Genomic DNA, 42,258 nt, shown 5'->3' on the forward strand with positions numbered 1-42,258 from the left:
GGAAGGGAACCGGGACAAAACATAAAGTCAGACGCAGGAGGCTGCGCACGGTAATCGGAAACATGATCATGATGGCAAGCCACGTTACAGAGCATGCCCGTCAGTTGTTGATAGGTCTTGGCCGAAGTAATGTATGGCGGCATGCTTTTGCGGAGGTATATACAGCTTTCGCAGATTTCCAATTGTAAAATCGTCCTACGAGGTAACCATATGAAAAACCAAGGGGAAAGTATGCCATTTTTTAAGGTTTTCCAGTATTCCTAACTGTCATTTAGAGCCAAAATCAATCATCATTCATTAAAATACTGTCTTTGAAGGACAATTTATCAAGAGTAAGCCAATCAGATTTAGGATTGGCTTCATAAAACAACCAATTTCACGGATTCAGGAATATATCTATGTCACGAATCTTACTCCCCAAATTATGGTATTCTTTTAGGGCTTCCTCTCGCTCTTTCCGCTCCTTTTCACTGTCAAAGGAAAGTATATACTGTCTATCTCTCTCTGCCTCTAGCTTTTTGAGTTCTTCTCCAAAATTATCTAAAAAGGTTGCAACAGCCAATCGAACCGTACTATTCCACTCGATAGAATGATATAGCGTTTCAATATTCACATCTGGAAGGGCTAAGACTACTTCTTCCAGTTTCCTTAAATAATCTCTTTTATTGCTTCGGTATAACAGTTCGCTTATCTCATCAAGGAGAACTGTCTTCTTCGCATTAAGATATTCTGCTGCTCTTTGATCATGAATGAATAAGGAAAGTTCATCCATAAATATAGTTCCAACATTGAAGTCACGGTTATAGCGTTCTCCAAGTTCATCTAACATATAACTTGTGTGAGTTGCAAACCATTCCTTCTGAATCGTATGATTTCCAAAATAGTATAAACCAAGGTAAGGATATTTGTTCCTTATGAGATCGAGAACTGTTGTATCCGTAACGAGTTGCACATCTATATTCGCTTTTATTAAACATTCTACTGCATTTACATATTGTTTCGCCGTGGATGTAATTGCCTTATTGCAAAAAAGATATACAAGATCAACAACTCCATCTTTACCTGTATAGTATTCCACTATCTTTTCTGCAGAATGTTTTATCTGTTCATAATGCACATCCTGATCAAAAAATTTTGCCTGAAAACCAATCCATCGCTTGTTCGTTTCATCATAAATAGGTTCTGTTTCCAATCCATGATTATTCGGATTAGCATGGAGATACCTGAACTGCTTATTTCCAGAAAGATTCTCATTAGCAAATAACTGACGACACAAGTCTTCGAACTTAAACCGAATCCCACGTATATCATGATTATATGTAGCAAAGCTTTCCCAGTTTATTTGCATTTCAATTCCCTCATCCTTCATATAGTAAACCAATATCACTGTATCCCAAATTTGAGCCTATTCTTTTTACTGATATTGGCATATATTGTCCAATCTGCAATTATTATACCATAAATTTTAAATATTTCAAACCCCCTGAAATACCGATAAATTCAGAAAAGTTCAAAATATAAAGCGGCTCAAAACCTCCAAAATATGCCCTAATTAGTAACAAATTAGTATCACACTTTTTCGGTCACGGAATCACCCAAAGAAAGGCAAATCCAGCGGTTGCGCCCCTTTTCCCCGGACTTCAAAAGTCCCCACTTCCCGATTTTCCCGGTGCTGCTGATCTGCCCGTCAGCTTCATCAACAATGGTAAAAACCCCCTTGCCCGTGAAGCCGTCCTTCTGGTAGTTCGTTCCTGCGCCCTTGCGGATATACAGATCAGGGATTTTCACCCGCACCTTGTAAGGGAATTTTGCCGGGGCTTCCGGCTCTGCCGCTGTCCCGGTGATCTTGCCCAGAATGTTCAGGATTTTTTCACCGTACTTTGCGCCAGCCGCCCAGCCTTTCCCTTGCGGGTTCTCCTGAATCCCCAGCCACTCCACAAATTCAGCCGAACCACGGGAAACATATTTGAAGCGGGGATCAATGCACCCGTTCACCAGTGGATTGGAATTTGCATAGGCTTTCAGGTGCTGAATCTGCGCCCTGATCCCAAGCTGCGGGGTATCAAAGGAATTTCCTTTCATGCCATTGGAAGTAACACCCATCCCGCAAAAATTATTCTGATCCAGCGTGACCGCCGAACCGCCGAAAGCAAAATTCCCGGTTTCAAGGCAAGATTGGGCAAAAGCCACATCCCCCCTGATCCCTTCCGCTCTGCCCTCTGAAAGATAAAACGGGATCATGTCAATCACGGACTGCGGCACGGAAGGATTGACCGCCCGGATATAAGCCCGCATCTGTTCCACCGTTGCAGCCGCTTCCCCGGCGATTCTGGTAAGCCTAGCCGTCCCCCCGCTGTTCAGAAGATTGTTCACTTCTGCGGCGATCTGCCCGTGTCTGGAATACAGATATTCCCCCGGACAAGCCTTGTTTTTAAACCAGCGGTGAACGGTCATGTTCTGCCGCTCCACTTTCCCGATCAGGGACTTGTCACCTTCCCAAAGCAAAGCCCTGATCCCGTTCCGCTTGCAAATATCAGCGCAAAGGGCAATCAGGGAAGCCCACACTTTCCCGTTTACCGCATAGGGGGCGGCTTTATCACAAGCACATTCGATAGTAACCGCCCGGTTGTCATTCGCCTTGCTGGACGAACACCAAGACCGATCCCCTTCATCCACGATCAGGGCGATCCTTCCATCAGCCCCGATCATGTAGTTGCATGATGAATTGGATTTCTGGAACCATGCGCCCGCCGATTCAACCGAAGCCTGCCCAACGTAACAATGAATTGTTATCGTGTCAATGGGATGGTTGCGGGGGCTGTTCCTGAACGGGGAAATTCTGGTGTAGGAAACTAAAGGTGAATTGCTCATATTATTCTTCCTCGCTTTCCGCTTTCTTTTTCAGCACTTCAATAGCCTTTGTAATGACTGCCGGAATGGGAATCCCCATCAGCCCCGCATTTTCAATAATGCTGATGGTTTCATTCGCAACGAAAGCGATCACAACGGCATCCCGGATGAAGTTAGAACCCATCATCAGATCAAGGCGGCAAGCCACCAGAACCACCAGCAAGGTAACACCTTTCCGGCAAAGACCTTTCCACCCGGCACGGCTTTCCAGCGTCCCGTTCTCCGTCTTTTCGCTGGTATGGAAAACCCCGGCAACGATCAGCCCGGTCACATAATCAACCCCCATGAAAATCAGAAGGGTGACAAGGGCGGCATCCCACCCGCCGAAAAGGGAAGCGATCACACTCCCGGCACATCCAAGCAACGATAAAATTTTAGCTTTCATTCTTTTTACCTCTCTTTCTGCTTTTGGACACGCAAAAGCCCCCATTCAGGGCTTCATATAAGCCCATATAGGGGGTTTATTGTGTCGTTCATAGATTTCCTTACCCTATGACCTTATTCAGCCAGTTCCGGGCAATCCAGATCAGCCAGCACCGCCTTGACCTGATCCTTGATTCTGTCAGGGACTTCCGCAAAGGATTTCTTGCCCTTGACAATCAGTGTCGCATAAACAACAGCCATTTCTTCCACTTCCTTCCTGAATAAAATTTTTATGATTAGATTGGTAATCAATCCGCATCACCCGCCGCCAGTTCAGGGAATCCCTTTTCCGTCAGGATTGCCCGCACATCATCCCGGATTTTTTCAGGGACTTCTTCAATCTGCTTCTGCCCCTTGATAATCAGATTAGCATATACCGCCGCCATATTCTCACCCCTTCCTTATCCCATCAATTCATACACTTCACACAATGCAAGCTGCGTGTCCGTGATCTGCTGCTGGATCGCTGCGCTTTCGGTTGCCTGCTTCAAAATGAACTCGTCTTTGTCGTACTGGATCATGTTGAACTCATACCCAACGAACTCATTTTCTTCACCGACATTTTCAGAAACTTCCTGAATGTCGGTGTGCTGCCAAACGCTGAAATCATCAATAACAACTGATTTAGGCTTGACACAACTTCTCACCCTTCCATAGTCCTTCATTTCCTTTACCGCCTTTCTTTTTGACAACAAAATAATAGTATCTGTCTGCATCCGGCAAGATAGGGACAAGGTATTTCTTTTGCAAGCGGTAACTGTCACAATGTTTCAACCATCCCTTGTATGAATTGATTGAACACCATTCAGAATAGTTCATCATCTGACCACGTTCCACTTTCTTCCCGATCTCCACCATTTTATCCTTGAACTTTGTGCAACTGCTTTTTCTCAACAGCGTATAGTTCAAGAATGTTCGATAGCCCACAAAATCAACACCACGCACATAGGACGGGAACACTTGCCAGTTCCCTTTTATCATAACCTTCAATTCCATCCTGAAATATTCAGCTATGTCTTTTCTTAACTGGTGAAGTTCTTCTTTGCTGCTACCGAAAATAACAATATCATCCATGTAACGGAAATAGTGTTTCACCCGCTTTTCTTCTTTGATCCAGTGATCGAAAGAGGACAGATAGAAATTGCCGCAATACTGCGACAGGTAATTTCCAATCGGAATCCCGGTTTCTGAATCAAAATCTTCATCCAGCAACCATATATCCCGCATATTCTCAATGTTTGCGGTTGAAATACTGTCTATGATTTCATCCAATAACCAAAGCAATTCATCATCCTTGAAAAGCCGCCTGAACTTTGCTTTCAGAATATCGTGGTTTATGGACGGATAATATTTCCGAACATCCAGCTTCAAGCAATACTGACAGTTTGGAACATCCGTCCACATAGCCTTTTGAACATCATGCAAAGCCTTGTGAATCCCTCTTTCCGGTATTGCTGAATAGGTGTTCGGGATCATGTTCCGCAACAAGTACGGTTCAATCACTTGCAGAATCGCCCATTGACAAATACGATCCGGGAAGTAGGGCAGCTTGAAAATCTCCCGTTCCTTTCCGTTCTCTCGCTTGATGAATTTTTCGTAAGCAGAAGTTTTGTAAGTATGGTTTACAAGCATCTCCTGAAGCCGCTTCAAATAGGTTTCCGAATCTGCGTCAACTTGTTTTACTTCTTCATACCAACCTTTTCCTTTCTTTGCGTTCTGGTGCGCTTTTCGTAGGTTATCTATATCATAAATCTTTGAATATAGATTTCCGAATCGCTTCATGTTTGGATATTCCTTTTGTATGCACTACAAGCAGAATGTTCAAGAATTGAAATAAACTTTTCAAAACTTACTAATGCCGCCCGCTTTCTTTTTAACTTCCCTTTCCGGGGCTGTCTGTCTTGCCATGTGGCACGGTCTTTCAGGAATACAGAATTTCATTTCAGCCCCGCCCGTTGCTGCCGGACGGGGCTTGTGCATTTACTAACTGCCTGCTGATATTCCGATTACGATTAGAGGAAGCATTATTCAGATTCCAATAGAAAGTACCTGCATTAGCACTGTTATTCCATTTAGCACCTAATTTAGTAACCTTTTTGTGGCTTCTATTTGCATTGTCCCCGTGAATCGGTCTAAAACAACAATACTCCCTGAACTACCTATATTGAAAATTTCAAAATTTCATTGAACCTTATGCTGCCTTTTTGGTGGGTACATACACCAACCGCCCGCCGACATTCCGATAACGATTAGAGGAAGCATCACTCAGACTCCAATAGAAAGCACCCGCATGAGCACCGTCACTCCATATAGCACCCAATCTAGCAACCCTCCATCCGGCATACTGATTCCAAAAATAATCACCAACCGGAAGGGCAGAATTGCCAGCCTTTTCCGTGGGGATGAAAAGCCAGTCAAACGCTTCACTGTAGCCAAAGGCAGAAACATAACCGCCGCCATAGCAAGGGTAAATCCCAGTGTCAATATAAGGACTTGCCCCGGTATCATCAGCAAATCCATGATCCGCAACATAAAGTTTTCCGTGCTGCCCTTCATTCTCCGGTTTGTTGTTCCAAGTGGAAGGGTTGTTCTCATTCATGCCGTCAACCCAAGTCCAGATATTGCCCCAGAAGTTTTCTTCCCCACGATAGGAAACAATCTGAACCCCGTTAGCGTTGGTTACTGCCCCGGAAGCGTTACCCAAATTCACGGTTGCCCCGGTGATCTCCGTCATGGAACTTGCCCCGTCATCCGTCTTACTTACTGCGCCCATGCCAATAGCAGACTGCATATTGAAAGTGGCATACTCAATCAACATAAGCATCTGCGAAGCTGCCACCGTTGCAGCATAAGACTGTTCCCAGCCTGATCCCCTTTTCTGCGAAATCTTCCGGGTGTTTGCTCTTGTAAGGCTCTGCGTCAGCCCGGACATGGGTTTTGCATTTGCGATACTGGAAAGCATATCAGCGGCGAAGTCTGCCACTTGCGCATCATCCAGAATATAAACCCCTGCGGAAGCGTCATAAAGAGAACCTTCAAAGGCTGCAAGGTAAATGAAATCATTGATTCTTCCGCTTTCAACGAAAGCCGGATGAACCTTGAAGCCAGTGCGGGGTTCTTCACTCACATAGTACCGTGCTTTCCTGATATGGTGTCCGTGGTTTTCACCCTCTGTCACAATATCCGTAACCAGAGGAACAACCTTGTAATAAAATTTAGGCTGTTCAACCATCACCTGAACGGGTGTCCCGGCTGCATATGTTCCAGCATACTGTTCCCCTTCCGGGATCGTGACCGCCTTTGTCAGTTTTCCAGTGGTGGAGAAGTTACCGTCCCCATAGTACGCAACTACTTTTCCGTCATTGGTTACGTTACACCGCCGCCGTCCACCGAAACAATGAATTGAATCGAAACTTGCCCCCGGTGTTTTCCCGGCTGCTCCTGCAAGGCGGGTGAACTTGTTATTTTTGAAATCGACTTCCACCCCATAGATTTCATTATCGGTGAAGCCAACAAAAGCCTGCAAATCTGCGATCTGTTTTTCCAATTCCTGAATGTCCCCGATTGTGGCGACTGCTCCGGGGTTTACTTCCAGAGATACGTTTTCAGCGTTTCCAACGGTTGTAATGATAGTGATATAAGCTCCGGTCACTGTAATGCCGTTATACGGCGGCATATAAGCGTTTCCAGAGGTTTCTTTCGTCACGGCATACAGAACTTCACCCTCGTCAGGATCAAGGGCATACAAGCCCAATGTGCGGATGTAGTACCCGGCTGTTAAGTCTGTATTGCTTAAAGCCGTTTGAACTTCAATCGCCACTTTATTAGTCCGGGTGATCTTTGAAATAAGTGTTGTCTGCCGGACTTCATCAAGGGAATCAATCTCCTGCAATCCGCTTTCCTCATACTCTTTACTGGAAGCCGCTATTTTGGTGAACTCAATACTTCCTTCCCCTGCGATCATTTTCGCAATCAATGCCTGCCCTTTGTTGGTGATAACCAACTTTGAAAATTCTGCCATTCTTTTTCCATCCTTTCATTTTTTCAATTTATTTCAATGTGTTCAACCGTGACAATCCCAGAACCAACTGAACCATTACCGGATATGTCAAACTGTTCATTGAAATCTTCTGTTATAACAACACTCACGGTATTTGTAGCGGCTGCACCGTGAACCGCCGAACCTCTCACAACCACGCTTTCCCGGCTGTCATTGGTAATAATATAAGCGGCTGCATATGAAAGCCCGCCGCCAAAATCTGCACTTCCTGAAATCGTGTCCTTCCGTTTTTCATCATTGGTTATCATCCACTTTTCAGATTCAGAAACACCGCTTCCGATCAGGATATTTCCTTCAATGGTTTTATTCTCCTGCCAGTCATTGGTTATCAGGTAGGAATTGACAAAGCACACACCGCCGATTGCCAACGCAACACCTTCCGCTCTCATGGGTATGCTGTTCCTTGCGTCCATCTCCATATTGCACGGAAGCATTGTTTCAATGATCCGTTCCAATTCTTCCACTTGCCCGAATAATTCAAGGTGAACATCCAGATCAATCCGGTAAAAATCAAATTGCTTTGTGATAGTGAAATCATCTTCACCACACAAAGCAATCAATTTTTGAATCAACATTCGCCATGTATAGGGTAGGCTTGTGAACCATCTGGATTGAACCCTTGATCTTCTGCTTTCCAGCGTATCATCACGGGATGGAAGAATGTGCAAGATTTTTTCAAACCTTGAAATTCCATATTCATCAGCCGTTGCGATAAACTCATTTTTTAAAGCCCGGTCAGCGGCTTTCCAGACAAGAACAAATTCCGGGTTTTCTGCTATCAGGGTTAGATTGGTTTCTTTGTACTCTCCCACAAAAGGGGGAAGGTAAGAAACAAGGTCAACTTCTCGAATCATCCGCTTACACCCCCAAGCACCGGAATTTCATATTTCCCTAAGTTCAGGTTATTCATTGAACCGTTGATTGAAGTATTTTGAACATCAACGATCCCCGGAACATTCAAGATACGAGTATCAATTTGACTGATTCTCACAATCAGATAGGAAGCATCAGCCCATTCCTTCCTAAGTTCCAGAAGGTAAGCGGAAATACCTTCTTCAATCGAAGTCTGCAAATTCCCCCATCCATACCCCGGTTCAAAGGTCAGGGTGGTTTTGACGGAAATTGCTATTGCTTTTGCGCTTTCCACCTTCACCACATGACCGATAGGGGCAAGTCCGTATCCGTCACCAGCGTTCACTTCCGGGTCAATGGTTGTCTGAACCGTTTGAACCAGTGCATCCGAAGCAACCCCGAACTCCGAATTGATGATTGTCAAAAGCACTGTTCCCCCGGTTGTCAGCTTCTTTTCTTTTGCGGCATGGAAAACAGAATCCAGCCAATACCGGACTTCCCCGGTAAGCGTTCCTTTAATGCCGTTGTACCACGTTTCAACGCTTTCTTTCGGTATCATGTCAGCCGGGGAAATGTCTGCGTTCCATACCCTTGTTACCTTTGTTCTTCCGACTCCCGGAATAGCATTGGTCTTTTCCAGATAATCAGCCCTATTCCCGCCGAAAGCATTTTCATCAAAGGAAGCAAAATATCTTTGCCGCAAATCTTCCGTTTCTTCTTCATCCTCTCCGGGGATAAGGATTTCAGTCAGTTCAGCGGTTTGCAGCCCCTTTATATATTCTATGGGTATCATTGAACCGAAAAACTGATTTCCGATTTTCCCGGTTGTTTCACATTCAACACGGTATTCTCCATCCGCAATCTTTCCGGTCACGATATAGTTTATATCACCGATATTGAACCGCTGCCCGGTCACATCAATGGTTGACGGGACAAACACCCCTTTCAATACCGCTTTTGTAGCTTCATGGGGGTATATTCCCCTTTCCTTGCAGCGCAAGATCAGGAACTCCCTTGAAGCTGAATCCCCATAGGCTTCTTTCAAAATCCCATCAAGTTCAAGATACAAAATTTGTAATTCAATGGCGGTGGGTGAATGGGTGTCCCAAATAAGCGAACCTTCCCGCTTATCGAATTTATCAGGAACACGGTCAAGCATCCTTTGAAGGATTACCTCATAAGTTATATTCTCATACATTAAAAATTCACCTCTCTTCCCGCCTGCACATCCCCGAAAATGGTATGCGCTATAAATGTTACATGAACAACGCCCTTCTGGGGGAAATCAAATTCAAAATTGTCAACGCTCCGAATCCGATCATCCCAAAGCAACGCTTCCGAAATGCGCCGCTTCAATTCAGGGCATACATAAGTTACGGGTTCACCGAAAAGGTCAAGAAGTTCAATCCCATAATTCCAGCTATACATGATGTACTGATAGCGTTCTGTCATTATGATTTTGTAAATAGCCTGCTTTACCGCTTCCAGACCGTCAGTATACCCACGGACAAGTTTTGTGTCCGTCTGCATCTTATATGTGAAACTCGGCTGTTCCTCAATTTCAAAATCTTTATCCAAAAAACCAACCGTTGAAGGAATCATCACTTACCCCCTATCCGGTCAATCACGATAAACTTTTGACCTTCCTGCTGCCTTATCAGTATCACTTCATCACCGACTTCAAGGGCATTGTGCATCAGGAAATTCTTTTGCCCTACAATCCCGTGAAGGTGGGGCGGCGGGGCGGTTGTTTTTCCGTCAGAGGAAAGAACCCCTATTTCCGTATTCCATTGAACGGTTACGGTTGTCATATAGTCGGTGACATTCCTTGTAAGAATAAGCTGCGATTCACCAAGAACCATTTTTTGTTCCACGTTGATTTTCAGGGGTGCAACACTTACCACTTCCCCAAAGTACACGTTGACGGGCTTTGAAGATTCCCGTTCATCCCGTGCCGCCCTTTTCATAGCTTCCACTAATCCATTCGCATCAGCCAACAAACTCACCCCCTCTAAGCGTCAAATCCATCCAGTGTTCACTTTCTTTGTATGTGTGCTTGCAGCTTTCCACCAACATGAAGTTCCTTAATTTCATATCACCCAAATCAAGGTTCACAACAATCATGCTGCCAGCCCTCACCCGGTTATCACCTAAAACATTGGTAAGTTTCAGATTGCGGGTTTTCTTGTTATACAGTTTCAGAAGTGCGTCAACTTTCGCCTGACCGTTTTCCCCTTTTTTCAGGGTATCGAAATACTGTAAAACACCCCATTTGTTGATATTGCTGGAATCCTGCGCAATATACACTTCCCTGAATCCGGTATCTTCATTGTCATAGGTCAGCTTAATTTTATTATAGGTGTTATCATCAATGGATGAAGTATAATCAAAGGTTTCACACGTTTCTTCATCCACCATGAAATAAGCCCCCGGCTTTCCCACCGCCATAGAAGAAAGGTGTTTCAGGGTCAGCTTTCCAAAATCATCATACAATACGAACATTTCCCCAGTGTTCTGTAAAGTCAGGTCAAGGGCATTTTGAATCATTTCAAAAAGGGAAGTATTTTCTTCAACTCTCGATTCAATGATATAATTTGTATTTTCCAGAACACCAACATTCAGGGCATAGTCAGCGGCAACCATCCGCAAGAATTGGTCTGCCGTCTTATTTTCGTAAACTATGGTATCTTTATTTTTCAGATACCTTAATTGGTCGTAAGCAGTAACGGTGATGATCTGTTCCTTTGCCCTCTGCTGCTTGAACACAAAGCCAAAGAACACTTCATCACCGTTTTCCTTTAACCTCACCGCACTACCTTCCGAAAAATCAAGAACATCATCCTTTAATACCTCGAAAGACAGCTTTCCGGGTGTGTTCTTCCGTTCCGTTGTCCACTCTATACCCTCTTTTACTGCCGGAAGATAGGCTTTTGTTCCAAGTTCATTCCCAATCAATAATTCAACGCTCATTTGAACACACCCCCTTTCTAAGCTGCCGGGATTGTCAGGACTTGCCCCGGATAAATCAAGTTAGGGTTTCCCCCGATCACGCTTTTGTTTGCATTGTAAATAATTGAATACTTTGAACCGTTACCGTAAAATTTTTTAGCTATGTTCCAAAGGCAATCCCCCTTCACTACCGTGTAAGTCTGCGCTGCTGCCGGGGCGGGTGAAGTGGTTGCTTCCCGCTGCGGCTCAACGCTTGCTTTCGGTTTCTCCATGTTGAAAGAAATGTTCACCGTCTTTGTCCCGTAGTCCCGCCATTGTTTCAGTTTTATCTTTACCAGAACATCAAACCCGTTTTTTGCATCCTCTGTAATTTTGTAATCTTCCATAGATACCTTTATGTTGGTGTCGAAAAGTCTTTTTCCGGTCGGTCGTTTCCTGCATACAATGAACTGGAAGGGCTTCTTACTCGTTTTCAGGCTTTCAAAGTAGTCCAGAAAATAGTCAGCACCTTTGAACCCTGACTTGTAAACGGCAAAGGGATATTTTTCTTGTGGTATTCTGCACTCAAATTCAATATCCGTTAATTCTGCCTTTTTCAGAATGTTTATTTCTCCCTCGTTTATCAGGGTGACGGTTTCATTTGCATTGTTAATCTTTACTGAAAGTTTTGGGGGTGCTACTGGTAACAAGCATTTATTCAGGTAAAAATCATATCCGTTTTGCGCCATTAGTCATGCACCCCTTCCGTTGAAATGTCAATCGCTTCATTCACCATATCGGTCATACCGGACATGATACCATCCAAATCCATACCGTTTTTAATGGTGTTATGGTTCGTCTGTTCAATGCTGATTTCTGCGGTTGTGAATCGGTTGATTGCTTCCTGCTCCGCAATATCCCGAAGGTATTTCAGTTCTTCCCCGGTTATGTCCATAGCGTCAGCCATAGCCCCGGTATTCCCCGCAATATCATCAACACCGCTTCCGATCCCCCCGGCTGTCAATGCGCTTGCGTAATCGTCAGCGGATGGAATGTCAGTAGTGCCGAAAAGGGATGAAGGATCGAAATTGGATATGCTTTCATCAATCCCTTCCCCGAAGGAATACCCGGCATCCCAAGCCGCCCCATACTCGAACCGTTCCAAGTGCAAGCTGGAAGCGTCCATTTTCGCCATGATTTCCTCGCCCTGCCCGAAGGTTTCATCAACCCACCCGCCAAGGGAATCCCGCCACCCGGCAACCGCTCCGGCAAGGTTTGAACCGAAAATTGTATCAATAGCGGAAGCCAGAGATTCCAGCAATCCAAGAATACAGTCCACCAGATCAAAAAACAACCGGGCAATCGCACCCACCGGATCATTGAACACGTTCCCGAAAAAGTTAGCAAAGGCGGCTATAAAATTCCAGAGTACCACGAAAATATCAATCACAAAGTTAATCAGGGTGACAAACAGATTTCCGATAAATGCCGCCGCCACCATGAACACCCCGCAAATAATACCCGTTGCGGAAACGGAAGTCCCGGCAAATTTATTCACCGCCGCCACCGCCGCATAAAACAAAGCAATCAGGGCGATAATCAAAACGATTATCCAGACGATAGGGCAAGCGTACATAGCGGCATTAAGTCCGTTCTGCGCCGCAATCTCTGCCGCCGTTGCCGCCGTCAATGCTCCGGTTGCTGCTGCATGAATCCCTTCCCATACTGCCATAACACCTTTAGCCGCTGCGGAAGCAAGTTCTAAACCTTTGGTAATCGCAAGATAAGTACCATATACCGCCAATGCCCCTATAATGCCGTAAATGATAGGGCTGATCCAGCCCCAGTTATCAATGACAGCTTGTGCAAAATTGATAGCACCTTCCATCAGCCAAGACATGAAACCAAGCATATATTCAAGACCAACAGTAATATTGTCTAAGACGGTTTGAATCGTCCCCCAGTTTTCGGTTATCGCATCCACGAACAAAAGCACATAAGGATAAAGCTGCCCGCCTATGACCTCTTTCATATCACCCCAAGTATTTGTCATTTGGATGATTTTTCCTTCCGGGGTGTTACTCATGCTTTCGTACAGCCCCGCCCACGCTTCATCAATGACTTGCGTGATGGCTGCTGCCGCCTGCATATCCTCGGACATATCAACGTATTCTTCACCCAAAGCAGCAACGATCTGTTCCCTTGTGGCTTCCCCTTCAATGATTGCTTTTTGTGCATCAGAAAATTCAAAGCCCTTTTTCGTCATAGCATCATACGAACCGGACATGATCTTTCCTAAGTTCGTCGCATAGTCCACCATTCCAGTAGAATCTATCGCACCGCCCCCGGTCATACCCATAGCATAATTTGAAAGAGTGTCCATCATCATTTCAATGGCATCCGTATCAGTAAAGTAGGTGGAAAATTCCGCTGCGGCTGCAATCATGGCTTCATCACCATAAATTCCCCGCCCCTGAATCTCGCTTGCCTTTGCTGTGATCTGATCGTAAGCTGCGGTCAATGCCCTTGTTTCAGCCGTGACCGGGACAACAATTTCATCAATCCCGGCTTGAATAGCGTTGATTTCATCAATCGCCGCCGTGGTGTCTGCGGCAACCTCGACTTCAAACTGTGCAACATATTCTTCATCCAGCATATTAGCCAATACACTGATAAGCTGCGTTTCTGCGTTCAACTGCGTGTTAAATGCCGCCGTGCAATCCTCGATCCAGTCTTTCGCTTTTTTAAGTCCAGCTATTCCAGCAAAAGCCCCGACTGCACTAGCAATCATATTTTTCAGGTCTGCCGCACTGTCTGTACTTTCTTCAATCTCCCTTCTGAACCGCCCTTGTTCATCCACGTTATCCCGGATGTGCCTTTCAGTCCCGCCTATGATCTGCGATAACCGAAGATAGGCTTCATTTGCCGCCTGAATGTCCATATCTTCAACCGCACGGTTCATCAATTCTTGTTCCTGCACCGCCTGATTAAGCTGCGCCCGTAACTGTTCCAGTTCAGCGTTTGCTGCATCTGTCCCCATGTTCACAGGATTGTTTTCTATTGCCTGAATCCTCTCCTGAATGGCTTGCAAGCGGTTTTGCATCCCGTTCATGTCCGTTACCATGTTAGGCGGGAAAAGGTTGGTTTGTGCCGCTCTTGCGGCAATCTGCGTTTGTGTCTGGTTCAAAGTGTTCAACATATTGTTTGCACTCTGAACTTCCATTTCAAAGCGTTCAACCCCGCTATTGGTGAACACATCCAGATTGTTTGACTGCCATTCAATAGGGACTTCCACCGGGGCGGGTTGATCTACAAGCGGGTCAGGGGAAGAAGGTTCAACGGGAAGAATCACGGGGGCGGGGTTTACACCAGCGTCAGGGGCATCCACATTCTGCATAGCCGCATCCAATTCCTGCGCCGCAAGTGTAGCCTGATTAAGCTGATCCCGTATTCCCTGAATCGCCGCCGTGTCAATCGGCTCATTCATCACTGATTGCATCTGTTCCATTGTGGATACAGACATATTCACCGCATTTATGACATTCATCAGAATGTTGGTAAAATTATCCTGCAATTCGATAGATGATCTTATGCTTCCCATGTTATCACCGTCCTTTCTTCCCTTTTTTCGCCTTGCGTTTCATTTCCTTTTCTTTTTCCTTGTCGTTCTTCATTTTTACCTTGATTGCAGCCACAACAAAGGCTTTTTCAGGTTCATCCAATGCAAGAAAGACGGAAGGCAAAATGTGTAATTTCAGAAGGGCAAAGTAAGCAAAATTTGCTTCCCAATCCCCTTCTTCAATTAGTTTTTTGCTTCATCCACCTTATCATTGAACGATACGTTGAACCCCTGAAATTTCTGGACAAAGGAAAGCAGATCATTGTATTCGCCGGGATCGTCAACCATAGCAAGCAGAAGTTCCTCCGGGGTTGTTACACCATAGGAATCCTGCAATTCCTTGTCATACAGATCAGGCACGACAACGGAAGCGGCAACCATCTTCTGCATATACTTGCTGGACTGCACCTTTGGACGGAACATATTGGGCTTGCCAGTGACCGGGACTTCAATGGTGCAATCGTCCCGCAACCCGTCATTCTCTTTTGAAGTGATGTGCCGGAACTCCCATTCAAGGGGCTTGCCGTTTTCATCACAAAGGGATCTTGTCGGCGCATAGAACCCGTTCTTTTTCTCGATCTTGTTAGACTTCATAAATTTGCTAAATTTGGACATTTTGACATTCTCCTTTATATTTTATCGTTGACACTGAAAAACCCCTTATATGGGCTTATATGAAAGCCACATAAGGGGTTTTAAGCCTGCTTAATTGGTGAGAAAACCTTCCAAGTCCTTGAACGCTTCCGGCATCTTGAAATCCTCGAAGGTGAAATCCATATCTTCATCCAGATATTCCCCGTCAGCGTCAAACTTTGCCAGAATACCGCCGTCAATATTACAATCCATCAGAATCATAGTCTGCCGCCCTGCTGCGGAAGTCTTATCCTCATTGGAAATCTGGATTTCAAAATAAATATCTTCCCCGGTGTCCTTATACTGGATCATCATCTGCCGGAAGATGGAAGTGTTGTAATGGAAGGTTGCCGAACCCGTACCTTTCCACCCGGAAGCCTTATTCCCTTTTCCGGTCTTTCCCAGAATGGGGACTTCCGTTTTGTTCTTCTCAAATTTTGCTTCAAGGTTGATCGCCTGCATAAAATTATAGCGACGTGTTCCAATCGTGATGAAGCACTCTGCCAAAGCCGCAAATACGGTATCTTTGGCTTTCATTACTACGTTACCATTCATTCTATTTCACCCCTTCCTTATGCCACCGTAACGGTCATGTACAGCTTGCCCATAGCGTTCACAACGGTTACAAGGTCAGTCACAACAACAGATTTCTTTGTGTCGCCCTGATCCACCTTCACATCAGCATCAGAGAAATTCTCAATCGCCCGGATGTCCTGAAGCTGCTCATGGTGCTTGACAATATCAGACCAAAGAGAAATTCTCCCCGGCGCATCATTCGGAACAACACCAAGGTACTTTGTATTGAAAAGCACAGCAATATCATTACCGATCTGGTCGATTACCCGGATTGTCTGATTATCCTTAAAAATATCCCCCATTGTGTCAAAAGTTGTCACCATTGTGTTAATATCTTCCAGCACACGAACATCAGTCCCCACTTTATGAAACGTGAACTTGCCTGCCTTAATTGCCGCTTTAAGCTGGTTCTGCGTGTGCGGGGTTTCAACGGTGAAATCCCCGTCATACTTCCGGTTCTGATTGCTCTTATTGACCGCACAGCCAGCGGAAGCACCAGTCACCCAGTAAACAAGGCTTGCTTCACTCCAACCTTCATCAAGGGGTTTGTTGTTCACACTGATAATACCCATGAAATCAGCTTTCACATAATCGTAAAGGACAAGCTGGAACTTCACACCCATTTCATCACGCAACCGCTTATTGTAAGCAGCATACAGTGATTTTGTGGTGTCGTCCGTCACAACTACCCCCATAGTGTTGAAAGCGAAGGATTCAGCCTTATCAAGATAAGCCTGATGATCCGCACCGCTTACTTCTCCATTCTCTCCCCCAGTCAGGGGAATTGCAGCAGCGATTTCCAACGTGATCCCGGATTTCCATTTCAGGAACTTGTTATCTGCCAGATCGTCACCCTTTGCAACAGTCTGTTCATCAACTATATCCGTTCCTAAGAGGGTTTTCACATCAAAAAAGGATTCATCATCAGCGTTCACCTGAACCGCAATTTTCAGATCATTCCCACGCACCCCAGAATAGAGGGCTTCTGCAAGGTCATTACTTGCTTTCTTGCCGTTACCGTTCAGGCGATACGCATAAAAAGTCTGTGTGTTCAGGAACAAATCCCGAAGCCCTTTCAGTTTGTCATTGGTGTACTCATATCCGAAAATCTCCGTGCTGTTCTTCTGGAAATCTCCGTTTGTCACTTCAAAGATTTCCCCTTCCTTCCCCCAATCCAATTCAAGAGGCATGGTTGCAATCCCCCTTTCGGAAAGGGTTGCGGTTGCAGCAGCTTTGGAAACGAAATTGATATAAGTACCCGGCAATTCCTTATTCTGCACTAAAAAAGTGCCGCCACCTAAAGCCATTCTTATTTCACCTTACCTTTCATATAGCTTGTGATCTTTTCTTCCACGGCTTTCACCGTGTACAGTTCCCCAGTAGCAAGAAGGGCTTCCAGAATATCCCTTCTTTCCCGGAAGCGGTTTGAAGCAATCAACTGTTCTTTTGAAAATTTATTTTCAACTTTCCCAGTGACCGCCTGATCCGCTTCCGGTGTTTTCTTTTTTCCCGCCATTTCATCACCTATCCTTTCACATGGGTTTCAGAAGAAACTTCTTCCATAACCGGGACGGATTCAGCCACTTTGTAAACAAACAGATCATAATTCACAAAAAAGTGAAGAATACCGTCAACCACTTCATACTTCCTTTTTGTACCCATCACCAGATCACCGCTAACATCCAGATATTCCAGACAAGAAAGAAGCCGTTCACCAACGGCATAACATTCTTGTTTCCCGTGCATCTTATCTTCCGGGAAATACTGAATACAAAACTGGTTCTGCCTGAAATACCGCTTCCAGAAAAACAGTTCTTCCGTGGGGTTCAAACATTGGATAAAAAAACAAGGCTCTTTCAAGCCCTGCCTTTTTTCTTCCCTATGAATTTTATATTTATCACCAAATTCAGCATTAAGCGTAATGCTGATTGATTCAATTATGGAATTTATCATTTCATGCACCCCGCTAAATACTTTTTGATTTTGGTTTCCAGTACATTAGGGGCAATTTCCTGAATCTCCTGCTCTGAAATCGTAAGCATGAACCGCCCTTGAACCCATCCTTCATGATCTGCCGTCCTATGCCCAAATTCAACATAGGAAGCATATTCAACCGGGTTCACAATCTCAATCACAAGGAAGCCCCCGTAATGGTTTATTTTCAGGCTGTCAACATAACCCTTTGCCCCGCTGGTTTTCAGACCTTCCGAACCAGAACCGGATTGTTGGGAAGTCCAGCCCCTTCTTAACGTACCACCTTTCTTACCTGAACTTTTCGGATAGTCCCCTACTGGTGTGCGCTTTATGACTTTTGCCAGTAGGCGGGCAGCTAATTCTTTGGCACACCCTTCCACAAAGGCATCCACATCCCCGGCTTGAATTTTGTTCAACTGTTTTTGAAGTTTTTTCAAGTCGGAAGCGGTAAACTTCCCCATCTTCCCCATTAAGCCCACCCCCTGAACGATTCAAGGGTGATTTCTTGATGGGTGGAATATATGGCTGGTATACCGCTTGCGGAATATTCGTCCGTTACCCCGTTTTGGGTGACAACGATTTTTGAATTACTACTTACCACAATTTCCGGGGCAAGGAACAATTTCACCCCCTGCGCCTGAACTGCTGCGGTTTCAGTTTGAACGACACTGTTCAACTTTTCAAAGGACAACTTGCAAGGCTGATTTTCAATCACGGCAATTTCTTCTTCACTTGACAGTTTGGTTTTTTCGTCTGTTACCTCATGGTATTCATAGATGGTACATAACCCCTCATATGTGGCTTCCTGCGCCCGTCTTGCCGCCTTTCTTGCGGCTTCCATAGCTTTTACCATCTAAGCCGCCTATAACATGAAAATTCATCCCGTCCGTGTGTCAGAAGATAGTTCAGGAAGTTGTTTAACCTCTGTTCAGGGGTCAAAGTTCCTTCCCCGGTTGCAAATACCGTGTTGGTGTCACCCTCTTGTATCTGCTTCACCGCAAAATCCAAATCAAGCCCTGCAATATCATCCGGTGAGAAAGTTTTCTTTGCCGTCAAGAACTCACCGATTGCCATATCAATAGCAATATTCATCAGCCCGTCAGGTATGGAAGGTACGTTGCAATCATTTTTTATGGTGTTCTCAACCTTCTGGATGGAGAAAGTCAAAATGACTTCATCCCCATCCTTCAGGGCATACCCCAGCGATTCAAGCCTTTCCTTTACCCTTTCCAGCATAGCATCACCCTTTCTTATCCACGGGAGATAATACGGGCAATCGGAATAGCCTTGTGATTGATCGTTTTCTTATCCCCGTTACTTACCAGCGCCCAATTCTTGCCGTTTTTCAATTCTGCATCCGTGGGGCTGTTCGTTTTCTGCACCGCTTTCAGGTAGGAAATGCCCGCCACGCTCACAGCGTTGCGCCTGCGGGAAATAAGGGTATCTTCCCCGCCTTTGGTTTTTGCGTCACGCACCATTTCATACGGCACTTTCGCCCCAACGGGTTCAAAACCGATAGCACCCTCGCCCAGAACATAGGTAGTATAGATGGAAACCTCGCCGCCAGTTTCACCCACAGTTTTCACTTCAACGGGCATGGAATCATCAATTATCACCAGTCGCCCGTTCCACGTTCCCATACCAAGATCACGTTCAATCCCCTGCGCATCCGTATATTTCAGGTATGCCAGAAGTTTCAGGTTTTCAAGGTTAGTGGCAACGGAAGAATGACAGATCACAAGGCTGAATCTCTGCTTATTATCGCCGGAAGCCTTCTGGATCGCCACATTCAGCGAAGTAGCACCCACACACATATCTTCCGTGGTTGCAACATCAGCGTCACTCTGGGAAATATCATAGGTGTGCTTATCCACAAATTCAGCGTTTGCCTTCTTGACTTCTCCCGTCCCGGTTTCAGCCATAGCAAAAACACCTTCAAGGATAGCCAGCAAAGTACCCTGATCCACATCATTCCAGTAGCGGTTGATCTGGTTTCTTACGTTTGCCATGAAATCAACCCCGCCCGTCACATCATAGGAAAAATCGGCTTCTGTCCAGCCCATCATGCGCCCATAGGTGAAAACACCCTGTTCAAAGGTGTCTGTCCTCTCTGCGGTCAGGTCGGTTTCACCGTCATAGTTCAGCGCATCCCCGCCGATCAGCCCGAAGAAGGGGAGAACTGCATAAACTGTTCCGGTCTGGGAATTGGTGACGAAAGTTTCCCTCAAACGCTGGTCGGAAACAATCGCTTTTGATTCTTTCAGCTTATTCAGCTTTACATTCGGAACAGCAGACATATACTTTCCAAATGCCTTTTCATTAAAAGTCTTTGCGTCAAATTTTGCCATTTTTCAATCATCCTTTCTTTTCTGAAATGTTATACCGCATCCGGGTTACTCTCGATAAATGCAGCCAATTCCTCATAGGTCATTTTGGACATATCAACATCCGTTCCCGGCTTGTTATCACCGGAAGCCCCCGGCTGGAATCCCTTGAAGTTGTTCTTCTGCTGCACATTGAACAGATAAGCATCCGACTTCTGAACCGCCTTGATCTGATCGTCCCATCCGGTCAGCTTCCCATCTTCTCCCAACTTCACCTTTGAAACATCAATCAGGGCTTTCACCGCTTTGCCGTTCTTTGCTCCGGCAGCAGTCAGGGCGGCATCAATAGCATTATCCAGCTTCAACTGCGCCAGTTCTGCCTTGTGCGCCTTTTCCTGATCTGCGTTCTGCTTCTTCATGTCCTCGATCTGCTTTTTCAGTTCCTCATTGTCCCCGGCAGACGCTTTCAGCGTTTCAAGCTGCTTGTCACGCTCCGCAACCTGTGCTTTCAGCGTCTTACTTTCCTCAACTGCTTCATCATGCTTTGATTTCTCCACATACCCTTTCAGTTCTTCCAGCGAAGCCTTTTCAGCTTTCGCCGCCAGTTCCTCACTGATACCAAGGGCAACAAATTCAGCTTTCTTCATTTCTTTTCCCATCCTTTCATTGATTTACTATTTAACCCATAGTTGGGAGATAAACCGGATCACCTATCCTTCCACCCTGACCTTCTCCCGGCAATTCGGACATATGATTTCACCTTCATATTCGTTCATTCCCGTTTGAACTGTTTTCACATCCTCTTTTTCGTATTCAAGGAAACTTTCACAAACTCCGCAAGTTACCCGCCGTTTGTTCCCATACCGGATTACTTTCACCATCCCCATCACCCCCTTCCTTTTGCTGGAACATGATCCCTTCCGGCATTGTCCATAAGTTCAACAAAGAACTGTAAAACTTTCTTGTGTCGATTTTCAAAATATATGGTTCATCCATGACTTTCCCTTTCCTGAAAATGGGCATGAAAAAAGCACCCTTGAAAGTTTATTTTCAAAAGTGCTTATTTCTTGCGCTGCCTTTCTTTTTCGTAATACTCACATTCCCCGGTATTATGCTGCACTTCCGGGGGCTTGCTCTGCGGGTACGGGAAAATTTCGCAACTGCTTTTCTTCCAGCCATCTTCTTCACTACACGGTATTTTCTTATCGCCCATCCTGAAATAGTCCTTATACCGGAAAACGCAATCCCGGCATTGATCGGCAACCAGCCATGTACCGTTCATAGGCTGTTCAAAGTTTGGTGAATGTTGCTCTTTGTCCATTCAATCACCTTCTTTCATGCTCATTTTACCAAATTACTTTTCAGAAGTCAAACCACCATCAAAAGTGTGTTCATACCCGGTTTTGAAATAATCAGGTTGATCCACCACTTCCATCTTCACCACATAACTATTACTTCCGGTTTTCTCAATATCCGTTATGCGGAAGGTTGTTCCACGCTGGATAATGATTTCAGCTTCACCGCCTACCCCAGAATAAGTAGCACCGGATTTATAGATATGCTCCCCGCTGATCGTGTTCCCATAGTAGGAAGCTGGTTCTGCATATATCGCTTTTGTTCCTGCGGGCGCATAGATTTTATATGCCACATTGCCACCGAATCCCGTACCATCTGCGATCCCGGTTGACATGAAGGAATGTGACTGGAAATTATTTCCCAGCAACTTACTTTGTAAGGTTGCAATATCGCCAGCGTTCAATAATTGTTCAGCTTCTTTGAAACTGATAACATCACCTTCCAGCAATCCCGCCAGACCGTTCAGGTCAGAACCACGGACAAGAAACACATCCTTCTGCATCCCGCTTTTCTCTATGCCCGTTGTCAGTTCTGCGACAACATCAGAATAATCACGCATATCACCGCCATAGACGGGGTTTTTCGTGTTGGCAAACTTTTTCTTGAATGTGGCACTGGAAACAATGCCGTCATAGTTGCCGTTCTCATTGTTCCAGCGTACCGAATCAATCCCGGTATAATTTGACCGCCCCCATTTCCCATTATACCCGGATAACGGGCGATTGATGGGGTGTGAATTGTGAGTGTACTGCCAGACAGCAAACTTTTCTTCTTCCGTCAGGGTGTTCCAGTCCACATCCAGCAGAGGGCGGTAATATTTATCCGCTTCATACTTGCTTGTGAACCGCTGCGCCCATGCGTCCGTCTTTCTCTGTTCGTAGGCATCAGGGGAGAACTGCGGCTTCCCTTCCGGTTTTGGCTTCCCAAGGTTGGATAAATCCTTTTGAACTTTTTTCAGTTCGCTTTGAATATCATAATAGGACTTCCCTTCCGTTTCAAATTCGGAAAGCTGCTTGTAAAGGTCTTGATACTTCTGCATCAGGACGGGATCGGTTTCAGTGATGAACTTCCCTTCATAGTATTTTTTCTTCCCTTCAATGCCGCCCATCTTTGCCGCATAGTCAGCCGTTGTCACATCATCCTTCCAAATGCCGGAATAGGTCTTGATCTGGAAGTTGTCAAGCTGTTCTTGAAGGGCTTTCTGCTGTTTCGTCAGGGCTTTCTTTTCCTCTGCCAGCAGCTTTTCATCAAGTTTCGCCTGCCACTCCGCTTTTTGGGCTTCCAATGCGTCAATCTGATCTCCGATTGCTTGCAATTTGGAAAGTTCGTCCGGTACATCCGTGATCTGCGAATAATCATGCTGATAGTCGTTTTTAAATTCTTCCCACGACAAGCCGCCGTCAGCTTTCATCACATCAGAAAACTGCTTATCCAAATCTTCAATCTGAACATCAGCGTTCGCAAGGTTGGCTTGCAGCTTCTTCTTTGTCAGATATTCCTTCTTTGGCTTCTCCGGCTCAGGCGGTTCAGGATCTTTGTGTTTGGTGTAGTGGGTAACTCCGTTCTGGTCGTACACATCAAACCCGGACTTGTCGCCGCCGTCAACAAAGGTTTCCTTCCACTCCTGATAATTCATATCATCAGGAATATAGTATGTGTTCCCATCTTCATCCCTTGCAGCCCGTTCCCCGACTTGACCGAAGTTTTCATCAAAGTGCGGTACGGTGGTACTTCTGCAATACACATGAAAGGGCGGGGCTGTTATGCCCGGTTCAAAGTCCTTCATGGGGAACACTTGCCCGTCAAGGCTTTGGCATATGTCGGAAGTATGGGAATCCAGTGTTGCCACAATCTCATATTCTTCCACATCCAGATCATTGAAGCAGTCCTTTTGTGCTGCGGAACTGAAATAGGCTTCTTCCGTCATAACCAGCCGCCCCGCATTGTGCTTTGAAGTGTTCATCTTCTTTGCTATTGCGTCAATCGCTTTCTGCGGGTTCTGCCCCAGCATGACGTTCCGGGTAAGTTCGTTATGGATTTCTGAAATCAGCTTTTCCTTGTTGCTCCAAATCCTTTCCGAAAAATTCTTCCCGTCAACTGCCCACGGTTTTGAAAGTAACTTTTCAATGTGCGACTGATCCAGTCCGGCAATATCCCAGCCTATCCCGAACCCCTTTTGAAGTTCATAGGCGGTATGGTAATACCCGCTTTGAAGAATGTCCGTCATTGTCCCGGTGGTGATCCCAAGCTGCTTTTCAAACATGACTTCAAGGCTATGTTGGGTGTGCATTTTCAGGGCTTCAAGGCGGGAAATGTGGAACTTTGCGGAAGCGTTTTCCAGTTCCTTTGTCCAGCCGCCCATCAAAGCGTTGTCCTGCCCGTACTTGATATAATCTTTCACATCCCACTTAAATTCTTTCAGGTCTGTTCCAGAAAGCATCTTCCGGGCTTCTGCCATTGATACCCCGTTATTAGTCGCAAAACGCTGATACCATGTGTTGATCTTCCCTTCAATCTCTTTCTGCGCCTGCTTGTAAATCTTTTCGATTTCCAGATAAGCGTCAACACCCTTTTGGTTCTGCGCCGCTTCAAGCTGCCCAAACCTGATCTTCCAGTATTCGCTATTCTGCATCAATCCCACCGCCTTTCAGGAAGCGGGGAACGATCAGGCGGTAAAAGCTGAACATTGGTTGACCGTTCATTGTCAGATTGAACTTTTTCACCCTGACAAGCATCAGCCAGATAAACAGACCGAACACCCGCCCAAGAATGGGCTTTTTATACTCCACTTCCAGCGGGACGGTCAGCACATTAAACTTTTTCACCTTCACCCGGATCACCTTCTTTCTTTGGCGGAGATTTCCCCGGCTGACTGCCCGCCTTTCCCGGCTGCTGGAAAGGGTTATACCCTTGCTGCCGCTCAAACTCCGCTTGTTCTTCCTCTCTCTGCTTTTTCAGTCTTTCCAGTTCCTTCTTTGGATCGTCAATCCAAGGGTGCTGCCCTATGATGGTTTCATCCGAAAGGATACCCACGGACTTTGAACAATTCTCAATCGCTTCCGTTTCGTTTATCAGAATGTCCCGGTTGAAGATAATGTCCACCTTTTCCCCGTCAAAGTCCCCCTTCCCGGTGTTGGCAAAGTGGATATTGACAAACCAGAGGATTTCTTCAAAAGCCGCCTGAAACTCTGTTTCCATGTCGTTAGCGTCAAGGTCAATGTCAGAATACATTGACTGAATATTCATCTGGTTCGGGTTGCCGGAAAGCCGATCATCCTTTGCGTCATAGCCCATAGCGTTTTCAATCAGGGCTTTCTTGAATATCTCCAAGATTGCCTTGTAGTTTTCGCTGTTCACCGTGATTTCAAGGGTTTCAACTCCCCCGTTGGTGTCCCCGCTGCATCTGATCTTTACTGCCCCGAAAGTGGCAAGGTTGCGCCGGAACTCTCCCAAATCCTGACCGTCATAGTTTTTCAGGACAAGGATTGTGTTGCGGGAATCTTCCTGCATCCCGTTTTCAAAGTCCGAAAGCATGACATTGATCCCGTCCTGCAAGGACTTCACCCTTTTCAGCAGCGGGATTTCCCCTTCATTGTACTTCAAGGGGATCAGCGGTATCTTCTCCCAGTTCAGCCCGGTAACTTCCCCCTCGCTGTCCACGGAAGTGACATAAGGTGTTTCAAAGGTTTCGTTTTCCGTGCTTACATCCGGGATCAGGATTTCACCATCCAGAATGAACTTGTGAATCCCGGTCAGATCATAGACTTCCACCTTTTCAATGACCTTTGCGATAGTCCCTTCATAGCCCATCACCTGATACAACCTAACCGCAAAATCCAGTATAGTGTGTTCGCTGTCCTTCCAGAAGGGAAGTATTTCATAGGACGGGAAAAGCCTGAAAGCCAGTTCCCCGGCATCCGTGTAGTATGGGTATAGCCACGCAAGCCCGCCGTTCAAAGCAGCCTTGCCGCCGTTTTTCAGGGTTTTCATGAACCGCTTGTTGAACACTTCCTTCAAAAGTTCAACATACCCCGTGTTCTCCCCCTCGATAGCAAAGGGCTGTCCCAGTAGGTAGTTTGCTTTCTGGTTCACCATCTTTGCGTACTGGTTATCAATCAGGCGGTTGTTCGGAAGATTTTCAACCTCTTGCAGCTTGCCGCCCTCGCCGATCATAGTCCGCTTCCGTGTCAATATGTCATGTTCGTTGTCATAGTACAAATGCCCCTTGATCTGCATGATCCGGTGCGGGCTGTTCTTCCAGCGAGCAATCTCTTTTTCCAGAAATTCCTTGTCGCTCATGCGGCTTCTTGCCCCTTGCAATATAAGGTTCGTGACCTTGCTTGTCAGGAAATCAACAAAGCTCAACATACGTTTCACCCCCTTTCAATATTGTTCAATAAATACAAAAGCCCGGAAACATCATTGTTTCAAGGCTGTTTGTTACTAATGTGATATTTTTCTTTCTGCATCCACACGGAAAACCGCCACAAAATAAAGCGTTGTAACCAGCGTTGCACCTTTGGCAAGTCGTATATGGTGTACTTTTCCCTTTTGTATATTTTTCTCCTGAATAGGCTCATGCTGTCCCCCTTATTCAAAACTGAAAGCGTCCCCCATGCTGAAATCTTCCATAGCGTAACGCATAGCATCCATCAGGTGGTTAAAATCATCAATGGGTTTATTCAACCGCTTTCCGGTCTTTGTGTCCGTGTCCCATGTGTAGTTAGATATTTCAGTGATGAAATTCACACACCGGGGATGAACAATAATGTGATAGTCCTGCAAGTAATCAATGCCGTTGTTTACACTGTCCTTGCCCTTCCTTGCCTGCTGGATATGGGAAAGCCCCAGTTCATACAAGCGGTCAATGCTTTTCGGTTCTGCTGCTTCTGCCCTGATCCGCTCCTTCCGATACCCCATTGTGGTGACTTCCGAAGCGATCCTTTCGTTGCTCATGGCGTTCTTATACATTTCATCAAAAACCCATAAGGTTTTCGCTGCTTCATCCACCAGACCGCAAAACAAAGCGGAAGGATCGTTTGTATATCCAAAGTCCAGACCGAAAGCAGACTTTACGCTTGCCATCTGCCTGATCTCGTCAATGTCGAAAGCCTTTTCTTCCCAGTTCTCAAAAATAAGCCCGTCAACAATGCCCCAGTCACCCAAGCCAGCCACACGGTAACGGCGGGGGTTGTTCAGGCGCATTGTTTCAAACACCTTGCGATCCGCTTCATCCAGCCATTCATTACAAAGGTAATTCGTGGTCATAGCAAGAGTTTCATCATCCGGGTTGTCGAAGAACCGCTTCTTCATCCAGTGGTGTTCATTCCACGGGTTGAAGGTCAAAGTGATCTGTTTGAACAGCCCCGTTTCCGGTGGTATCGCTCCACGGATGGATTCATCCAGCATATTGAAATCATTCTCGTTGCCGATCTCATACGCTTCTTCAATCCACATCCAGCACAAAAACCCATGTTCAACGGTTATTGAAGTGACTTTCAGCGGATCATCAAGTCCCCTGAAATATATCTTCTGTCCCGTGGGCTTGTAGGTCATTTCAAGGGGGCTTTCTTTTATCTCCCAGTGGTTTTGAACCCCCAAACGATTGATAGCCCATTTTAATTCCGTGAAGCAACTGTCTTTTAGTGTCCTGAACACCTTCCTGACAACCAGCAGATTAGCGTCAGGGTATTTCATCAGGTTCACGATATACCACAAAGCGGTTGTCTTTGATTTCTTGCTTGCACGGCTTCCCTTGCAAACTCTGTATCTGCCTTTCCACTTCCAGTAAGTGCCGTACCCCTTACCAACGTATTCAGGAAGGGAGATCATGCGCTTGCCGGAAGAAGTGGTCTTGTACTGTTCAGGCAAGTATAAACGCTTCTGATAATCAAAAACGTATTGACTACTAATCTTCAAGATCATCTTCCCCGGAAATGACAACCGGGATATTTACATTCACATCCAGCTTGTCATTCCACATACCTAAGTGTTTCCCCAGAAGTTCAAGGGCTTTCAGTTTGTCGTTTAGCCTGATCTCACGTTCAACTCCTTCACCCTCTTTTGTGGGGATCACCTTTACTTTCACCGATTGGATAGCGGCGGTATCATCAGCGGTTGCGCCCGCCTTTATCGTGGCATCATCCGAATCAATCACATCAGCGGCATTGACGAAAGCAATCTTTGCCAGTTCCAGAACAATCCGATCCTGATTCACCCCGGTTCGCTTGCTCCGCTCTGCCATCTTTTCAGAAATCTCCTGCTGAATGTTAAGTTTTGTCAAGTTCTGACTGGCTTGCTCCCTTGCCGTTTTGACAGAATACCCTGCCCTGATAGCCGCTTGTGTTGCGTTCAGGTCAATCAAATATTCATCAACAAATCGCCGTTGTTTCTCTGTCAGTGCCATCCGGCAACACCTTCCTTTCTGCTGAAAATAAGAAAATCACCCGCTTTCACTGTACGGGTGATTTCTCACGATACTATAATAGCACACATCAATGTAGGTTTGTGTAGGTTGTTTCAAATTCTTGCAAAGCATACCCGTGTAACTCCCGTACATACTGATATGTGTAATTCATTTCAACGGCAATCTGTTCAAGCCTTTTGTTCTCAACGTACCGCTTATAAAGAATCCTTATGTGATCCGGCTTCTTCATGTTGTGAATCTCACCGATTATCTTATGTTTTAGGTCAACATAATCATCAATCAGGGAATCAATCTCATTTTCAAGGTCAATGATCCGGGCAATCTGCCGTTCATATCCTGCGCCTTCAGGAAGGCTTGTCTGGACACGCTCTTTTGAATAGTCAAAACTTCCGATACTGGAAAGCCTTGCCCGAAGGTCAGCTTTTTCCTGAATCCTCTGGTTAATAATCACATCTGCCTTATGTAACTGCTGCAAATATTCTTTCGCCGTCATAACATCATTCCTTTCTAACTTTTGAAATAAACTTTTCAAAAATCGGTACAACTTAATTCATGTAGTTCAAGATAAACAAGTTATTTATTACTATATTATTTTTTGTAAAAACACTGTAATTTCACGTTGTTTTTCTCTTTGTGTTTAGAAGTTACAAGTAACTTGTACCAACTTGAACCGCAAAGCCGAACCGCCCTATTTATCAGACTTTCAGGCGGTTCAACTTCCACAACTACAACTTGAATTTATCTTGTATCAACTTGAACCAACCTGAACCGTTCGCACAAATCGGAAATCCAGTCTTTCCGGGCAATCTGCTGAATCCATTCATCAGGAATACCGCTTTCACCACCGCAACCATAGATGATTCCGGCAAGACCGCCAGCGACCGCCGCTATTGTGTCAGTGTCACCGCCAAGGTTCACCGCCGTAAGGACGCAATCCCGGTAACTGCGGGTATGGTACACGCACCACAAAGCAGCTTCCAGAGTGTCCACCACATACCCGGTACTTTTGATTTCATCCCGGTTCAACTTGTAGATTTTGGGAATCCGGTCAAATTCCTTTACCCATATACCGGAATAGGAAATGCACTCTGATACAGTTCTGCCTTTCAAAAGCTGTTCAGCCGTTCCCACATACCGACGACAAGCCCGCTTTGAAATCTCATGGGAATGGGTAAGACTGGAAACTTCATCAACTGCGTGTAAGCTGGATGGAAAGAGGGCAAGCGGAAGAATCCGCATCAAAGAACCGTTCCCGTTGTCCTTCTTCCTGCCGCATCCACAAGTTATCCGCTGATTGTCAAATTTCCTGATAGCCCTTTCCGTTGTGCCACCTACATCAAACACTTTGCCGTATGGGGTAAATTCAGCATAGTTCAACCACCTTGAAAAATTCCGTATAATGTCAGCCGGATCAATTTCCCCCTTCCTGACGATACTTTCCATTGTGGCAAGGGTCAGGCTGCTATCATCCGACCATGTTCCGGGCGGCTGGTTATATGTCCCATAGCCGATCATATCATCAACATGGAATGTATCACGGATCTTGAACTCCACCGGAACACCCAGCGCATCACCAACGATCAAACCCATAACTGCATCATAAATTTTACCCATTCCGTTTACCTTCCTTTCTTTTCTGCTTTTTCAACTTTTCCGCTGCTTCCAGAATCGCCTTTTGTGTAGGGCATCCACCTTCCCGGTTGATAAGGAAATTGTAAGCCTTGCAATAGTGGATAAAAGGACACTCAATAGATACACAAGTTTTCAATCTTCATCCCCCTTTCGGCTGCCGCTTCAATGCCTGACCGCACCACCAGCAATAAACATCATCTTCCCCGACCTCTGAATTACATTCCTTACAGAAAAGTCCTTCATCATCCTTTCCGGGCTGGATCGGTGTATTCTTCTTTTTCAGGGCAGCGAAAAGTTCAATGCTGCCCAGTTCTTCATAATCATAAATTTCCTGCATCCAGTTAGCAGACACATCAACCGCTAACCTTCCGGCTTCCGTGATCCGGGACAACCGCCGCATGGGTGGAATCGTGCTTTCTCTCATTCTTCATCACTCCCTTCAAAAATATCCAAAGTCATGTTCACCCTGAAAGGCGCACCGCCTATGAAGTTTGTTTTCAGCGTCCCATTCTCCAAGCTGATAATAAGAACCGAATTATTCAGGACGGTCACAAATTCATCACCGTTTTCCAGCTTTGCATCTTCCCCGAACTCTTTCTTGAACTCGTCAAATGCTCTGCCTACCGCTTCATCTAATTGTTTCAGCATTACCATTCACCCCTTTCCTTTCTTCCCGTTCCGGGGTGTCATACTCCGGGACAATAAGAATATCATGCCCCAGACGTTTCAGCCCCTTCTTCACGCTTTCTCTGATAGCGTCCCAGTCTTTCAGAAGAACCATTTTATAAGTATCTGCTGCCACTCCATCATCCCCTTTCAATTTATCCATTTAATGACCGGATCACCCTTGAACCCCTTTTCCCATACAAACCACGCATAAGCAACCGCACGGGACGAACACTTTTCAAATTCCCCATTCATAGCACACATTAGGCGGGAAGAACTGACATAGATTGTTTTGGGCGGGTTGTGTAAAAAGAAATCTTTCCGTTTCTGCCCTTCAAGGAATGTCAGCTTTAAGAACATAGCAACTTTCCTTCCCGGCTGCACACTGTTCAACGCTTGTTCAACAAATTCCAAAGCGTATTTATACGGCGGGTTTGTGATTATATCTCCCTCGAAGTTTTCAAGCGTATTTTTCAGGAAATCAAGGGGTTCAGGATCGCCAAACCCTCGGTATATCAAATCCGTACTGATAACTTCAAAACCGTTCGCTTCCAGAACTTTTGACAAATGCCCTTCCCCGCAAGCACATTCCCAAACCACCGGATGAAAACTTTCTTCTGTAAGCAATAATTCCATAGCTTTAGGTTCTGTTGCGTAATAATCGTGCTGCTGCCGTTCCTTGTCCGTATGGTTGGAAGCCCCCAGCGTTGTATATATGCTTTTCTGGTTGCCTATCCAGTCTTTACTTCCGCTCTCTCTCTGCTCATTCAAAATGCACACCTTCCTTAATCTGCCGGAACAAATATCCGGTATTTCTTTCCACTAATCTTTTTATCAATCACTTTGAAATTCAGCGTCCGGTTGATCTGCTTTGAAAATTCAACATTACTCATAGCCTGCAAACTGTTAGCAAGGCAATATTCCTGATACCGCTTATAGACCTTGCTTGTAGGCTCATTTTCTATCTTGAAATCTTCATCTTCACATTCCCGGATGAATCCCAAAATAGGGTTGTTCCGCTGTCTGTAATCGTCCAGTTCGTCCTGAACTTTCGTTGAAACGGTGAACTGCTGCTTTTCAAGGATACGTTTCAGCCCGGAAATGCCCAGATTTATCAGGTATTCCATAACATCCGCATGACCTACCAGATCACGGCGGATATTGGACTTGAACCCGGTCTTGTCAACCGTGAACTTTGCGTTGAATGGGACGATCACCAGACGATCCAGAACCGCCCCGCTTTTGTCCTTGATCCGGGGAATGTCGTTTGCCGAAAACACCAGCTTTGAATAATTGTTGAACTCAAACGGATCACGCCCCTTCTGCTCAACCGACACCCTTTCACCAGTCACCAGCTTTTTGAATATTGCGGAATTGCCGATAAATTCATCACTTATATCATCACCGATATTTGCCAGCTTCCCGACCATTTCAGCGGTCTTGAATCTGTCCCCCAGTTCTTTCAGGTCAAGGGACGCAATATTTTCTTCCCCCAGCAGACTTTGGATCACCGCAAGGAATGTACTTTTCCCGTTGCTCCCGTCCCCGGTCAGGATAAAGGCTTTCCGCAACTCATTCCTGCGGTAAAAGCAATACCCAATCATTTCTTCCAGCAAAAGCCTGATCTGCTGATCGTCACAAGAAACACGGTTCAGCATTTCATCAGCGGCTTTTGAATATGCGCCCGGATTGTAGTTCCACCTGATTTTGTTCGTGATGATATGCTCCGGGGAAAACTCCGAAAATGTGTTATCGAATATGTTGTAAACCCCGTTTTCAAAAGCTATCCAGTCCGCATCATTGGAACTTATATTGTCCTGAATGGAAATATTCAGGTATTCAAGAACTTCCGTCCTTTTCGTCCGGTTCAGGGTGGGGATATGCTGGATCATGACCGCTTCAATCGCCGTCTTACCCGGTACATAGATACCATCCTTGTATATGTGAAGCTGGTTGTTTATCCTGATAATGTGGTTATTGTTCTTCAAAAAGGTTGCGAACTTATCAAACAAGAACGCTGAACCATTGAAAAATATGGGCTTCTTGAAAGCATCATCCCGAAGCACCGTTTCAATCTCACTATCGGAAAGCGGCTCTTTCAGCACAAACTGATTGATGATCCTGATTGTTTCCCTTGCTTCCTCTTTGCTGAAATCGTTGCTTTGCAAGGTCAGGATATAGTTAAACAGACTTTGGTTTCTGCCGTCCCCGGCTTCCATGTCAAGAAATTCAAGTTTCATCTTTGATTTCAGGGGGTGAAGCCAGCGGGGAATCTGCTGCGCTTCTTCATTTTCTGCGGTATCATAAATGATTTCCCGTTCCTTCCCCCCAAATTTCAGAACTGAATACGAATTTCTTGATCCTAACTTAATATCAGCGGTCAACCCGATTGCCAGTTTGCAGCCTGTTTTCCCCGTTTGAACTCCGCTGTTTTTGAAAAGGAAATGCTTCCCCCGGCTGGTTTTATACACCCGGCAGCACAATTTCTTTTCTTTCACTACCTTAAACAGAGTTTCAGACATTTCAAAATCATCAATATCTACCAGTATGGTATCTTTTGCCAAAATTCCAGCATATTCCGGTAATGACTGAACTTGTTCAAAGGTCTTGAAATCAGTCCTATTTTTGAATTTCTCAACACATTTCTTGTCCTTTGTTTCAACGTAACCTTTGAAGAACAACACCCATCACCACCTTCATAATAATTTCAAATATTCTGAAAACTGCTTTTCTTCTTTCTCATGCCGCTTGTAATCCGATAAATGGATCGCTGCATATTTCTTGTACTTCCCCAGCTTGCTTTTTTCCTCTGCCAATTCATCCTTTGACAGAGGTACACCGTTGGGACGTTTTCTTGTAGTAACTATTTCTTTTGAATCGGCTTCTAACTGTTTATTTTGTAAGTGCATTTTTGCGCTGTACTTTTTCGCTTTCTCATGCTCTATTTTTTTCTCTTGAAAGTAAACTTTCAATTTTTCCCTCAATTCGTCCTCATGCTGCCAGTCAAGGGAAATGATCGAAAGTAACTTTTTCAAATCTTTCTTTGTGGAAGGAAAGAACTTATCAAGAAAAATATTCATTCTTCCTTTCCCGTTATCCCATGTAATATTTAAAGTTTCCATCACATCACCCCGAAATCTGATAATCTTTTTCTTGCAAAATTTATATACCATTCCCGATCCAGTCTATCCGGGACGGGGACACCCTTCACGGCATCATTCCAGATAAAACAATGTTCAGGGGAATTTGTCAGTTTTGCCGCTGTTTTTCTTGTGGCATGAACTTTCTTCACCCCCGGATCGGAAGCAACCCTTGAAGCGAATACCCGGACACACTTTTCTTTTATGGGTTTATTCCCGTAAAGAATGTGTGTATACTTATTACTGATTTTGGAAACAAGCTGAAATTCCCGCAAATCTTCACATTCACCTATTGTCCTTTCAACCGGGATTCCCTTTATCATGTAATCCACCAATGCCCGATTGATGATCGGAAGGTCATAGCTTAAATCATTCAGCTTCATAACATAGCCGCCCTTTGCCTTTACCGCCCCAGTTTCCCGGTCTATCAGCAGATAGTTGTTCACATCCTTCTGGTAAATATCACCTATGAAAGTGTCAAAGTCCATCTTCATCCCTGTGCGCTGCTCCCACTCATACACAATATCATCCAGTTTGTCAAAGTCCCTTTCGTAGTCATTCAGTTTTATAACAATACCATCTGTATTGTTCTGGATAAGTTCACAATACGGTTCAATGTGTTCAACCAAATCCAACAAAAGCAACTGCCCGTTTATGCAAATACTGTTATTGCTCATAGGGTCAAATAAAGCAGATTGCCGTTGCTTCATCTGCCCGGAAATGGCATTGTCCATAATCTTGAAGGGCTGTCTTGCTTTCTTATCCCCTTTCCGCTTAAATTCAATATTGCTATCATGAATGAACTCAAAATTTTCAGGGTGGTTCATCACACGATAGCCGAACTTATATTTCTTCTGTAAACTCGGATAATATGCAGTAACATCAATAATCAGGAACACCCCGGAAGCGTGAAATTTTGCCTTTGCCCCGTGACCTCCGCCCCATGAAAAAGTATGTTCCACCCCTGCCACCATGACCTTATCCTGCTTTTTCTTATAGTCATGATTCTCCGGGTTTCTGTACCAGTCAGCGATATAGCGGTATTTTTTCAGTTCAAGGCAGTCCAGAATAGGAAATTGAAATTCATCATCAAAACCTTCCCCCTTCCGATTGCCGCCTAAAATCTCCGCTGCAAGCTGCGCCTTTGTTTTGGAAATAAAATCAATGGGAAGTTCAAAGTGTTTAATGAAATACATCATTGTGTTAAATTCTTCCGTGCGCTTCAAAAACACTTCAATGGTTTGCTCCACATCATGATTGCAGTATTTGAAGGTTTCTTCTATCTCTGCATCAGTCAGTTTCCGGTCAATGTCAAAGGGGACGGAAGTTTCTTTTATGTTGTTGCCCATGAACCCCTCAAAAGATTTCAAACCCCGGTCTGTTCCCAGCATCACATCATAATTCAAAAGCGGGATGCTCCTGAACATGGTGGGCGCAAACTTCCATCCCGGATTCCCCTTCACAATGATATAATCATTCACCTTTTTTGGATCGAACCCGCAAAGAATACCCTTCAAAATATACTGATCGTAATGCCGACTATTGAACCCGCTCCAGATTTCTTTTTTGTTCTCCTGATATAAGGCTTCCAGTTCTTCCGGTGAATTTACAATCTTGTAGGTGGTTCTGGTTGTCATGTTCTTTACAACTACAAGCCAATCATATTTGAAAACTTCAAAGTCATAAAACAGCACTTTTTCACCCTTCCAATTCATCAATCTTATCAAGAAAATTCATTTCATCATGCACACACAAATATTTGCACGACAGATCGCACCCATCACATGGTAAGTTAAGAAACTTGCAAAATGTTCCTTCTGGTTTCGCAAATATGCAAATCAACCCATGCCTTTCCGATTTCCCTTTTTCGTAGCCCTTTTTATAACCTTCTTCATATCCCTTGTCATAACCTTCATTACGATAATAATCTGCTGGGGATTCATATTCGTTATAATTAGGGCATCCATAACAATCTTCTCTTTGACAAAGCCCGCATCCATAATATGCCATTTTTATTCCTCCCTATAGGGGAATCCGGGAAGCACTTTTCCCGGATTCCCCTTGATCCTGCTGCCGTTTAACCTTCCAGAATGTAAACTTCTTTGATCTCAAACGTGTTGTAACCCTTGCTGTTCTCCCCGTAGTCAAGCAGATATTCAAAATTCCCGTCAATAAGTTCCATCACATCCATAACCATCCCATTGTACTGATTGTAAGTCTTGAAGATTACATCCGGCTTTTCAGCATCTTCAACTTCCGATACAAGGGAACGCAAGAACTCATTTGCAATATGAATCTGGAATCCCTGCGTAACCACCTGATTCATGAAGATCAGGCTGCCCTTGTACTCGCCGTCAAGAATCTTCATCCAGCAAGACAACATAGGATCGCCCTTCTTGCTGGTTGTCATTTCCAGCTTATTGATCTCCACCTCGTAAGTATCATGGGGAACTTCCTTGAAATTGCCCCCGCCGTTGGCTGCTGCTTCCTCAACATCCTTTGCAAGACCTTCCGTGTCGATCTCTTTGTCAAACTTATCCCAAATGTTTGCATCCATAGTAAAACCACCTTTTTAACCTTTCTTAAAATTTTGTGTTCAGGTTTCCCTTTGTCAGTTCAAATGCTTCTTCCCGACTGAACCCCTGATCCATGTACGCATCAAAAAACTTTTTCGCCGTTTCAGCAGATTTCTTTGCTTTGCTCTCCGTGTCAGGGGCTTCCTTTCCCCACGGGTGTTCCGGCTTATAGGCTTTCTTTGATTCCTCTGCCCTCTTACTTGCAGCCGCTTTTATTGCGGCGGCTGCAATATCATCCGGGACGGGGACACCAAACAGATTCAACATACTTCATACCTTCCTTTCTCTTATTCTCTTGCCCTGCGTCTGCGGCGGGGCTTTTCTTCCTGCTGCGGCTGTCCGGTAGGTTCAGACTGTTCAGGGGGATTCATAGCCGGGGCAGCTTCCCCTTCCTCTGCCGGAATATCCATAAACTTATCAGTGGGATTTTCCTGCTTGCCCTCTGCGCCCGTTTCAGGGGCTTCCTGCGGGTTTTCATGTTCAGGGGTGTTATTTATCGGCTGTTCCTCTTTGGGGCTGTCCTGCGGCTTATCTGCGTTTGTGGCGGGGGTTTCCGCTTTCCTCCGGCTGCTTCTCCCGGTCTTTGTGGTGGTAGGTGCGGGGGCTGCTTTCTTTCCGGCTGCTGCGTTTGCGTTGGCTTCATCATATACGGCAAAGAGGGCATCCACATCCAGCGGAATATCTTTCGCATTGACACGCAACCGCCCGCCGCCGAAGATCACTTCATTGGACTTGAAATTGAAGGTTCTCACTTCATCATCAGCCACGATCCGGGCAACCACATCCACCATTCCAGCGACCTTGTTAGCAACCTTATCCTGCAAATTCGGCTTGATTGCCGTGATCTTATCGCCGCCTTTTCTGGTAATATCCTTTGTGGTATCCTCATGGGAAATCAGAATAATGTTTTCATAGTCAAGGTTCATCAGCTTTTTCAGCGTGTTCAGGAACTCGCCCCGCACCTTATCCCATGCCCGGAAGGAATCATCAGATTCATGGGTAATGCCCATCTGCTGGTACATATAAAGCCGACAATGCTCATACAAATCTTCCAGAAGATCAACAACAATCGTCTTGAAGGTGTTATCCTTCTTTTCCAGTTCCGCAACAGTATCTTTGAACACTTCCCATGCCAGCGTTCTTTTCGTCTGCCTGCCCTCGACACGCACATCATCCTTAATGTGGATATAGGGCGCATTTACGAACTTGATATTGCCGTCCGTGTTCAGCATCAGCGGATCAGGGAAATCATTAGCAAAGGTGGTCTTGCCACAAAACGGTACACCGTAAATCCAGATCACACGCTTTGTAACCGCATCAATAGTTCTTCTCTTGTTTTCAGGTAACTTCATAAAATAGTTCCATCCTTTCTCACAAAATTCTTGATATTCACAATACCTACATAAGTAACTTGTTTCCTGCGGGAACTCCGTTTCTTCATTTACCGCTTTTATTTCAAACAAGAATCCAAGCACCTTTTCCATGCTGAACTCAATTTGAACAATTTTGACTTCCACTTTTGAAAGTTCCTCTTTCAGCCGTTCCCGGAAGTCCTGCAAACTCTCCGTTTTCTTCTGCCGGATAGATACTTTAGGAACAAACATCAGATACAAATTCCTGATCTTCTTTCCGGGGTTATCCCTTTCAAAGAAATATTTGTATAGGTGAAGCTGCGCCGACTGCTTATAGCCTGATACATTGTTTGAATACTTGAAATCGTAAATGTCAAACCATTGTATTCCGTCCCCGGAAGGGTACAAAGGGAAAAGGTAATCAATAAACCCGTGGAAATCCTTGTTGGATATTTCAACCTCAAACTGCCCTTCAACACCGTCCGGGTAAAGTGAATCGTTGTCTGTCCGGGGAATTGCCGCCCTTGCCAGCGGAATCACCGTTTCCAGCTTCATGACCTCGTTTATATGTTCATCCGTGATGATCGGATAGCTGAAATAATATTCCTGAATGGCATCCGCAAGGCTTTTTTCAATCCCGGTATGAACCGCCTGCCCGATAATCAAGGGGTTATCCGGTTCTATTGGGGAATTGGTGGTTATTCCGTCCAAATATCGCATTTTGTACTTGAATTTGCATTTTTCAAAGCAATCAATTCTTGAATGTGAATACTGCAATCTATCACCCCTTTCAAAAGTTCTTTGAACTGTTCAAAACCTTCCGGGTAAAGGAAAACCCCTATCCCGCCAGATTTATTGATCCGGTTGATGTTCAGCTTTTGCAATTCAGAAGGTCTACCGCTTGAAGCCTTGACTTCCACCGCCAGCATGATCCCGTTCACGCAACATATCAGGTCAGGTATACCGGATTTCTGGAAACCGCCGCCCCAAATTTTTGTGTACCATCCCACCATAGGGGCATCCATGCGGTCAGAAGGATAACCAGCCGGATATATACCCACGGAATGAAAATGTTTCTTTATCCGGTTTTCAAACAGTTTTTCATCTGCCATTTACTCACCTTCTCCCATGTTCAAGGCTGTTTCAAACTGCCCTTCCAGAGATTGACGGCTATACGAATCATAGCAATCCGGGCAAAGAAATTTTCCGTCATAGAACTGGATAGGTTCACCCATTTCAGCCAATTCCTTCACTTCATCAGCCGTGAAGTGTTCACCGCACATTGAACACTGTATATCTGCATCACCATTGATTGAACATTCAAGGTGTGCATCACTGGAATCTTCACCCCAATTCTGGAAAGTGCTAATTTCCGTCATAGCCTTAAAGATGGTTGCAAAATGCTGAACTGCATTGTCCCGGTCAATGTTGTGCTTATCAGCTATACAGATCACTTTATCAATCACACCATTCACAACCCCGGTGAAATCTTCCATATAGGCAGCGTGTTCTTTATCGTTCAGGTATCGGTCAAGCGGAAGCTGGACAATCTTTTTATTCTCCATCTTCTTCACCGTCCCAGTCCCCGGTATCGTTGGCATAAATATCAAAATAATCAGTGCTGCCATACGTTACCCGCTCTGCACTCTCAATAATGATCTCGCCCTCTCCCTGATCCACTCCGGTATCACTGGAAAGCTGCACTTCCAAATTATCCGGTACACCTTCAAGGGCTTTCCTCAATTCGCCCACCGTCAACACTTTCTTTGCCATAACAAGCACCTTCTTTCTTCAAATTTTTAATATAAAATTCTGTACCACTTTGGGAAGATTTCACATGACAAACATGATGTTTGCAAGCTATTTTCCGGCACGGTTGCCGCTTCCGTGTTGACTGACTGCACACAATTTCATCATGTTCAGAAGTTCCCCGTGTTTCAAACCATCCCATTACTTCACTTCAATCTTGACAGAAGCGGAAACATTGGAAGTTTTCGTGTACTTTGCAGCCACATCCGGCAATTCCTTTTTCAGCTTTGTGCTGTCAATGCTGTTCCTTACCGTGGGGGCGGTATAGGTAAAGGTCACGCTGTCACTCTCAAACTTCTTCACCCCGTACTGCTCCATAGCCTTGACAAGCTGAACTCGCATTTCCTTTTCCTGCTCCTCGATCTTTTTCTTCTGGATCGTAAGGGCGGCAATCGCCTTGATAACTGCGGCGGTATCCTTCTTCATGACAAGAACCGCATCCGTTTCATCCATTTCCGCATAACCGCAATTTCCAATGTTTTCAAGGTTGTCACATACTCCGTTACAGTCCTTCCTTTCTTCACATTGACAGCAACAACACGTTTTCCCTTTTGGACATCCTTCTTCCATCTTGCACTTAATCATCTTCTTTTCTCCTTTCGATTTCCTCATTGAATTTTTGTTGATACTGGAAAACGCTTTTTGAATAGTTAATTTCAAAAATACCGTTTTCCCATAACCGGGCAGCCCCGGATTCCCCCAAGTTGTAAGCCATAAGAACCTTTTCAGGGGTTTCATACTTTTCAAACAGCTTCCGAAGAATGAACATTCCTGAACGAACATTGTTATAAGGTTCAAGGAAATCCGTCACCCCAAGGGTTTCAGTTATCAAAGCATGGTTCTTTTCATTGACCTGCATCAGCCCGTAATCACTGCTTTCACTTATCACATCAGCCCGGAAACTGCTTTCCTGCTGGATCAATGCCATTACAAAGGTGAAGTCAATTTCATACCCTTCTGACAGATAGAAAATAAATTCTTGCAAATCTTCACTGATCGGAACATCCAGCGGGACAAATTCTTCACCGCTTTTCAGTTCAGGGACTTCACCTTCAAAAATTATCCCGTCATACCGCCCATATATCAGGACTTCTTTTCCGGCTGCTGCCGCTTCCGGCTCTCCATCTTTTCCCATAAGTACCGCTTTACAACCCCAGCCACTACCGAACCCAATAACAAGGAATGTAAATCCAACGATTACCCATGAAATCAAAAGCCTTTTACGGATTGCGTTTTTCGTTATACGCTTTGAATAGTTCATCAGTGTAATCCTTTCTCTGCTCCAAGGTGTGAAGAATATCTTCTTCCACCGTTCCGGGGCATATCATGATGTAATAAAAGCAAGCGTTTTCCTGCCCGATCCGGTGAATCCTCTTTTTTGACTGTTCAAAAAGTTCACTTCTGTCTGTTAGGGAAAAGTAAATTATTTTGTTTGCCCTTTGAAGATTCAACCCCATAGCACCAGCCTGATACTGAACAAAAGTGATAGAATCTTCACTTGTTTCAAAAGCATCCAAATCCTTCCTTTCCCCATTCACAATAGAAACGGGTCTTTCTAACTCAATCGCAATATCCAGCAAAGTGTTCAGTTCATCATTGAAGTTATAGAACACAATCACCCGATCTTCCGTTGATTGAATTAAGTCCCTGAAAGCTGCGATCCGCTCTTTATTCAGATAGCTGCACATCATCCGGGCATATATCCGTTTAGAAAGGATAGTGTCACCTATGAACTCCCGTCCCTCAATCGTGATAATTTCATCACGCATAAATTTCCGGTATTCTTTGGTTGCTCTGGAATGTACCGGGGTGATAATCTGCTGCGGAAGATCAAACACTTCTTCCGACTTCATAAAAATTGCCCCGTAGTCTGCCAGCTTCTTTTTCAGGCGGTCAACATTCTTATATCCGGTGATATGTGGAATCCTGAACCCGCTTTCTGAATCCTCTATCCATTCCATTTCAACATACTGCTTATAAAACAGTTCCTTCTTTATCCCCCAGCCCAGAAGATGAAGCTGCGACCATAGCTTTTCATACTTCCCCGCCGTGGGTGTCCCGGACAGAAGGATCACATTTTCAGGGTGCATTTTCAGGATGAATTTTGACCGTTTCGCCGTTTCATTCTGAATGATGGAACTTTCATCCAGCATCATTGTAAAACCGCTTATATTGGCAAAATATGACCTTCTGAACACCAGATCATAGTTGATAACACCCACGAACTTCCCGACCGTCCCGGTAAATTCTTCAAACTGCCGCTTGTCTGTCAGGTCAAACACCCCAATGTTGTAATGCTCCCGGAAGTGTTCAACCCAGTCCTGAACCTTTGACTTCTGACAAATGACAAGAATCATGTTAGGGTATGAAATCGCCTTTTCGCTGCCTACAAATGTTTTTCCAAGTCCCATGTCAAGGTAGTAGGCAACCCGATTTTTCCCGGCTGTCAGGTCAAGGGCTTTCTGTTGGTGGGGGAATAGCTGCATAAATCAGCACCCCCTTAATCTTCATCAACATCAATCCCGGTGATCTCTTTGAAAATAGCCTTGTCGAAATTCGGAATTGCTATGATAATTGCCTTTTGACGGTCAGAAAGCCCACGCCACCAAATAACCGCACATTCGGAATTATCCAACTTTTTCAGATAACCGCCCGTTATTTCGGCTTCCGGGTGATCTGCTTTTTCTTCATCCGTCATATCAGAAAGGTAAATGTATTCAAGCACATCCCCCGGAATCTGATTCAGCAAATAGCGGGCTTCACTGTTCAGCCAATCTTCATAAGTCCATTCAGAAGGCTTATTGAACAGGTAAATTTTCGGGCTTGTGGTGTTGAAGCATCCATTGGAAAAGCTGCACTTGTTCCAATCGCCGCTGTTCCAATCGCCGCTGTTCCGGTTGCCGCTGTTCCGGTTGCCGCTGTTGCAATCGCCGCTGTTCCAATCGCCGCTGTTCCGGTTGCCGCTGTTGCAATCGCCGCTGTTCCGGTTGCCGCTGTTCCG

Annotated in this window: 52 protein-coding genes and 1 pseudogene; 1 reads left to right on the forward strand and 52 read right to left on the reverse strand. The window is 45.1% G+C overall.

The features are described 5' to 3' along the window. Window positions 1-188: pseudogene (locus NFS31_RS19265) on the forward strand (IS1380 family transposase); the annotation flags it as partial. A 188-nt stretch (window positions 189-376) separates the two neighbouring features. On the opposite strand, the gene NFS31_RS19270 reads toward NFS31_RS19265, so the two are convergent. The 52 genes from NFS31_RS19270 to NFS31_RS19525 all read right to left on the reverse strand — a co-directional run. Then, window positions 377-1,381 (reverse strand): hypothetical protein, encoded by a 1,005-nt coding sequence (locus NFS31_RS19270; RefSeq protein ID WP_251498801.1) that lies wholly within the window; start codon window positions 1,379-1,381, stop codon window positions 377-379. Window positions 1,382-1,569: 188 nt separating this feature from the next. Next, window positions 1,570-2,871 (reverse strand): N-acetylmuramoyl-L-alanine amidase, encoded by a 1,302-nt coding sequence (locus NFS31_RS19275; protein ID WP_251498804.1) that lies wholly within the window; start codon window positions 2,869-2,871, stop codon window positions 1,570-1,572. Window position 2,872: 1 nt separating this feature from the next. After that, the gene (locus NFS31_RS19280) at window positions 2,873-3,295 is read right to left on the reverse strand and encodes a phage holin family protein (protein ID WP_251498806.1); all 423 of its coding nucleotides are present in this window, start codon (window positions 3,293-3,295) and stop codon (window positions 2,873-2,875) included. Window positions 3,296-3,408: 113 nt separating this feature from the next. Next, a complete protein-coding gene (locus tag NFS31_RS19285; RefSeq protein ID WP_331482769.1) occupies window positions 3,409-3,534 on the reverse strand; it encodes a CD1375 family protein in 126 nt (41 codons plus the stop codon). Between the two features lie 47 nt (window positions 3,535-3,581). Beyond that, on the reverse strand, window positions 3,582-3,719 hold the full coding sequence (locus NFS31_RS19290) for a CD1375 family protein (protein WP_251498811.1): 138 nt from the start codon (window positions 3,717-3,719) through the stop codon (window positions 3,582-3,584). 15 nt (window positions 3,720-3,734) lie between these two features. Further along, window positions 3,735-3,998 carry a hypothetical protein gene (locus NFS31_RS19295; RefSeq protein WP_251498814.1) on the reverse strand — a complete coding sequence of 88 codons (264 nt, stop codon included), beginning with the start codon at window positions 3,996-3,998 and terminating at the stop codon, window positions 3,735-3,737. After that, window positions 3,958-5,115, reverse strand: coding sequence for an RNA-directed DNA polymerase (locus NFS31_RS19300; protein ID WP_251498817.1), 1,158 nt, complete (start codon window positions 5,113-5,115; stop codon window positions 3,958-3,960). Before NFS31_RS19300 ends, NFS31_RS19295 begins: the two co-directional genes overlap by 41 nt. Before the next feature lie 409 nt (window positions 5,116-5,524). Beyond that, a complete protein-coding gene (locus NFS31_RS19305) occupies window positions 5,525-7,354 on the reverse strand; it encodes a phage tail protein (RefSeq protein ID WP_251498819.1) in 1,830 nt (609 codons plus the stop codon). Between the two features lie 23 nt (window positions 7,355-7,377). After that, complete coding sequence (locus NFS31_RS19310; protein WP_251498822.1) at window positions 7,378-8,247, reverse strand: putative phage tail protein; 870 nt, start codon at window positions 8,245-8,247, stop codon at window positions 7,378-7,380. Continuing rightward, window positions 8,244-9,443 (reverse strand): baseplate J/gp47 family protein, encoded by a 1,200-nt coding sequence (locus NFS31_RS19315; protein WP_251498825.1) that lies wholly within the window; start codon window positions 9,441-9,443, stop codon window positions 8,244-8,246. The genes NFS31_RS19310 and NFS31_RS19315 overlap by 4 nt, the downstream gene beginning before the upstream one ends. Further along, window positions 9,443-9,847, reverse strand: a complete 405-nt coding sequence (locus NFS31_RS19320) for a DUF2634 domain-containing protein (protein WP_251498827.1) — start codon at window positions 9,845-9,847, stop codon at window positions 9,443-9,445. The genes NFS31_RS19315 and NFS31_RS19320 overlap by 1 nt, the downstream gene beginning before the upstream one ends. Then, window positions 9,847-10,251, reverse strand: coding sequence for a DUF2577 domain-containing protein (locus tag NFS31_RS19325; RefSeq protein WP_251498830.1), 405 nt, complete (start codon window positions 10,249-10,251; stop codon window positions 9,847-9,849). The genes NFS31_RS19320 and NFS31_RS19325 overlap by 1 nt, the downstream gene beginning before the upstream one ends. After that, the gene (locus NFS31_RS19330; RefSeq protein WP_251498832.1) at window positions 10,235-11,215 is read right to left on the reverse strand and encodes an XkdQ/YqbQ family protein; all 981 of its coding nucleotides are present in this window, start codon (window positions 11,213-11,215) and stop codon (window positions 10,235-10,237) included. The genes NFS31_RS19325 and NFS31_RS19330 overlap by 17 nt, the downstream gene beginning before the upstream one ends. Window positions 11,216-11,232: 17 nt before the next feature. Next, entirely contained in the window at window positions 11,233-11,922 is a 690-nt protein-coding gene (locus NFS31_RS19335) for a LysM peptidoglycan-binding domain-containing protein (protein ID WP_251498834.1), read from the reverse strand. Beyond that, window positions 11,922-14,774, reverse strand: coding sequence for a phage tail tape measure protein (locus NFS31_RS19340; protein ID WP_251498836.1), 2,853 nt, complete (start codon window positions 14,772-14,774; stop codon window positions 11,922-11,924). The genes NFS31_RS19335 and NFS31_RS19340 overlap by 1 nt, the downstream gene beginning before the upstream one ends. A gap of 201 nt (window positions 14,775-14,975) precedes the next feature. Then, a complete protein-coding gene (locus NFS31_RS19345) occupies window positions 14,976-15,407 on the reverse strand; it encodes a phage tail assembly chaperone (RefSeq protein ID WP_251498838.1) in 432 nt (143 codons plus the stop codon). Window positions 15,408-15,497: 90 nt separating this feature from the next. Further along, a complete protein-coding gene (locus NFS31_RS19350; protein WP_251498840.1) occupies window positions 15,498-15,980 on the reverse strand; it encodes a phage tail tube protein in 483 nt (160 codons plus the stop codon). 17 nt (window positions 15,981-15,997) lie between these two features. Continuing rightward, window positions 15,998-17,308, reverse strand: coding sequence for a phage tail sheath family protein (locus NFS31_RS19355; RefSeq protein ID WP_251498842.1), 1,311 nt, complete (start codon window positions 17,306-17,308; stop codon window positions 15,998-16,000). A 2-nt stretch (window positions 17,309-17,310) separates the two neighbouring features. Then, entirely contained in the window at window positions 17,311-17,517 is a 207-nt protein-coding gene (locus tag NFS31_RS19360) for a hypothetical protein (protein ID WP_251498845.1), read from the reverse strand. 8 nt (window positions 17,518-17,525) lie between these two features. Further along, entirely contained in the window at window positions 17,526-17,954 is a 429-nt protein-coding gene (locus NFS31_RS19365; RefSeq protein WP_251498941.1) for a phage tail terminator family protein, read from the reverse strand. Further along, complete coding sequence (locus tag NFS31_RS19370; protein ID WP_251498848.1) at window positions 17,951-18,445, reverse strand: HK97 gp10 family phage protein; 495 nt, start codon at window positions 18,443-18,445, stop codon at window positions 17,951-17,953. Before NFS31_RS19370 ends, NFS31_RS19365 begins: the two co-directional genes overlap by 4 nt. After that, window positions 18,445-18,828: a hypothetical protein gene (locus tag NFS31_RS19375; protein WP_251498851.1), complete on the reverse strand. Its 384-nt coding sequence runs from the start codon at window positions 18,826-18,828 to the stop codon at window positions 18,445-18,447. The genes NFS31_RS19370 and NFS31_RS19375 overlap by 1 nt, the downstream gene beginning before the upstream one ends. Continuing rightward, complete coding sequence (locus tag NFS31_RS19380) at window positions 18,822-19,211, reverse strand: head-tail connector protein (RefSeq protein ID WP_251498854.1); 390 nt, start codon at window positions 19,209-19,211, stop codon at window positions 18,822-18,824. The genes NFS31_RS19375 and NFS31_RS19380 overlap by 7 nt, the downstream gene beginning before the upstream one ends. 14 nt (window positions 19,212-19,225) lie before the next feature. Continuing rightward, complete coding sequence (locus NFS31_RS19385; RefSeq protein ID WP_251498857.1) at window positions 19,226-20,323, reverse strand: major capsid protein; 1,098 nt, start codon at window positions 20,321-20,323, stop codon at window positions 19,226-19,228. A 29-nt stretch (window positions 20,324-20,352) separates the two neighbouring features. Then, window positions 20,353-20,946, reverse strand: coding sequence for a phage scaffolding protein (locus NFS31_RS19390; protein WP_251498860.1), 594 nt, complete (start codon window positions 20,944-20,946; stop codon window positions 20,353-20,355). 178 nt (window positions 20,947-21,124) lie between these two features. After that, a complete protein-coding gene (locus NFS31_RS19395; RefSeq protein WP_251498862.1) occupies window positions 21,125-21,295 on the reverse strand; it encodes a hypothetical protein in 171 nt (56 codons plus the stop codon). A 64-nt stretch (window positions 21,296-21,359) separates the two neighbouring features. After that, window positions 21,360-21,620, reverse strand: a complete 261-nt coding sequence (locus NFS31_RS19400) for a hypothetical protein (RefSeq protein WP_251498865.1) — start codon at window positions 21,618-21,620, stop codon at window positions 21,360-21,362. Between the two features lie 33 nt (window positions 21,621-21,653). Beyond that, a complete protein-coding gene (locus tag NFS31_RS19405; protein WP_251498868.1) occupies window positions 21,654-24,287 on the reverse strand; it encodes a minor capsid protein in 2,634 nt (877 codons plus the stop codon). Continuing rightward, window positions 24,277-24,486: a hypothetical protein gene (locus tag NFS31_RS19410; protein ID WP_251498871.1), complete on the reverse strand. Its 210-nt coding sequence runs from the start codon at window positions 24,484-24,486 to the stop codon at window positions 24,277-24,279. The genes NFS31_RS19405 and NFS31_RS19410 overlap by 11 nt, the downstream gene beginning before the upstream one ends. Beyond that, window positions 24,467-26,023 (reverse strand): phage portal protein, encoded by a 1,557-nt coding sequence (locus NFS31_RS19415; protein WP_331482771.1) that lies wholly within the window; start codon window positions 26,021-26,023, stop codon window positions 24,467-24,469. Before NFS31_RS19415 ends, NFS31_RS19410 begins: the two co-directional genes overlap by 20 nt. A gap of 222 nt (window positions 26,024-26,245) precedes the next feature. Next, the gene (locus NFS31_RS19420) at window positions 26,246-27,574 is read right to left on the reverse strand and encodes a PBSX family phage terminase large subunit (protein ID WP_331482772.1); all 1,329 of its coding nucleotides are present in this window, start codon (window positions 27,572-27,574) and stop codon (window positions 26,246-26,248) included. Then, a complete protein-coding gene (locus tag NFS31_RS19425) occupies window positions 27,564-28,055 on the reverse strand; it encodes a terminase small subunit (protein WP_416389486.1) in 492 nt (163 codons plus the stop codon). Before NFS31_RS19425 ends, NFS31_RS19420 begins: the two co-directional genes overlap by 11 nt. Window positions 28,056-28,149: 94 nt before the next feature. Next, window positions 28,150-28,575 (reverse strand): hypothetical protein, encoded by a 426-nt coding sequence (locus tag NFS31_RS19430; protein WP_251498876.1) that lies wholly within the window; start codon window positions 28,573-28,575, stop codon window positions 28,150-28,152. A gap of 245 nt (window positions 28,576-28,820) precedes the next feature. Further along, complete coding sequence (locus tag NFS31_RS19435; RefSeq protein WP_251498879.1) at window positions 28,821-29,696, reverse strand: ADP-ribosylglycohydrolase family protein; 876 nt, start codon at window positions 29,694-29,696, stop codon at window positions 28,821-28,823. A gap of 157 nt (window positions 29,697-29,853) precedes the next feature. Next, the gene (locus NFS31_RS19440; RefSeq protein WP_251498882.1) at window positions 29,854-30,138 is read right to left on the reverse strand and encodes a hypothetical protein; all 285 of its coding nucleotides are present in this window, start codon (window positions 30,136-30,138) and stop codon (window positions 29,854-29,856) included. Further along, window positions 30,135-30,362, reverse strand: a complete 228-nt coding sequence (locus NFS31_RS19445) for a hypothetical protein (protein WP_251498884.1) — start codon at window positions 30,360-30,362, stop codon at window positions 30,135-30,137. The genes NFS31_RS19440 and NFS31_RS19445 overlap by 4 nt, the downstream gene beginning before the upstream one ends. Beyond that, window positions 30,343-30,543 carry a hypothetical protein gene (locus NFS31_RS19450; protein WP_251498887.1) on the reverse strand — a complete coding sequence of 67 codons (201 nt, stop codon included), beginning with the start codon at window positions 30,541-30,543 and terminating at the stop codon, window positions 30,343-30,345. Before NFS31_RS19450 ends, NFS31_RS19445 begins: the two co-directional genes overlap by 20 nt. Beyond that, window positions 30,531-31,151 (reverse strand): NAD(P)-dependent oxidoreductase, encoded by a 621-nt coding sequence (locus NFS31_RS19455; protein WP_251498889.1) that lies wholly within the window; start codon window positions 31,149-31,151, stop codon window positions 30,531-30,533. Before NFS31_RS19455 ends, NFS31_RS19450 begins: the two co-directional genes overlap by 13 nt. 14 nt (window positions 31,152-31,165) lie before the next feature. Continuing rightward, window positions 31,166-32,944 carry a phage/plasmid primase, P4 family gene (locus NFS31_RS19460; protein WP_251498892.1) on the reverse strand — a complete coding sequence of 593 codons (1,779 nt, stop codon included), beginning with the start codon at window positions 32,942-32,944 and terminating at the stop codon, window positions 31,166-31,168. A 132-nt stretch (window positions 32,945-33,076) separates the two neighbouring features. Beyond that, window positions 33,077-33,502, reverse strand: coding sequence for a hypothetical protein (locus NFS31_RS19465; RefSeq protein ID WP_251498895.1), 426 nt, complete (start codon window positions 33,500-33,502; stop codon window positions 33,077-33,079). Further along, window positions 33,502-35,235, reverse strand: a complete 1,734-nt coding sequence (locus NFS31_RS19470; protein ID WP_251498898.1) for a hypothetical protein — start codon at window positions 35,233-35,235, stop codon at window positions 33,502-33,504. The genes NFS31_RS19465 and NFS31_RS19470 overlap by 1 nt, the downstream gene beginning before the upstream one ends. Beyond that, complete coding sequence (locus NFS31_RS19475) at window positions 35,219-35,530, reverse strand: hypothetical protein (RefSeq protein WP_251498901.1); 312 nt, start codon at window positions 35,528-35,530, stop codon at window positions 35,219-35,221. Before NFS31_RS19475 ends, NFS31_RS19470 begins: the two co-directional genes overlap by 17 nt. Window positions 35,531-35,597: 67 nt before the next feature. Further along, a complete protein-coding gene (locus NFS31_RS19480) occupies window positions 35,598-36,077 on the reverse strand; it encodes a DUF669 domain-containing protein (RefSeq protein WP_251498903.1) in 480 nt (159 codons plus the stop codon). Window positions 36,078-36,102: 25 nt separating this feature from the next. Continuing rightward, window positions 36,103-36,363: a hypothetical protein gene (locus tag NFS31_RS19485; protein WP_251498906.1), complete on the reverse strand. Its 261-nt coding sequence runs from the start codon at window positions 36,361-36,363 to the stop codon at window positions 36,103-36,105. A gap of 20 nt (window positions 36,364-36,383) precedes the next feature. Continuing rightward, window positions 36,384-38,168: an AAA family ATPase gene (locus tag NFS31_RS19490; RefSeq protein WP_251498909.1), complete on the reverse strand. Its 1,785-nt coding sequence runs from the start codon at window positions 38,166-38,168 to the stop codon at window positions 36,384-36,386. Further along, window positions 38,147-38,560, reverse strand: a complete 414-nt coding sequence (locus NFS31_RS19495; RefSeq protein WP_251498911.1) for a VRR-NUC domain-containing protein — start codon at window positions 38,558-38,560, stop codon at window positions 38,147-38,149. Before NFS31_RS19495 ends, NFS31_RS19490 begins: the two co-directional genes overlap by 22 nt. Continuing rightward, window positions 38,561-39,013: a hypothetical protein gene (locus NFS31_RS19500; protein ID WP_251498916.1), complete on the reverse strand. Its 453-nt coding sequence runs from the start codon at window positions 39,011-39,013 to the stop codon at window positions 38,561-38,563. It abuts the gene before it with no gap. After that, window positions 39,003-39,221 (reverse strand): hypothetical protein, encoded by a 219-nt coding sequence (locus NFS31_RS19505; RefSeq protein ID WP_251498920.1) that lies wholly within the window; start codon window positions 39,219-39,221, stop codon window positions 39,003-39,005. The genes NFS31_RS19500 and NFS31_RS19505 overlap by 11 nt, the downstream gene beginning before the upstream one ends. A 177-nt stretch (window positions 39,222-39,398) precedes the next feature. After that, window positions 39,399-39,842 (reverse strand): hypothetical protein, encoded by a 444-nt coding sequence (locus NFS31_RS19510; RefSeq protein ID WP_251498924.1) that lies wholly within the window; start codon window positions 39,840-39,842, stop codon window positions 39,399-39,401. Then, window positions 39,835-40,518, reverse strand: coding sequence for a transglycosylase SLT domain-containing protein (locus NFS31_RS19515; RefSeq protein ID WP_251498930.1), 684 nt, complete (start codon window positions 40,516-40,518; stop codon window positions 39,835-39,837). The genes NFS31_RS19510 and NFS31_RS19515 overlap by 8 nt, the downstream gene beginning before the upstream one ends. Continuing rightward, window positions 40,478-41,743 (reverse strand): SNF2-related protein, encoded by a 1,266-nt coding sequence (locus tag NFS31_RS19520; RefSeq protein ID WP_251498934.1) that lies wholly within the window; start codon window positions 41,741-41,743, stop codon window positions 40,478-40,480. Before NFS31_RS19520 ends, NFS31_RS19515 begins: the two co-directional genes overlap by 41 nt. A gap of 14 nt (window positions 41,744-41,757) precedes the next feature. Continuing rightward, window positions 41,758-42,258, reverse strand: a 501-nt coding sequence (locus NFS31_RS19525) for a pentapeptide repeat-containing protein (protein ID WP_251498937.1), incomplete at its 5' end; no start/stop codon positions are given.

The organism is Otoolea muris (assembly GCF_943193115.1).
Lineage (GTDB): Bacteria > Bacillota > Clostridia > Lachnospirales > Lachnospiraceae > Otoolea > Otoolea muris.

Excerpts from the sequence above, each read along its gene's own strand:
- NFS31_RS19315 (WP_251498825.1), bottom strand. The coding sequence starts at position 9,443 with ATGTATGAGAATATAACTTATGAGGTAATCCTTCAAAGGATGCTTGAC.
- NFS31_RS19320 (WP_251498827.1), bottom strand. The coding sequence starts at position 9,847 with ATGATTCCTTCAACGGTTGGTTTTTTGGATAAAGATTTTGAAATTGAG.
- NFS31_RS19415 (WP_331482771.1), bottom strand. The coding sequence starts at position 26,023 with ATGTTGAGCTTTGTTGATTTCCTGACAAGCAAGGTCACGAACCTTATA.
- NFS31_RS19395 (WP_251498862.1), bottom strand. The coding sequence starts at position 21,295 with ATGGATGAACCATATATTTTGAAAATCGACACAAGAAAGTTTTACAGT.
- NFS31_RS19445 (WP_251498884.1), bottom strand. The coding sequence starts at position 30,362 with ATGCTGAAACAATTAGATGAAGCGGTAGGCAGAGCATTTGACGAGTTC.
- NFS31_RS19370 (WP_251498848.1), bottom strand. The coding sequence starts at position 18,445 with ATGGGGAAGATGGGGAAGTTTACCGCTTCCGACTTGAAAAAACTTCAA.
- NFS31_RS19345 (WP_251498838.1), bottom strand. The coding sequence starts at position 15,407 with ATGTCCAAATTTAGCAAATTTATGAAGTCTAACAAGATCGAGAAAAAG.
- NFS31_RS19495 (WP_251498911.1), bottom strand. The coding sequence starts at position 38,560 with ATGGCAGATGAAAAACTGTTTGAAAACCGGATAAAGAAACATTTTCAT.
- NFS31_RS19350 (WP_251498840.1), bottom strand. The coding sequence starts at position 15,980 with ATGAATGGTAACGTAGTAATGAAAGCCAAAGATACCGTATTTGCGGCT.
- NFS31_RS19465 (WP_251498895.1), bottom strand. The coding sequence starts at position 33,502 with ATGGAAACTTTAAATATTACATGGGATAACGGGAAAGGAAGAATGAAT.
- NFS31_RS19385 (WP_251498857.1), bottom strand. The coding sequence starts at position 20,323 with ATGGCAAAATTTGACGCAAAGACTTTTAATGAAAAGGCATTTGGAAAG.
- NFS31_RS19480 (WP_251498903.1), bottom strand. The coding sequence starts at position 36,077 with ATGGATGCAAACATTTGGGATAAGTTTGACAAAGAGATCGACACGGAA.
- NFS31_RS19300 (WP_251498817.1), bottom strand. The coding sequence starts at position 5,115 with ATGAAGCGATTCGGAAATCTATATTCAAAGATTTATGATATAGATAAC.
- NFS31_RS19485 (WP_251498906.1), bottom strand. The coding sequence starts at position 36,363 with ATGTTGAATCTGTTTGGTGTCCCCGTCCCGGATGATATTGCAGCCGCC.
- NFS31_RS19515 (WP_251498930.1), bottom strand. The coding sequence starts at position 40,518 with ATGAACTATTCAAAGCGTATAACGAAAAACGCAATCCGTAAAAGGCTT.
- NFS31_RS19390 (WP_251498860.1), bottom strand. The coding sequence starts at position 20,946 with ATGAAGAAAGCTGAATTTGTTGCCCTTGGTATCAGTGAGGAACTGGCG.
- NFS31_RS19430 (WP_251498876.1), bottom strand. The coding sequence starts at position 28,575 with ATGACGGCGAAAGAATATTTGCAGCAGTTACATAAGGCAGATGTGATT.
- NFS31_RS19470 (WP_251498898.1), bottom strand. The coding sequence starts at position 35,235 with ATGAATTGGAAGGGTGAAAAAGTGCTGTTTTATGACTTTGAAGTTTTC.
- NFS31_RS19510 (WP_251498924.1), bottom strand. The coding sequence starts at position 39,842 with ATGATTAAGTGCAAGATGGAAGAAGGATGTCCAAAAGGGAAAACGTGT.
- NFS31_RS19375 (WP_251498851.1), bottom strand. The coding sequence starts at position 18,828 with ATGGTAAAAGCTATGGAAGCCGCAAGAAAGGCGGCAAGACGGGCGCAG.
- NFS31_RS19305 (WP_251498819.1), bottom strand. The coding sequence starts at position 7,354 with ATGGCAGAATTTTCAAAGTTGGTTATCACCAACAAAGGGCAGGCATTG.
- NFS31_RS19360 (WP_251498845.1), bottom strand. The coding sequence starts at position 17,517 with ATGGCGGGAAAAAAGAAAACACCGGAAGCGGATCAGGCGGTCACTGGG.
- NFS31_RS19340 (WP_251498836.1), bottom strand. The coding sequence starts at position 14,774 with ATGGGAAGCATAAGATCATCTATCGAATTGCAGGATAATTTTACCAAC.
- NFS31_RS19275 (WP_251498804.1), bottom strand. The coding sequence starts at position 2,871 with ATGAGCAATTCACCTTTAGTTTCCTACACCAGAATTTCCCCGTTCAGG.
- NFS31_RS19405 (WP_251498868.1), bottom strand. The coding sequence starts at position 24,287 with ATGCAGAATAGCGAATACTGGAAGATCAGGTTTGGGCAGCTTGAAGCG.
- NFS31_RS19435 (WP_251498879.1), bottom strand. The coding sequence starts at position 29,696 with ATGGGTAAAATTTATGATGCAGTTATGGGTTTGATCGTTGGTGATGCG.
- NFS31_RS19450 (WP_251498887.1), bottom strand. The coding sequence starts at position 30,543 with ATGGATAAATTGAAAGGGGATGATGGAGTGGCAGCAGATACTTATAAA.
- NFS31_RS19365 (WP_251498941.1), bottom strand. The coding sequence starts at position 17,954 with ATGATAAATTCCATAATTGAATCAATCAGCATTACGCTTAATGCTGAA.
- NFS31_RS19400 (WP_251498865.1), bottom strand. The coding sequence starts at position 21,620 with ATGGACAAAGAGCAACATTCACCAAACTTTGAACAGCCTATGAACGGT.
- NFS31_RS19330 (WP_251498832.1), bottom strand. The coding sequence starts at position 11,215 with ATGAGCGTTGAATTATTGATTGGGAATGAACTTGGAACAAAAGCCTAT.
- NFS31_RS19520 (WP_251498934.1), bottom strand. The coding sequence starts at position 41,743 with ATGCAGCTATTCCCCCACCAACAGAAAGCCCTTGACCTGACAGCCGGG.
- NFS31_RS19505 (WP_251498920.1), bottom strand. The coding sequence starts at position 39,221 with ATGGCAAAGAAAGTGTTGACGGTGGGCGAATTGAGGAAAGCCCTTGAA.
- NFS31_RS19475 (WP_251498901.1), bottom strand. The coding sequence starts at position 35,530 with ATGGCATATTATGGATGCGGGCTTTGTCAAAGAGAAGATTGTTATGGA.
- NFS31_RS19500 (WP_251498916.1), bottom strand. The coding sequence starts at position 39,013 with ATGGAGAATAAAAAGATTGTCCAGCTTCCGCTTGACCGATACCTGAAC.
- NFS31_RS19290 (WP_251498811.1), bottom strand. The coding sequence starts at position 3,719 with ATGGCGGCGGTATATGCTAATCTGATTATCAAGGGGCAGAAGCAGATT.
- NFS31_RS19285 (WP_331482769.1), bottom strand. The coding sequence starts at position 3,534 with ATGGCTGTTGTTTATGCGACACTGATTGTCAAGGGCAAGAAATCCTTT.
- NFS31_RS19295 (WP_251498814.1), bottom strand. The coding sequence starts at position 3,998 with ATGAAGGACTATGGAAGGGTGAGAAGTTGTGTCAAGCCTAAATCAGTT.
- NFS31_RS19280 (WP_251498806.1), bottom strand. The coding sequence starts at position 3,295 with ATGAAAGCTAAAATTTTATCGTTGCTTGGATGTGCCGGGAGTGTGATC.
- NFS31_RS19490 (WP_251498909.1), bottom strand. The coding sequence starts at position 38,168 with ATGCGATATTTGGACGGAATAACCACCAATTCCCCAATAGAACCGGAT.
- NFS31_RS19380 (WP_251498854.1), bottom strand. The coding sequence starts at position 19,211 with ATGCTGGAAAGGGTAAAGGAAAGGCTTGAATCGCTGGGGTATGCCCTG.
- NFS31_RS19310 (WP_251498822.1), bottom strand. The coding sequence starts at position 8,247 with ATGATTCGAGAAGTTGACCTTGTTTCTTACCTTCCCCCTTTTGTGGGA.
- NFS31_RS19335 (WP_251498834.1), bottom strand. The coding sequence starts at position 11,922 with ATGGCGCAAAACGGATATGATTTTTACCTGAATAAATGCTTGTTACCA.
- NFS31_RS19355 (WP_251498842.1), bottom strand. The coding sequence starts at position 17,308 with ATGGCTTTAGGTGGCGGCACTTTTTTAGTGCAGAATAAGGAATTGCCG.
- NFS31_RS19440 (WP_251498882.1), bottom strand. The coding sequence starts at position 30,138 with ATGAGAGAAAGCACGATTCCACCCATGCGGCGGTTGTCCCGGATCACG.